The sequence below is a fragment of the Bacteroides sp. OF03-11BH genome, from assembly GCF_003604005.1.
Classification (GTDB): domain Bacteria; phylum Bacteroidota; class Bacteroidia; order Bacteroidales; family Bacteroidaceae; genus Bacteroides; species Bacteroides ovatus.
Map to the genome: position 1 here is coordinate 115,343 of NZ_QTMW01000011.1, position 57,671 is coordinate 173,013.

Here is a 57,671-nt window from a genome sequence, read left to right on the forward strand (position 1 = left end):
TTCTGACAATCATGAGTATTGCGTTTGGAATCGTCAGAATGTATCGGAATTTAGGGATTTGTGGTGGAGTAAGTCCGATTTCTCCAATCCCGTTAAAGTGACGAATGCGAATCCTCAACAAGCAGATTATAAATGGGGTACAGTTAAACTGATAAAGTGGACTAATTATGAGAATAAGGAAAATAAGGGGTTGCTTTATCTTCCGGAAGATTATGATCCTCAAAAAGAATATCCGGCGTTGGTGCAGTTTTATGAAACTCATTCCGGTGAGTTGAATATTTATCATGCACCTTTGTTGAGTAGTGCGTTAGGGGATCCTATGTATTTTGCCAGCAATGGTTATATTGTGTTTATGCCGGATGTGCATTTCACGGTTGGGACTCCCGGTCAGAGTTGTTATGATGCTGTTGTGAGTGGAACGAAGTATCTGATAGAGCAGGGGATAGCACATCCCGGGAAAATAGGCTTACAGGGACATAGCTGGTCTGGCTATCAAACATCATATTTGGTGACAAAGACAGATCTTTTCACTTGTGCCAATATAGCGGCTCCAATTACGGATATGGTGACCGGATATTTGGGAATTCGTAATGGAAGCGGTCTGCCACGATATTTTATGTACGAGGAAACACAAAGTCGTATGGGAAAGACTTTATGGGAGGCAAAAGATAAGTATCTGGCAAGTTCAGCAATTTTGGAGGCTGATAAGATACATACACCTTTGTTGATATTACATAATGATGAGGATGAGGCTGTTGCATATGAACAAGGACGTGCTCTTTATTTGGCTATGCGTCGCTTACAACGTCCTGCATGGTTGTTGAATTACAAAGGTGAAGGACATTTCGTACTGGGAAGAGGTGCACAGAAAGACTGGACAATCCGGATGATGCAGTTCTTTGACTATTACCTGAAAGGAACAAAAGAACCACGTTGGATGAAGGAAGGTATTCATCTGCGAGAGCGTGGAATTGATCAGAAATACGATTTACTAAAAAAATAAATATTGATTTAAGATGAAAAAATTATTGATTACGGCTATGGCTCTGTCTTGTTTCGCTTTAAGCTACGGACAGAAGAAAGTAGAAAAACAGATTATCGGAAAATGGTGCAATCCTTATACATACAAGTCTACGGGTGAGTTGAAAGGATTTGAGTTCAAGAAAGGTGGTAAGTGTTCTGCTATCAATATTCCGTCTTTAGATTTGAAAACGTGGAAAGTGGATAATGGTTATCTGATTGTGGAAGGATTCAGCAAGGAAGATGATGGAAAGGTTGAGGTGTACAAAACTCGTGAGCGTATCGGCTACCTGACATCGGATTCATTGCAGTTGATAGTGAACGAAGGAACTCCTCGTTTGGCTTTCCTGTACCTAAATACAAAATCAATTAAGGAACTGGTTACTCCTGAAGTGAAGTAACTCCAAACTATTAATAAATTGACTAAATCTCTCTCTTAATAATTTAGTGTTAATTAGCATAAGCTAATGGAGTGCCTCGGCGTAGTGATTACGCCGGGGTTTCTTTTTTATGAAAGGCGAATTGAAAAGCAGTGTACGAATTGAAAGCAATGAGCGCTTATCGCAACATCCCCAATGCCTTATTCTCAGCTGCTTCCATAACTTCCCGTTCTCCGGGACCTTTATCATTAATGCCGCACAAATGAAGAATTCCGTGGATAATCACACGATGTAGTTCGTCTTCGTATGAAGCACCAAACTGTTCCGCATTGGTGCGTATCGTATCCAGGCTGATGAATAAGTCACCTGATAGACGATCGCCTTCACAATAATCGAAAGTAATAATGTCCGTGTAGTAGTCATGTTGCAGATACTGACGGTTTACCTCCAGAATTTTTTCGTCCGAGCAGAAGATATAAGCGATTTCACCGAGTCTTTTTCCGTAAGAAGCAGCTACGGTCTTTATCCATTCCGTAGTCTCACGTTTCTTGATATCAGGCATTTTTACGCCTTCTGTTTGATAAGTTACAGCCATAGTTGAATGTTATGATTTAAAAGAAAAATAAATAACTGATTAAGATAGCGGCTATGATACCCGAAAAGTCAGCTATCAGACCGCAAGTCACTGCATTACGAGTTTTGGTAATTCCTACACTGCCGAAATAAACGGCCAGAATGTAGAATGTGGTATCTGAAGCTCCGCGTACTACGCAACTCATACGCCCTACAAACGAATCCGGTCCTAGTTCTTTCATCGTATCAATCATCAATCCGTTGGCACCGCTACCGCTAAGCGATTTCATCAATGCAGTAGGCAGTGCCCCTACAAAGCTTGTATCAACTCCGCATGAGCCTACTATGTAGCCAATGCCTCCCACTAGAAAATCCATAGCTCCCGAAGTGCGGAACACGGCGATTCCTACAAGGAAAGCAACCAGATAGGGTATGATACGTACAGCTGTCGTAAATCCTTCTTTAGCTCCCTCTACAAACGAATCGTATACATTGATTTTTTTCCTGACTCCCGTCAGAATAAACAGGATAATGACACTGAACAGCAGAATATTCGCTATCAATGTAGAATAAGTACCCATATCCTCTCGTGAAACGCTTAGAAACAGATAAATCAATCCCGAAAAGAAAAGACAGATAACACCCATTAAAATGAGAATAGGCTTATTGATTAAGTTTATCTTTTGAGCGATACTGACTGCTATGACTCCTACTAAAGTTGAAATGAAAGTACTTAGCAGGATAGGGATAAATACATCCGTAGGCTGTGCAGCCCCCATTTGTGCACGATACACCATGATACTGATTGGAATGATGATAAGGCCGGATGTATTAATCACCAAAAACATAATCATCGGATTGGAAGCCGTATCCTTATTCGGATTCAGTTCTTGCAGTTCTTTCATCGCTTTCAGTCCCAGCGGGGTGGCGGCATTGTCCAAACCGAGCATGTTGGCAGACATATTCATAAAGATGGAGCCTAACACCGGATGCCCTTTAGGAATGTCCGGAAACAGGCGGCAAAGCACCGGACTAAGAAAGTGGGCCAGCGCATTAATCAATCCGCTGTTCTCGCCGATTTTCATGATGCCCAACCAAAGGGCCAGTACACCCGTAAGTCCTAGCGATATCTCGAATGCCGTTTTGGAGGAGTCGAATGTAGAGTTCATGATAGCCGTAAATATCCCCGTATCTCCCAAAACAATCACTTTTATAAGAGCGATGATAAAGGCTATGACGAAAAATCCTATCCAAATGTAATTTAGAACCATAGTTGATAACGTGTATATAGATAGTGCAAAAGTAGTTATTACGTTTCAAATAAACTAAATCTTCGTCTTTCTTATACTGAAAATGAATGTAAATCTCTATCTTTGTCTCCTACTTTCAAGAAATAAATGGAACAGGAAGATTTTAACATACGCGAACATCAGCTTACTTCAAAAGAACGGGATTTCGAGAATGCACTCCGTCCGTTAAGCTTTGAAGACTTTAGCGGGCAGGACAAGGTGGTGGAAAACCTTCGCATTTTTGTGAAGGCGGCACGTCTGCGTGGCGAAGCACTCGACCATGTGCTGTTGCACGGCCCTCCCGGATTAGGAAAAACAACTCTTTCGAATATTATTGCTAACGAATTAGGAGTTGGCTTTAAAGTCACTTCCGGTCCGGTACTCGATAAACCGGGTGATCTGGCAGGAGTGTTAACCAGTCTCGAACCGAACGATGTACTTTTTATCGATGAAATTCATCGGTTGTCGCCTGTGGTGGAGGAATATCTTTATTCGGCCATGGAAGATTACCGCATCGATATTATGATCGATAAGGGACCTTCGGCACGCAGCATCCAGATAGATTTGAATCCTTTCACGCTGGTTGGTGCAACCACACGTAGCGGTCTGCTGACGGCTCCGCTTCGTGCACGTTTCGGTATTAATCTTCATTTGGAGTACTATGATGATGATATTTTGAGCAATATCATTCGTCGTTCTGCGTCCATACTGGATGTGCCTTGTTCGGTACGTGCAGCATCGGAGATCGCTTCCCGTAGTCGCGGAACGCCCCGTATTGCCAATGCCTTGCTCCGTCGGGTACGTGATTTTGCGCAGGTGAAAGGCTCCGGTTCTATCGATACGGAGATCGCCCAGTTTGCATTGGAAGCACTGAATATTGATAAGTACGGCCTGGATGAGATAGACAACAAGATACTTTGCACCATTATAGACAAATTTAAAGGTGGTCCGGTAGGTATCACTACCATTGCCACGGCTTTGGGAGAAGATGCGGGAACCATTGAGGAAGTTTACGAACCTTTCCTGATAAAAGAAGGATTTATGAAGCGTACTCCCCGTGGACGTGAGGTGACCGAACTTGCCTATAAACATTTGGGAAGAAGTCTTTATAACAGTCAAAAAACGCTGTTTAATGACTAACATAAAGCGTCATGTGACAAGTGGTATTAACGGTATAAAAGAACTTTATAAAGCATAGTTGGATGATGAAGCAATGGACTACTTTACTTGTTTTTCTCTTTTTGAGCTTGTCTTTATCGGCTCAACAGGAATATGGGAGGGATATTTTTGTCTCTTCTAAAGGAGACTCTTTACCTTATCGGATGATTCATCCCGAATCGGTGAAGCCAGGTGAAAAGTATCCGCTCGTACTGTTTCTGCATGGAGCCGGCGAACGGGGAAATGATAATGAGAAACAGTTGACTCATGGTGGACAGATGTTTCTTAATCCGGTCAATCAAGAGAAGTATCCCGCTTTCGTTCTAATTCCACAGTGTCCGACAGACGGTTACTGGGCTTATACAGGACGTCCGAAGTCGCTTATCCCTACAGAAATGCCAGTGGGACAAGAGATCAGTCCTATATTGCAAACGCTTAAACAGTTGCTCGACTCTTATCTGGTAATGCCCGAAGTGGACACACAACGGGTTTATATTATCGGTCTTTCAATGGGAGCGATGGGAACGTATGATTTAGTCGTGCGTTATCCGGAGATTTTTGCAGCTGCAGTTCCTATTTGCGGTACAGTCAATCCAAGTCGGCTATCGGTTGCCAAGGATGTGAAATTTCGTATCTTTCACGGAGATGCGGACGATGTAGTTCCGGTGAAAGGTTCTCGCGAAGCGTATAAAGCACTGAAAGCTGCCGGTGCAGATGTGGAATATATTGAATTCCCCGGTTGCAATCATGGGAGCTGGAATCCGGCTTTCAATTATCCCGGATTTATGGATTGGTTGTTCAAACAAAAGAAGAAACGTTGAACCAATCTAAATGATAATTACTAATAAAACATGGCTGGACTAAAATCATTAGCTAAAGATACGGCAATTTATGGGTTGAGTAGTATTGTCGGACGGTTTCTTAACTACATGCTGGTGCCTTTGTACACAGCGGTATTGCCAGCTTCCACCGGAGGTTATGGAGTTGTTTCAAACGTATATGCGTTTACAGCCCTGATGCTTGTACTGCTTACGTTCGGTATGGAAACGGGATTCTTCCGTTTTGCCAACAAATCGGGAGAAGACCCGATGAAAGTATATGCCAACTCCTTGTTATCGGTAGGAGGGGTATCTTTGATTTTTGTTTTCCTTTGCTTGTTATTCCTGCAACCTATTTCCAATTTACTGGATTATGGCGATTATCCGGAGTTTATAGCGATGATGGCTGTTGTGGTAGCTTTAGACTCTTTCCAATGCATTCCTTTTGCCTATTTACGGTATAAAAAGCGGCCTATTAAGTTTGCTGCTATTAAACTGCTCTCTATCGTTGGTGGCATCGGTTTGAATTTATTTTTCCTATTGGTGTGCCCGTGGCTGAATGTACATTGTCCGTCAACGATCTCCTGGTTTTATGATCCGGATTATTTAGTGGGATATATCTTTATTAGCAACCTGATTATTTCGGTTGTCCAGATGTTCTTCTTTATTCCGGAACTGACAGGTTTTGCTTATAAGTTGGACAAGGTATTGCTGAAACGAATGGTCGTATATTCTTTCCCGGTATTAATCTTAGGTTTGGTAGGTATTCTAAATCAGACTGTGGATAAGATGATCTATCCGTTTCTTTTTGAAGACCGGCAGGAAGGGTTGGTACAATTGGGTATCTATGCAGCAACCAGTAAGATTGCGATGGTGATGGCAATGTTTACGCAAGCTTTCCGTTATGCTTACGAACCGTTTGTCTTTGGCAAAGACCGAGAAGGAGACAACCGGAAGATGTATGCCGCTGCGATGAAGTATTTTCTTATATTTTCCTTGCTGGCTTTCCTTGCTGTCATGTTCTACCTCGACTTGCTGCGTTATCTGGTGGCAAGGGGTTACTGGGAAGGCCTGGGGGTAGTAGCTATTGTAATGCTTGCAGAGATCTGTAAAGGGATCTATTTCAACCTTTCCTTTTGGTATAAACTGACGGATAAGACCTATTGGGGAGCCTACTTCTCGGTGATTGGTTGTGTTATTATTGTCGTATTGAACATCCTGTTTGTGCCGGTTTACGGTTATCTTGCTTCGGCATGGGCTTCTGTTGCAGGCTATGCAGTCATCTTGCTGCTATCCTACTGGATAGGACAGAAAGAATACCCGATTCATTATGACTTGAAGAGCCTGGGACTTTATGTTCTGCTGGCAGCGGTACTTTACATTATTGGAGAGCAGGTTCCTATCCCTAATATAGTGCTCCGTCTCGCTTTCCGTACCGTACTCTTATTGCTATTTATAGCTTATATTATCAAGAAGGATTTACCATTGAGTCAGATTCCTGTTATTAATCGATTTATAAAGAAGAAATAACTATGAAGACAGATGAACGTAATAAGTTTGCTATCAAGTCCTTTCTGGGAGAATATCTGGACTTGAGGAAAGATAAGGATAACGAACTGGCCACAGTGGATTCTATCCGTAAGGGGGTAGAGTTCAAAGGTGCCAATTTATGGATTCTGATCTTTGCCATATTCATGGCATCACTCGGATTGAATGTGAACTCCACTGCCGTTATTATCGGTGCCATGTTGATTTCTCCATTGATGGGACCTATTATGGGAGTAGGACTGTCTGTCGGACTGAATGACTTTGAATTAATGAAACGCTCTTTGAAGAGCTTTCTCATAACGACTGCTTTCAGTGTGACTACGGCAACAATCTTTTTCCTTCTTGCCCCTATTGCCGGTTCACAGTCAGAGTTGCTGGCACGTACATCGCCCACTATTTATGATGTATTCATCGCGCTTTTTGGTGGTTTGGCAGGTGTCGTGGCTCTCTCTACCAAGGAAAAAGGAAATGTGATTCCGGGTGTTGCCATTGCTACTGCATTGATGCCGCCGCTTTGTACGGCAGGTTACGGACTGGCTTCCGGTAATCTCATTTATTTTCTGGGTGCTTTTTATCTTTACTTTATCAACTCTGTTTTTATCAGCCTGGCTACTTTCCTCGGTGTTCGTGTGATGCATTTCCAACGGAAAGAGTTTGTGGATAAAACCCGTGAGAAGACCGTACGTAAATACATCGTTCTGATTGTAGTGCTTACCATGTGCCCTGCAGTTTATCTGACATTTGGAATTATAAAGAGCACTTTCTATGAAGCAGCAGCCAATCGTTTTATAAACGATCAGTTGAGCTTTGAGAATACGCAGGTACTTGATAAGAAAATTAGCTATGACCACAAAGAAGTACGGGTTGTTTTGATTGGTCCTGAAGTGCCTGACGCTTCGATATCTATTGCTCGTAGCAAGTTGAAAGAGTATAAGCTGGAAGATACGAAACTGATTGTATTACAGGGGATGAACAATGAAGCGGTAGATGTATCTTCTATCCGTGCCATGGTCATGGAAGACTTCTATAAAAACAGTGAGCAACGGCTTCAACAACAGGCGGTGAAAATTTCCCAACTGGAGACAACACTGGAGCAATACAGAACGTACGATGCTATGAGTCGTACATTAGTACCCGAATTGAAGGTGCTTTATCCTTCCATCACAACTTTTTCCATCGCTCACTCGCTCGAAGTGCGGGTCGATTCGATGAAGACGGATACGGTGACATTGGCTGTCCTTAAATTCGCCAGACATCCGTCTGTTGCTGAAAAAGAGAAAATCAGCGAATGGCTGAAAGCCCGCGTAGGAACGAAGAAGTTGAGGCTGATTACAGAATAATGAATCTAAAAATAATAATATGAAGTTCAGACTAACCGTCTTGATAGTCTTTTCTCTCTGTCTGTCGAATGTATTTGCCGATGAGGGAATGTGGTTGTTGGGAAATCTCCGAAAGAATAAACAGACTGACCGGGTAATGAAAGAACTTGGTTTGCAGATGCCTGTGAATAAAATATATGATCCGAAGAAACCATGTCTGGCAGATGCTGTTGTCAGTTTTGGAGGCTTCTGTTCAGGAGTGGTGGTTTCTGAAGACGGTCTGGTGTTTACTAATCATCATTGTGGCTTTAGCAGTATTCAGCAACATTCTTCAGTGGAACATGATTATCTGAAAGATGGTTTCTTTGCACGTAGTCTTGAGGAAGAACTGCCGAATCCGGAATTGTATGTTCGTTTCCTGCTTCGTACGGAAGATGTTACTAAACGCGTATTGTCTGCCGCCCGGCATGCTAAAACGGAAACAGAACGCCGTGTGGCTGTTGATTCGATTATGAATGTAATCAGTATGGAAGTCTCCGAAAAGGATTCTACATTGACTGGTATTGTAGATGCTTATTATGCAGGGAATGAATTCTGGCTATCTGTTTATCGTGATTATAATGATGTCCGCCTGGTTTTTGCACCTCCTTCTTCTGTCGGGAAGTTCGGATGGGATACGGATAATTGGATGTGGCCGCGTCATACGGGCGATTTCAGCGTATTTCGTATCTATGCTAATGCCAAGAATGGTCCGGCGGATTATTCTCCTGAAAACGTCCCTTATCATCCCGAATATGTAGCACCCATTTCTTTGGATGGATACAAAGAAGGTTCTTTCTGCATGACGCTTGGCTATCCGGGCAGTACGGAACGTTACCTTTCCTCGTATGGTATCGAAGAGATGATGAATGGAATCAATCAGGCAATGATTGATGTACGGGGAGTGAAACAAACCATCTGGAAACGGGAGATGGACCGTCGTCCGGATATTCGCATTAAGTATGCTTCAAAATACGATGAAAGCTCCAATTATTGGAAGAATAGCATCGGAACGAATAAAGCCATCAAGCATTTGAAAGTGTTGGAAAAGAAGCGGGTGGCTGAAGCAGAGCTTCGTAACTGGATTCAGTCTCATCCGGAAGAGAGAGAGAAACTGATTCGTTTATTTTCTTCTTTAGAGTTGAGTTATAGTAATCGCCGTGAAACCAATCGTGCGTTGGCTTATTTCGGTGAATCGTTTATAAATGGTCCCGAGTTAGTGCAGCTCGCTCTTGAAATTCTCAATTTCGACTTTGAGGCGGAAGAGAAGTTGGTGATAACCCGCATGAAAAAGTTACTGGAGAAGTATGATAATCTCGATCTTTCCATTGATAAGGAGGTTTTTGCTGCCATGCTCAAAGAGTATCAGTCGAAAGTGGATAAAAAGTTTCTGCCTGCTATGTATGAGAAGATAGATACGCTCTACAACGGGAATATTCAGACCTATGTAGACTCTTTGTATGCAACTTCCAATATAACGTCTCCTAAAGGCTTAAAACGCTTTCTGGAGCGAGATACTACTTATAATCTCATAGAGGATCCGGCTGTTTCCTTAAGTCTGGATTTGATTGTGAAGTATTATGAGATGAATCAAAGCATTTCCGAGGCTTCCGAGCAGATAGAGGAGGGGGAGCGTTTGTTCAATGCAGCCATGCGCCGGATGTATGCTGATCGTAATTTTTATCCGGATGCCAACTCTACCATGCGGCTTAGTTTCGGAACGGTTGGAGGATATACTCCTTTTGATGGAGCCACTTATGATTACTACACAACCGTGAAAGGCATTTTTGAGAAAGTGAAGGAACATGCGGGTGATATTGACTTTGCCGTTCAGCCGGAGTTGTTGAGTTTGCTTTCTTCCGGTGATTTCGGAAGATATGCCAATGCGCAGGGAGATATGAATGTTTGTTTTATCTCCAACAATGACATTACAGGCGGTAATTCCGGCAGTGCCATGTTTAATGCCAAAGGAGAATTACTAGGCTTGGCTTTTGATGGCAACTGGGAAGCAATGAGCAGTGATATCGTATTCGAACCAGATTTGCAGCGTTGCATCGGGGTAGATGTGCGGTATATGCTCTTTATCATAGAGAAATACGGTAAGGCAGCCCATCTTATTCAGGAATTAAAAATGGGTCGATGAAGTAAATATTCCGATGAAACCGCATTTTTTATCGTTTTAATATAATAACGATTACGGCAGCGATAATCAGTGCAATACCTACACCAATGCTTGTGGTGAAGGCTTCCCCGAAAAGAAAGATACCTACACATACAGCAGTTACCGGCTCCATAGCTCCCAACACAGAGGTGAGTGTGGAGCCGATGCTTTTTACGGCTCTTACTAGAGCAAGATTAGAAACTACGGTAGGGATTAAAGCTAATAGAATCAAGTTGCCGGCAGTATGCCATTTGCTGATGGGTTGAAGCTGGCTGATGATTTCCGTTCCGATAAAAAGGAGAATACCTCCGAAAAGGAATACGTAGAAAGTAAGCAGTAGCCCCTTCATCTGTCCAATTTTTAGTTGGCTCATTGTGACGAGATAAAGCGCATATCCGAGTGCCGACAGAAGAACAATGAAAAGTCCCAGGAAAGAAAAGCTTCCCGTTTTTGTATCTCCGCCGGATAAGAAATAAACTCCTGCCACTGCGGATGCAATGGCAGCGATCCGCCAGCCGGACTTCTTTTCTTTAAAGAAGAGCATCATGATTAACGTGGTAAGCGCCGGATACATGAAATGAATAGTGGTGGCAACTCCGCTAGCCATAAACTTATATCCCCAGAACAGGAATACGGCAGACATTAAATAAAGAAGCGCAAGAAGAAACAGGGAAGGAATGTCCTGCCTCTTGATGCGAAATGATTGACCATTCACCAATAAGATTCCGCCTAACGCCAGACAGGCAAACAGGAAACGATAGAAAAGTATCGATTCAAATTGCATCCCTGCTTGCATGGCAGGAATGGTAAATAGAGGGATAAGTCCAAAAGAAGCCGATGAAAGCAGCCCATATAGTAAACCATTAACTTTATTCATAGTCAAGTATATATTCGGGCCGCAAAGATATAGCTTTTTTGAGGCAAGTAGATAAAGCGTCCATACAATATTTTTCGTAAATTAGCACGCGATGTAAATATGGCATCCGATTGAAAGAAAATACAAACTAATTTTTGGATAAAATGAAACGATTGACACTATTACCGGGATTACTATTTTTAATGCTGCAAGCAGCATTTTCACAAGAGTCAGGCAGCTGTAAACCAGTGAATCTGGTTTGTGATTATTTGGTGAATCCCTTGGGAATAGATAATCCTGCTCCCCGGTTATCATGGATGCTGAATGATGCTCGAAAAGGAGCACGGCAAACAGCCTGTCAAGTCATCGTAGACAAAGACTCTCTTGAATTGATTGCAGGGAAGGGAACTATCTGGGATTCGGGCAAAAAGGACTCCGAACAGATTCTGATTACCTATTCCGGACAGGAACTTCGTCCTTTTACCAAGTATTATTGGAGAGTGAATGTATGGGATAAGGATGGAGTGAAATCTTCTTCGGCTATTAATAGTTTCGAAACGGGCATGATGGGGATGGAATACTGGCAAGGGGCTTGGATTAGCGATAACAAAGATATTAATTACCGTCCTGCTCCCTATTTCCGGAAAGTGTTTGATGCACGAAAGAAGATATGGTCGGCAAGGGCATATATTGCCGTAGCAGGTTTGTATGAACTGTATATCAATGGTGAGAAGATTGGAAACCATCGGCTGGACCCGTTATATACCCGGTTTGACAGGCGTAATTTCTACGTTACTTATGATATTACTTCCCAAATACAGAAAGGGAAAAATGCGATTGGTGTGTTGCTGGGCAATGGATGGTATAATCATCAGTCAATGGCCGTGTGGGACTTTCATCGTGCACCATGGCGTAACCGTCCTGCTTTCTGTATGGATGTGCGGATTACTTATGAGGATGGTTCTGTTGAAGTCGTTTCTACGGAGCGGGACTGGAAAACTTCATCCGGCGCATTGATCTTTAATAGCATTTATACAGCCGAGCATTACGACGCCCGTTTGGAACAGAAAGGCTGGAATACCGTGAACTTTGACGATTCTAAATGGAATGGAGTAGGATATAGGGCTGTTCCTTCACAGAATGTGGTGTCACAACAAGTGCAGCCGATTCGTGCGGTAGAAACGATCCCCGTAAAAACCTGGAAGAAACTTAATGACACAACGTATGTATTCGATTTTGCCCGCAATATGGCAGGAGTCACCCGCATTAAAGTGTCCGGGGAAGAGGGAACTGTAGTGAGACTGAAACATGGTGAGCGGTTGTATGACAACGGACGAGTGAATACGTCAAATATTGATGTGTATCACCGCCCGGTAGACAACTCCGATCCTTTTCAAACGAACATCCTCGTTTTGAGTGGAAAGGGAGAGGATGAATTTATGGCACGATTCAATTATAAAGGTTTCAGATACGTGGAAGTAACAAGCACTAACCCCCTTGTATTGAATGAGAATAGTCTGACTGCCTACTTTGTGCATAGTGATGTTCCGCAGAAAGGGACGATTCATACTTCGAACGCACTTATCAACCGTCTTTGGTGGGCAACAAATAATGCCTATTTGTCCAACTTGATGGGGTATCCTACCGACTGCCCCCAGCGTGAAAAGAACGGATGGACAGGCGACGGTCATTTTGCTATTGAAACGGCATTATACAATTATGACGGTATCACTGTTTATGAGAAATGGCTTGCCGACCATAGAGACGAGCAACAGCCCAATGGTGTACTTCCCGATATAATTCCTACAGGAGGCTGGGGATATGGCACGGATAATGGACTGGATTGGACAAGCACTATCGCTATTATTCCATGGAACATTTATATGTTTTATGGCGATCATAAACTGTTGGCAGACTGTTATGAAAATATAAGGCGGTATGTAGACTATGTGGATCGCACCAGTCCGACCGGATTGACCTCATGGGGAAGAGGAGACTGGGTGCCTGTTAAATCACATTCTTCCAAGGAACTGACCTCTTCTGTCTATTTCTATGTGGACACCAAAATACTTGCCAATGCCGCAAAGATGTTTAATAAAACGGAAGACTATAAATATTATTCTGCTCTTGCCAATAAGATAAAGAACGCGATTAATGACAAGTTTCTGAATAGAGAAACGGGCATTTATGGTAGCGGCGTTCAGACGGAACAAAGCGTTCCTTTGCAATGGGGCATTGTTCCCGAAGAGTTGAAGAGAAAAGTAGCCCGGAATCTGGCAAAACAGGTGGAAGCAGCCGGCTTTCATTTGGATGTAGGTGTGTTGGGGGCAAAAGCTATATTGAATGCGTTAAGTGAGAACGGTGAAGCTGAAACGGCTTATAAATTAGCTGCACAAGACACTTATCCATCATGGGGCTGCTGGATTGCCAATGGTGCTACCACATTACTGGAGAACTGGGATTTGAATGCCACACGTGACATATCGGACAATCACATGATGTTCGGTGAAATTGGCGGATGGTTCTATAAAGGATTAGGTGGGATCTTCCCTGACCCCGAAAATCCCGGATTCAAACATATTCTTCTTCGGCCTAATTTCCCCAGTGGATTAAATGAGTTCGAAGCCAGATATCAATCACCTTATGGGGAAATCTGCTCTAAATGGGAACGTAAAAAGAACCGTATTGTCTATCATGTAACTGTTCCGGCAAATAGCACTGCTACCTTTTATGCACCCGACAATGTGAAAGGAGAGCGTGCAGTAAATTTGGAAGCAGGAAAACATATCTTGGAATTACCTATAAAGAGAGCTGTTTATTGAATGTCTTTCGATTGGTAATCCTGGTTGCTGTTTACCCAGATGTAAAAAACTGCTTCTACACCATTGAAACGGATGAATATATCTCTCCCCTTCCATGAATCGGGCAGAGTGAAATCCTTCCGATAGCTACCTATCGGATTGGGCATGGAAGCGAAAGTATAATCTGCCGGACGAGGCTGGATGACATTGGGCCACTGCACTCCTTTGCTATAATCGCAGAATGGATAGATCACGTTACAATAGAGAGGTTTGTCCCAATTTCGTGCTTTTGTATAGCTGCTTTATAACTAATAGATGGAGTGTTTTGAAATAAGAACTTGACAAACGACTTTTTATTTTGTATCTTTGTGATCAGAAAAGAAACTTATTGATTGGAAATTATGTGTATGAATAGTATAATATTAGAACAGAGTTGCCGACGATTTACCTCTCTTTAGAAGAAGAGGAAATTTATTATATACTAAAGGTTGCAGACTTTTGATGAGTTTGCAACCTTTTTTGTTGTATAAAATTGAATTGTTTGCAGTAGATATACTTCTTATCGTTTTTAATAAATAGGAATACCGTTTATTAAAAACGATAAGAAAGTTTATTAGAAACACAAAAGTAGATTCTGTATGAACAGTTGTCTTTTTTCAATAAGATAGAATAGGGATAATGTTGTTCCTTCTCATTAGAATGTCAAGATGGTAATTAGTTGTAACATAAAGACCTCTGACTAATAATGTACAAATCTACGGATTATGCTTGCTTCATATTTATTTCTTCTTAGGTTTTCTACGTGCCCATCCTTCTTCGCTGAAGTCAGGTTCTTTATCTTTAAAAAACTCTTGCCAGTCATCTTTCTTTTTCGGACCGCGAGCATCAGAGTATCCTCGCTCAGCACGACTAGGCTTATCTTTTTTTGTTGACTTTGAGTCTTTTGCAGAAGCATCTTTCGGTTTTCTATCCTTATTTTCATAGCGCGGTGCACGTTCGTCGCTTTTGCCGCCGAATCGTTTACCTCCCTTGCGCTCATTTGAACCGTTTTCACGTCCTTTTCCGTTTTCTTCACCGGCACCAGCAATCTCAACAACTACCTTGCGTCCGTTCCATTTAGCCCTATTCAGCGCCTTGATTACATTTGTCGCTTCCTTTTCCGGCACTTCAAAGAAAGAATAGTTCTGCATTAGGTCAATACGTCCCAACTCGATACGTCCTCTTGTGTTACTATTTAGTAGTCCGATAAGATCGCTAGGGAAGAAACTGTCTGTTTTACCCAAATTGATAAACAGGCGGTTAAAGCCCGGTGCAGCTTGGCGGCTTCTTTTTTCGAAACCACCTTCTTTGCGGTCACCCCGTCCGGTACGTTCTCCTCTGATGTCAGTCGGTACTTCTATTTCTGCACGGTTGCGATAATACTCGGCGAAACGGTTGAATTCGTGAGAAACCATTCGTTTAATCAGGTCCTCTTTGCTCAACCATTCCAGTTTACGATAGATTTCCGGCATAAAGTCAGCAATCTCTTCCTCGTTTACTTTTACTTTTTCGAGATCATCAATAACCTTAATCAGCTGCTTCTGACAGATTCCTGCTGCTGTTGGCATTTCTCCGACAATGAATTTTTTGCTGATAATCCGTTCAATTTCTCTCATCTTTCCTTTTTCACGGAGGTTGATGATGGCAATGGAAGTTCCTGTTTTTCCGGCACGTCCTGTACGTCCGCTGCGATGTGTATAACTCTCTGTATCGTCTGGTAATCCGTAATTGATAACATGCGTCAGATCGTCTACATCAAGTCCGCGGGCAGCCACGTCAGTTGCCACGAGCAGTTGCAAGTTGCGGATGCGGAATTTCTGCATAACAGCATCCCGTTGTGCTTGAGAAAGCTCACCATGCAAAGAATCGGCATTGTAGCCTTCTTGCATTAATTTGTCTGCAATTTCCTGAGTCTCTTTACGGGTACGGCAGAAAATGATACCGTATATTTGTGGGTAGTAATCGACGATACGCTTTAAAGCTTCGTATTTGTCTTTAGCCTGTACGGTATAAACAACGTGTTTAACGTTGTTGGTACTTTCATTCTTACGGCCAATAGTGATTTCTTTCGCATTGCGCAGGTAATTTTTGGAAATGCGTGCGATTTCCGGACTCATTGTTGCGGAAAACAATAGAGTGTTACGTTCCTGCGGTACATCAGCCAGAATGGCGTTGATGCTTTCTGTGAACCCCATATTAAGCATTTCGTCCGCTTCATCCATTACTACATTGTGGATGGTAGACAAGGAAACGGTTTTGCGTTCCATCAGGTCCAACAGGCGTCCGGGTGTAGCTACAATGATGTGTACTCCTCGTTTGAGGCTGCGTATCTGGCTGTCAATAGAAGAACCACCATATACAGGTAATACTTTTAGTCCATCAATGTATTTGGAATAGTCGTTCAAATCTCCTGCTATCTGGAGACAGAGCTCGCGGGTAGGGCAGAGGATAAGCGATTGTGGAATTCTGTTTTTTACGTCAACTTGTTGGAGCAAGGGCAAACCGAATGCGGCTGTTTTACCTGTTCCTGTCTGTGCAAGAGCTACTACATCATTATTTTCTCCTAAAAGGTACGGAATCACTTCTTCTTGTACCGGCATGGGATTCTCGTATCCCATTTCTTCAATTGCTCTACGTATCTCCGGAGAAACGCCAAGCTCTTCAAATGTCTTCATTAAATCTCTGTATATCTTTTATTTCGGCTGCAAAGATAGTTAATTTAGTTGATAATGAATGATTGATAGTAGATAATTATTATAGACGCCACCCTATTTTATCACTTATCAACTATTAATTATCAGTTAGTAAGATGCTGCGTAACTGTTCAATTTCTTCTGCAGAAAGTCCGATTCCCTTTTTCAGATAGGTCTGTACGCTCCCGTATTCAGCCTCAATCTGTTCTTTGGCAGCGTTCAGGAAATCTTCTTTTGCAGAGTAGATGGTTGTAATGGCTTCTTGCGAATTGACCGATAACTTATATGCATATTGAGAAGCTTTGGGAATATTAAAATAGTCATTACTCAAACGATAGTCTTCCATAATGACGTCTTCGTTGACTCCAAGAGCGGCAAGCAATAAGGCGGAAACGACCCCTGTACGCCCTTTCCCGGATGTACAATGAATCACAACCGGATAATGAGTACGGTCGAGAAGGACGGTGAACAGCTTTTTGAATTCCTTTTGGTAGTTTATAACTAATTCCCGATTCATTTGTTCTACCAAACGATAAATAGTGTCACTTTTTATCTTCTCTTCCTGAATTCCTTGCAGAATTTCTTCCATGTTCCCTGTGAGAATAGGGATATGTATGATATTAAATTCATCATCATGCAATTGCGGGTAGTTGTGGCGTTCATTTTCAGAACGTAAGTCTATGATTGTCCGTATCCCCATATTCTTAAGTTCCTGGCGTGAGCAGGGAGGAATGCTGTCTATTTGTGCGGAACGGTATATCATTCCCCAGCGAAGAGATTTGCCAGTACTGGCAGATTCATATCCTCCTAAATCACGGAAATTCTGTATGCCGGGGATGTTAATGTTGCGGGTGGCCACTTTAACCCGGTATTTGTTATTAAATACCATCAAGTAGTAATAACGTTGAGACGGATCGTTGGTTACGATTGTCATTTTACCACTGGAAATGTTTGCCATTGCAATGGGAGAATCTTCCGGAATAGCTTCAGGAGAAGTAGAGGTGTATACTTTTACCTGTCCTTTTAATACCGGTGCTGTTTCCCATTTGATAATACAGTTTCCTACGTTATTTTCTTCACATACCACAGATATAGCAGGTGATGTGCCAGAACATGATGGGAGCACTAATAAAACAGTAAGCCAGCTTAACAGGTTTCTATACATAGTTTCTTTGTCTTGAATCGTATACTGCAAAGATAAGAATTACCCGAAGATGTGGTAATTCCTTTGCTATAATTAGCCAAAGTTAATAGTAATTTACGTGTTAAAAAAGGGCGCTTCTTCGTTATAGAAGAGCGCCCTGAATGAGAAGTAATCTAAGTTTGCTTTATTGAATATTGTTCAATAGATCTATTTTTCCTTCGTTGACCAACTTTAAAATGAGCTCACCAAATAAGGTGTTTTGCCATGCAAACCAGGCGCGTGTGAAGTTTTTAGGGTCATCCTTATGGAAAGATTCGTGCATGAATCCTGTTCCTGCATCTGTATCCATCAGCATTTTTATGCAAGACTTAATTTCCTGGTCGTCCTGACTGGTGAATGCCTTCATCATGATACTCATAGGCCATATCATATCATAACCGATGTGAGGTCCTCCAATACCTTCTCCTGCCTTTCCTTTGAAGAAGTAGGGGTTGTCTTTGCTCCATACAAAACGACGTGTGTTTTGATAAATAGGATCGTTGATGTCTACATCTCCCAGATAAGGCATTGCCAGCAGGCTTGGTACGTTGGCGTCGTCCATTAAGAGATGATTTCCGAATCCGTCTACTTCAAAAGCATAGATTGTACCATATTTAGGATGATTGTAAGTTGCATATTCTTTTAATGCGGTTTCTACTTCTTGTGCCAAATCTGTGCACTGTTTCGCCAGACTGGTGTTTTTGTTTACAACATTCAGAATTTCCGCAGCTTTCTTTAGAGAAGAAACAGCGAAGAAATTAGACGGTACGAGGAACTGTAAAGTGGTTGCATCGTCAGACGGACGGAAAGCTGAAACAATGAGTCCGACAGGATTTACAGGAGCACCTAGACCGTTATTGTTTAATGTGTCGAGTGCGCGTTCTGTCTTACGCTGGAATTTATAGGGACCCACTCCCTCTTTGCGCTGTTGTTCCTTGAAAGTTGTCAGTATGTTGGCGATGGCCTGTATCCATTCATTATCAAAGATGCTTGCATCACCGGTTTCTTTCCAATATTGATAGGCCAGACGTAATGGATAACATAAAGAATCTATTTCCCATTTACGTTCGTGCAGTTCCGGTTTCATATCGGTCAGGTCGGACATCCAATCTCCTCCCACAGCCCCATCATTGAAAGCATTGGCGTATGGATCGATATTTATACATTTAAATTGTCTGCGTATCACTCCTTCGAGCATTTTCTTCAATTCCGGGTCTTTATTCGCTAATTGTATATAAGGCCAAACCTGTGCTCCTGAGTCACGTAACCACATGGCATGGATATCTCCTGTGTAGACGAAAGTATCAGGCTTACCGTCTGTTGTACGGTAATGAACTGTTGTCTCAAGGGTATTTGGAAAACAATTCTCGAACATCCATGCCAATTTTTGATTAGTAAGTAGCTTTTTCACCCTGATGATTTCTGCTTCCACGGCTTTTGATGTAAAAAGACGCTTGTTTACGGGTGGACGATTACTTTTATAAGCGGCAATTTCAGCTGCTTGATTGACCACATTGGTATGATCCTTAGCCAGGATAAGTTCTGTAGCTTTGGCAGGACCTCCCATTAATAGGGTGGTCGTGATGATACATATTCCGATATTTCTTTTCTTCATATCTCTATTGTTTTTAAGAGGGTTATTAAAAGTGATTATTGCAAATTGATTCCGCCTAGTCTTCCATACATTTCTATGAAAGCAGCTTGTGTCAAGAGCCATTTTTTCTCGTTTTTATCTGTGCCGCTCCAATCTGTCTGGAACAAGCCTCGTTCATCTCTGGCATGATGCCATGCGTAATCAAGACTTCTCTGGAAATCGGTTAGATAAGTCTTGTTATGGTCTATCTGATAAAGTTCAATAAAGCCTCTAAGCATAACGGCTGTGAACCAAATATTTCCTTTTTTCAGTAATTGGAATGTTTGTCCGTCTGGAGAGGTGAACTGAGTGAAGAAGTGCTTGTGACACGCTTCTGCTATATTTTGTGCATCTTCCAGATAACTTTTCTGTTTGGTAATTTGATAGAGTAGGGCAGCTGCCTGCATCATTTGTCCACTGTTATAGGCAAATTTGGCACGACCGATTTTCTTGTTGAGTGAGATGTTGTCAAAGTATAGATGATCTTTTGAGTCTTCCAGGTTCTTTTTAGTCCATTCGTATAACTCTTTTCCTTCTTTTAAATAGGCATCATCTTGAGTAGCTTGAAATAGTTTGAGAGCGAATACGGCTCCCGGTGCATTAGAACAAGTATTTTTAGATTCCTTCTTTTGTTCGCACCAGTAGACTCCTCCGCCGAGTACGTCATCTTTACCACTAAGGATAAACTTCCATATTAGTTTAGCTTTCTCCAGATAAGCTTGTTTTCCTGTCATTCGATAAGAATCGGTAAAATCGATACCTAACCAGACGTTATCATCATAAAAACGATCGGAGAGAGGTTGGCTGCTGATATAAGATGAGTAAGCGCATGGTTCCCTTCGTGTGTCGAAATACTCTTCTAATCCGGGTAGTACTTTGTTTTCCAAAAGTTTTTTATACTTCTTATTTTCAGTGCTCTCCAGTAGTGCATTTACCGCAGAGAACGTGCCCGAATACGGCCAAAGGTAGGAATATTCATTGCGTCTTTTTGCTTGTTCTTCTGATGCCAGATAAGTTGCCTTATTGTCTTGGTCAAAAGGATAATTCTCACGTAACAGACAAGTGTTGGGTGCTGCATAGTTTTGGTAAAGAGCATCCAAAGTTTGCTGTGCTTTTTCTATGTTAGGATTTGCGTTTGCAATGGTGAAAGCACAAATAACATTAAGTAATAGGCCGTTCATAATTTTTTATTTAAGTGGTGTTTATATAAATAGTAATTTGAATGAGTTCGCAGGTTTTATTGTGACTCTACAAAAATACCTTATTTCGGTTACTTTTTAAATGGGGAGTGAGCAGATTGTAAATGATTGTTTGGGGTATGTTGTTGATAATCAGAGAATTTTTGATCGGAGAGTCTCTGATAAATGTAAATGATGCTGTATGATTAATACACTGTTATTCCCGGATTTGTTGTCCGATTCGAGCTACTTTTTCTTCAAATTCATTCCGGTCTCCATTTGCTTTGATCCGCATTTTTGAGCGGTAATTATAGATGGTCGATAATGAGTACTGTAAGAAATGAGCTATTTTCACACTGTCTGTAATTCCCAGTCGGATAAGTGCGAAGATCCGTAATTCGGGTGTTAAGAGTTTGCCGGGTCCTGGAATAATTGCATTTTCCGGTAAAAGCAATGCGTTAAAATCTTCGACGAAATTTGGAAAGAGATTCAGGATTGCTTTGTCGAAGTTATTATAAAATTCAGCCAGATCTTCTTCAGTATTGAGAGAGGAGTGGAGGAAAGAGGTTACTTTCTTTATATCTTCACTTTTGGCTATTTTGAGTGCTCTTTTCTTAAAATTGGCAATTTTACTGATATAACTGGTATATTGTTCCATATACAGCCCTACATATTCTTCTTTGATTTTATTGTTATCTGCCAATATTGAGTTCATTTGTTGTATTTCGTAAAGATGATACGACAAATTCTCATTAGCTTGCTCCACTTTGCCTTTTTGTTTTTTCAGTTGTACGGACAGGATGAATAGCATTATGCATACAATGCATAATGCTATGAGCAATGCCGTTATGATGATAAATTTATGTTTCTCCTTTTCTTGAAATGCTTTATCTATGAAAAGATACATATCTGAAGCTTCGATGGTGTTAATTCTCGCATTGCATAGGATAGCGTCCTCCATTGCATTTTTCATATATTTAGATGCCCGGTCTATGTCCCCACTCTCAAAGATCAGCTTGGCTAATATCTTTAAAGAGAGGTTTTCTCTAGCTCCATTTAATACATCAGAAATGGCGGATATTGCGAAATATTTAATCGTATTCTCACGATCATTTTTACCTTGATAGGCAGATGCCAGAGAATATGCTATGATTCCGGCATTTCTTGAATAGGGTGTATAACTTTGATAAGTGCTGTCCAGTATATGAATAGCATCATCATACTTTTTATGGAAAAGAAGAGTTGGTGCGGTCATAAAAGCTCGTACATTCGTTGGGATTTCTTTGCATTGGAGCAGCGAATCGCGATAGATTTGTGCTATCAGATCATTTTCTTGTGAATCGTCCTCGTTGGAAGCAAAAGCTTTCTGGTGATTGTAGATCGTGACCTGTCCAAGAAAATATTCGGCTTTGAGTCTAGGAGATAGTTGCTCTTGTTGCATCGAATTGGTAATCGCCAGAGCTTCTTTGAAAAAGCCCATCGAAGATAATATTCTTGAATAATCCAGTTTAGCTTCAATTAAAAGTTCTTTGTCATTACTTTCTTGAGCGAACCTGTTCATGTGGATGGCATAGGCTAAAGCGGAATCTTTTTGGAAAGATGAATACTCAAAACAAAGAGACTGTGCTGTCCCAACTTTCTTTCGAATATCCCTGGATTGTCTTAATATTATTTTCAGGCTGTCTATCTGTCTTTGCTTTTGTTGGGTATAACGAGCTTTGTTTTGTAGAGATTTATCTAATACTTTTAACAATGTTTTTACTTCATCGTTTGCTTTTGCTGGTAAACTGATGAAGATAAAAATTATCAATAGAGGTAAAATAAATCTTTTCATATATTAAGTAAGATTGCTTATTGAATATGGTTGTTTGCAAAGATAAGGAAATCCATATTAAGTTAAGGTTGACAGATTAACTTAATATGGATTTTATGAAAATAGGGATTTCGCTGGATGAATTACTTATATCCAAATCCTTATTTGTAATATCACTTGTATTTTTGTGCAAACTCCACCGAAACCGAATTGCTGAAACTTCGGCAAACTTCAGCTGCGAAGTCTTTCCCGCATTGGATTATTTTATCCCAGATCTCTTCATTCAAGTTATTTAGATCGCGGTATCGGACATCGTATTTGAGTAATCCGTAGATCAGCCCTGCATTGAAGTTATCACCAGCTCCAATAGTACTGACTGCTTGTAATGGTTCTATCGGATAATCTTTATTGACCAGATTAGAGCGTAACGCTACCTTTTCCGCACCTGCAGTACAGATGAACCGGGGACAGTAGAATTTGATTTTATCCTTGTAAATTTTGTCTATATCCTGCATGCCATACATATATAGAAAATCCTCTAAAGAACCGCGTACAATATCCGCATACTCCAGATTCTCAATAATGGTCGGAGCCAGTTTCATGGCTTCATTCTTGTGTGAAGAACGAAAATTCGGGTCATAATAGATGATGGCTTTCTTTTCACGTGCCTGATCTAGTAATTCGAGAATCTTCTCCCTCAGAACCGGATTCAGTGCGTAATAAGAACCCACCATGACAATGTCGTCTTCCTCTAGTTTCGGAAACAGAACATCCAGACGTTGCTTCGGGTAGTCTTTGTAGAAGATATATTCGGCATCACTCTGCTCGTTCAGGAAGGCTAAAGATACGGGTGATTTTCCATCCGGGAATACATTTACATGATCGGTTGGGATATGATTCTCACGCATAAACTGCAGGATAATATTGCCTACACGGTCATTCCCGGTTTCACTGATGAAGCCGACGTTTATTCCCATTCGTCCCAATGAGACAATACCGTTGAATACAGAACCTCCCGGTACGGCTGCGGAAGGCTGGTCACCTCGAAAGATGATATCGAGGATGGTCTCTCCGATACCGATTACTTTTCGCATAGTGATCTTGATTTTTCTCCCAGATAACCACCATGATGGCGTTTTGAATATTCAGCGATAGTAAATCCTGTTTCCTTCATGGTTTGTACTACCAATATATCTCCGATCACTGTCATGGCAGTAGTGGATGTAGTAGGAGTCATCCCTAACACACAGACTTCTGCAGGCTTGCCGGTACTTAGACAGACATCCGATTCTTTTGCCAGCGGACTATCCGGATTTCCGGTAATAACGATAAACTTCAGATCCGGGTCCAGATTATGGGCCAGGCGGGTCAATTCCACAATCTCACGTGTCTTGCCAGAGTTAGAGATCAATAGGAGCAGATCGTTTTCTTGTAAGATACCCAAATCCCCGTGTTGCGCCTCGCTGGGATGCAGAAAGACGGATGGAATACCGGTGGAACAGAAAGTCGTAGCAATGTTCATAGCAATCTGCCCGGCTTTTCCCATACCGGAAGTTACCAGTTTTCCCTTTTTCTGATGTATTTGTTCTACAATCAGTTTCACCGCTTTTTCATAAGCGTCTGTTACGGGGATGTTGAGCACAGCTTGTGCTTCCTGTTGCAAAAGTTGTTTGATGGAGTCTATCATATAGGATCAGTTTATTTTTTCTTTTAATTCATTTAATGTGTTTGCTACTTCGTAATAGGTTGAGAAAGGCTGTCGTGCAAAACCTTTGTTCTCCAGGGTGTGGAGCGCTTTTAATAGCTCGTCGTAAAAACCATGTTCATTGTAGAAAATGACCTTCTTTTGGTGATATCCGATAGAGGCAGCGGCTATTACGTGGAAAATCTCATCAAGAGTACCGACGCCTCCGGGGAGTGCAACCAATACCTCCGACTTCTCCGTTATGATATCTTTGCGGTCACTCAAGTTACGGGTATGAATTTCTTCATCTAACAGACTGCTTACCTTGCCATTCTCTTCCAGTTTGGCAGGAACTACTCCAATGACCTTACCGCCATTTTCTTTCACGGCACGAGCTATGCATTCCATTAATCCGAGGCTGGCTCCTCCATATATCAAGGTTTTGCCTGTCTGCCCCATCCATTTGCCTATTTGGCTGGCGCTTTCGAAGTACATTTTGTCAATGTTATCGGAGGCGGAACAGAATATTCCTATCTTTTCCATATACGTTGTTGCTGTTATAGTCCACAAATATCTGCAATTTTCTATAAACAGCAATAAGTTTTATTGTATTTTTGTGGCATTAATTCAATAAGGAAGTATAAAACGATGCAAGGTAACGAATATACATTGCCAAATGGCCTGCGTATTATCCATGAACCAACCCTCTCAAAAGTAGCTTATTGTGGTTTTGCGATTGATGCCGGAACTCGTGATGAAGCGGAGAATGAGCAGGGAATGGCCCATTTTGTAGAACATCTGATTTTTAAGGGAACGGAGAAGCGGAAAGCCTGGCATATCCTCAACCGGATGGAGAATGTAGGTGGTGACCTGAATGCTTATACAAATAAGGAAGAAACTGTCGTCTATGCCGCTTTCCTGAAAGAACATCTGGAACGTGCGCTTGAATTGTTGGGGGATATTGTATTTCATTCAACCTTTCCGCAGCATGAGATAGAAAAAGAAACAGAGGTCATTATCGATGAAATCCAGTCGTATGAAGATACTCCGTCGGAACTGATATTTGACGATTTTGAAGACATGATCTTCCGCAATCATCCATTGGGAAGAAACATTCTTGGTAAGCCGGAACTTCTGCGAAGTTTTCGCACGGAAGATGTTCTATCGTTTACCCGCCGTTTTTACCAACCGGGAAATATGGTGTTTTTTGTTCAGGGGCAGTACGAGTTCAAGAGAATCATCCGCCTGGTAGAAAAATACCTGTTGGATATTCCTGATGTGAAGGTAGAGAATCGGCGTACACCTCCGCCTCTGTATGTGCCGGAACATTTGACGGTGGCTAGAGATACGCACCAGGCACATGTCATGATCGGTAGCCGTGGCTATAATGCGTATGATGACAAGCGTACTGCACTCTATCTGCTGAATAATGTCCTTGGAGGTCCCGGAATGAATAGTAAACTGAATGTGTCCCTTCGCGAACGCAGAGGACTGGTCTATAATGTCGAATCCAATCTGACTTCCTATACGGATACGGGAGCTTTCTGTATTTATTTCGGGACGGATGTGGATGACATGGATACTTGCCTGAAATTGACCTATAAGGAATTGAAGCGGATGCGCGATACAAAGATGACTTCTTCCCAGTTGGCGGCAGCGAAAAAGCAGTTGATCGGGCAAATCGGAGTAGCGTCCGATAACTTTGAGAATAATGCGTTAGGGATGGCGAAAACATTCCTTCATTATCATAAGTATGAATCATCCGAGCTTGTTTTTAAGCGTATAGAAGAGCTAACAGCAGAGATGTTGTTGGAAGTTGCCAATGAGATGTTTGCAGAGGAATACTTATCTACGTTGATTTACAAATAATTGATTGACAGATTTGCTTTCATTGCCAGAATTCGTATTTTTGTAGCAGATACGTATGTGATAACAATCTAATAGTAGAAATTGTATGTTGGTGACGGGCAGAAAACTCCCTATCGGGATTCAGACTTTCGAAGATATCCGCAATGACGGATACTTGTATGTGGATAAGACCGCATTGATGTGGACTATAGCAAACATCGGTAAACCTTTTTTTTTAAGCCGTCCGCGCCGATTCGGAAAGAGTTTGTTAATTTCTACGTTTGAAGCCTATTTCAAGGGACGGCGTGACCTTTTCACGGGACTTGCCGTGGAACAATTAGAAAAGAAGTGGGAAGAATATCCCGTACTGCATCTGGATTTGAATGCCGAGAAATATGATTCACCGGACAGATTGGATGCTATTTTAAGCAATCAGTTAACTCAATGGGAAGTTATATATGGTAAGGGAGAGGATGAAACCACTTTGTCTTCCCGTTTTCTGGGTGTTATTCGCCGTGCCTCCGAACAAGCAGGCAGGGGTGTTGTAGTCCTGGTGGATGAGTATGATAAACCATTGCTACAGGCTATTCAGAATGTACAGCTTCTCGATTCTTACCGTTCTACCTTGAAAGCTTTCTACGGTGTGTTGAAGAGTGCAGACCGCTATCTTCGTTTTGCTTTTCTGACAGGTGTCACCAAATTCTCGCAAGTAAGTGTGTTTAGTGGTCTGAATCAATTGAATGACATCAGTCTGAATTATGACTTCTCTACTCTTTGTGGAATCACCCGCGAAGAACTTCTTGCTAATTTTGAACCGGAGATTGCAGCTTTATCGCAAGCAAATGACATCAATACGAAAGAAGTTGTGGAAACAATGACCCGGCAGTATGACGGTTATCATTTTCATCCTAATGGAGAAGGAGTGTTCAATCCATTCAGTGTTCTGAATGCATTTTTCAGTAAAGAGTTCGGTAATTACTGGTTTCAGACCGGAACTCCTACTTTCCTTGTGGAGTTATTGAAAGAGAGCGATTATGATCTTCGCTTGCTGATGGATGGTGTAGAGACATCTGCTTCCGCTTTCACTGAATATCGTGCGGATAGGAAAAATCCTATTCCGTTGATTTATCAGAGTGGTTATTTAACCATTAAAGACTATGACAGGGAGTTTAGACTTTATCGTTTAGGCTTCCCTAACGACGAAGTACGTTATGGCTTTCTTAACTTTTTACTCCCCTTTTATACGGCAGTCACGGATGAAGAACGAAGCTTTTATATAGGTAAGTTTGTTCAAGAACTACGTACAGGCAATGTTGACGCTTTCATGCACCGCTTTGAAGCTTTCTTTGCAGATTTTCCTTACGAGTTGAATGACCAGACTGAACGTCATTATCAAGTCATCATATATTTAATATTCAAACTGATGGGACAATTCACGCAGACAGAAGTACATAGCTCACGGGGACGTGCAGATGCGGTTGTACGAACCCCGAAGTTCATCTATATTTTCGAATTCAAGCTGAATGGGACTGTTGAGCAGGCCATGGAGCAGATTGAAGAAAAAGGTTATGCTTTTCCTTATACGGCAGAGGATCAACAAGTGATAAAAGTTGGTGTAGAGTTTAGCGCAGAGAAACGAAATGTAGAGCGCTGGATGGTAGCGAAAGAATTTTAATATAAAATTGATTATGAAAAACTTAATACGAAATGTCTGGGTTTGCTTGGGGCTGATGGTGCTTCCCTTCACAGCCTCCGGACAACAAAAGGATAACATTACCTATGTACCGGCTCAAGAGCTTTTACTGGTAGGCAAAGCAACTACCGAAGGCGAATACTTCCATCGGGTAGATACAGCCAAGTATTGTACAATGCCTCCCACAGTGAAGAAACTATTCACAAACTCTGCCGGTCTGGCTATCTCTTTTACAACGAATAGCCCCGTCATAAAAGCCAAATGGATGGTTCCTGATAATTACCAGTTACCCAATCTGACGAGAGTTGCTCAGAAAGGTCTGGATTTGTATATCAAACGGGATGGAAAATGGCAATTTGCCGGAGTAGGGATACCAGGTGGTGTGACTACGGAAAAAGTGCTTGTTGATAATATGGGTACGGAAGAGAAAGAATGTTTGTTATATCTGCCTTTATATGATGAACTGAAAAGTCTGGAAATAGGTGTTTCTTCTGATGCACACATACGTAAAGGAGAAAATCCGTTCAAAGAAAAGATAGTGGTATACGGGTCCAGTATTTTGCAGGGAGCATCTGCCAGTCGTCCCGGGATGGCTTATCCGGCTCGTTTGTCCCGTAGCAGCGGATATAATTTTATCAATTTAGGATTGAGCGGAAACGGCAAGATGGAGAAAGAAGTTGCCGAGATGTTGGCGGATATTGATGCGGATGCTTTCATTCTCGATTGTATTCCTAATCCTTCTCCCAAAGAGATAACCGACCGGACTGTTGATTTTGTAATGACGTTGCGCCAGAAGCATCCGGATACGCCTATTATTGTGATACAGACATTGATACGTGAAACAGGTAATTTCAACCAGAAAGCTCGTGAGAATGTAAAACGGCAGAACGAGGCCATCGCTGAACAGGTAGAAGTATTGCGAAAGAAAAATGTCAAAAACCTGTATTTCATAAAAGAAGATCAATTCTTGGGAACAGACCATGAGGGGACTGTAGATGGGACCCATCCGAATGACTTGGGATTCGACCGAATGTTGAAGAAATATAAACCGGCTATCAGTAAGATTCTGAAGATCAAATTCAAGACTGAATAACAGGAATGAAAGATTATAACAGAGGCAGATAGAAAAAAATAAAGGTCAATTCATGGGGGTGAATTGGCCTTTTTCTTTTGCAAATGTGTTAAGTTGTTCCTGAAAATAGGATGTTTGTTACTTTCTTAATAAGATGTTTTTAATAACTTGTAAAGAGAGTTATTGCAGATTTCTCAATCCCTTTTCTTCCAGATAATGAATAAGTTCCTGTGGACGGTCTGTTTGTATCATTGTAGCTTTATGTTTTAACATCCAACCCCAATGTCTATCTTTACCTTCCAATAGTGCATTCTCATCATCATGTCCACCACATAGGCTATCCCATAAAGTATTCATCCATATCCGACTGCCTGATTTAATGATCTCATCTATTATTCTTAGGCTCGGGGTAGTATCATCTTTGAAGCATAGTTCGTAAGCGATTGGAGTGAAATCTTTGATAAAAGTTTGTATGGTAGCAACCGCTTCTTTATCCCATAAATTAACAATAGGCATATAAAGTATACTTTCATTGGAACCATATTCTTTTTTCACTTTCTCCACAGGATAGTATCCCTTGATAATGACTTGTTTTTCCATTCCACATTCCTTGATAATAGGCATAATTTCTTTAATGTAAGTCCCTCCTTTGTCTATATTGACAAGGATACGGTCTTTGCAGACATTTAATACCTCCTTTAGGGTGGGAATTGGTTGGCGGGTCTTGATTCCGTTGCCACTGCGTAGGACGAATTTTTTCAGTTCTTCAGTCGTATAATTTTTTATTGTTCCCTTTCCTGTAGAAGTACGGTCAAGAGTTTCATCGTGCATACAAATAAAGTTGCCGTCTTTAGTAGGCTGTATATCAAGTTCTACCATGTCGACTTTCATGGCAATTGCTTTTTCGATACTTTGCAGAGAGTTTTCTGGTGCATTACGCCAGTCTCCTCTATGAGCGATAACAAAGATATATTTCGATTTATTATCATGTAGATTCTTCAACAATTTATCGGTCCTTGTTTGTGCACTGATGGAGAATGCGGTTAATAGGATGAGTAATAAGGAAAAAAGTTTTTTAGTCATGACTTAGTAAGATTCATTAATGATGATGAAAGTAGCCCGGGGTAATGCCCCGGGCATTTATTTATTTGACGGTAATACGTCGGATCAGATAATTAACGGCGCCTGCTACATACATTGTTTTGCAGTCTTTTGTAATTATAATCTCATACGGTTGGTTGAAGGTAGCCTTTAGTCCTTTCCCGTCAGAAAAACCAGATTTTCCAGAACCTGCAATGGTTTCTAACGTACCTTTTGAGTAGTCGCCACTTGCATCAGGAGTCAGTTTGCGGATACAGTTGTATGTATTATCCGAGAGATACAGGCATCCGTCTGAACCGGCAGCCACTCCGAAAGTAGCCCCCACTTTTGCACTAAGCGGATTGCCGGGGTCTCCATCATAATACTCTTGTCCTTTTACCCCATCTCCTGCGATCGTCTTTTGTGTGCCATCCGGGCTGATTTGAATCAACACATATCCATTGGAGGTACCGACAATCATGTTCTTGTTTTTGTCGAATACAATGTAGTTGGGTGATACGTTAAGAGTGGCAAAAGTAGTTTTCGCACCTGAAGGTGTGAATTTATAAACCGCCTTATTATCACGTGCCGATACATATATGTTGTCTTCATCATCAAATGCTACATTCATCGGACTTTTCATACCGGATGCTATGGTTGAAACGGTCATACTGTTAGTTTCTATTTTCCGTAACATACCTTTTCCCTTGTCAATGAAATAATAGTTCCCTTTCGAATCAAATCCACCTTGCCAGATAGCGCTGCTGCCGTCTACTGCTACATCGAGGAGCGAAGTGACCAGGAAGTCCGGAGAGATACGTCGTATATAGTTGTATCCACGTTCTGTAAACCATAAACTGCCATCCGGGGCAAAAGTAATGCCTGTGGGGAGTTTGGTTGTAGCTTCAGTGCCTACTCCATCAGTCATTTCAAACACCCCCTTCTGACCGACAATTGTTTGAACGATATATTCCTGATCCGGTGTTTTCAGATAATTGAGTTCAAGACCTGTCAATTCACCAGAGGGAGATTTGACACGGATGGAATACTTTCCCGGAGCCATTTCAGGCAGTATTATTTTTAATTCGTCTTTGAAGGCTTCTATAACGGTTGCCTGTTGGTCATTGATGAAAACAGCATTTTCTTCCGGTACCGTACTGAAATTACGTCCCAATATTGTAGCTATTTCACCGGAATAAACATTGGTGGGTTTCACAAGTACCAGCCTAAGTTCTGTCACTGACGCTTTGTAATCATTATCATTGCAGGCTGCAAATAATGATAAGAGTGAATACGCGAGCAGTAGTATGTATATCTTTCTCATAGTTTTTTATTTATTTACAGTTATGGAACGAATCAAATGGTTTTGTTCATCAGCGATATATACTTTGTCCGAAACCAGCACGCTGGCAGGGCAATTGAAAGTAGCAGTCAGGGCGGAACCATCTATTTTGCCTTTTGTCCCCGGAATACCAGCTATTGTTTTCAATGTTCCTTTCGTATAGTCGCCTTCTGCATCCGGAGTTAGTGTACGTATGGTATGCATTGTATAATCGGTGATGTAAAGTATCTCATCCGGTCCAAATGCGATACCGAATGTTGCCCCCATGGTTGCCTTGGATAAATCATTCTGTTCACCGTCGGAATAAGTGGCGACAGTGGGTACTACCCCGGTTCCAAATATCGTTTTTAGTGTACCGTCCGTATCAAACATATGTAACTGATAAGTACCGCCGGTACCTACAAAAATTCTTCCCTTCTTATCTACTGCCATGCAATTAGGCCCGGCTTTGAGTGAAGACATATCGTAGTTGGTCACAGCTCCACCGGACGTTATCTTCTTCACGGCCTTGTTATCCCGGTCGGCTATATACATATTCCCGTTTGCGTCAAATGTGATGCTCATTGGACTTTTAAAGGTTGTTTCAGCAGAGAATACAGAACAAGTTCCGTCTTGCGTAACCTTAATGATGTTATTCAATGCTTTATTGGCTACATAATAGATGCCCGAGGGATCAAACTCACCTTGCCAGGGAGCATTAAATGTAACGGTACCGCTTTTGGCGACAGTTGACACATTATATTCCTGATCCATTTTTCTGATGGTGTTATTTCCTCTTTCTGCAATCCAAATATCACCATTGGGCGCAAGAGCCAGTCCTTGCGGGAATTTGAAAGAAGCAGCTGTTCCTTTACCGTCAGTGGAGGTAGTTGCCGAGTTGCCCGCTACGGTTTCAACAGTGTAAGACAAATCTTCGTAAGTGAAACTTAGATTCTCTACTGTTTTATCTGCTACGGTGACTTTGACGGGATACGTACCGGAAGGATTCTCCGGGATAATAATAGAAAGTGTTGTTGCAGTTACCGCTTTTACAGTTGCCGGCTTTCCATTTATAGATACGATATTCTCTTCGATTGTCATACCGAATCCCTCTCCTGAAATCACTATTTCCTCTCCGGCTTTTCCACGTGTAGGAGCTAAAGAAGAGGTTGTCAATGTTACTGTATGGAGATAAGTAAACAGGGGACTTTCGGCTTCTTTGGTACCTACTTTCACCCGGATAGGATAGCTGCCTTCCTCGGTGTCGGGAATAATAATTTTGAGTTGACTTGAAGTTGCTTCTTTAACTTCGGCAACTGCTCCATTGATTGTCACCTGGTTTTCTGATACAACTGTACTGAAACACTGGCCGATCAGTGTTACCAAATCTCCTGCATAGGCGGAAGAAGGCATCACCTGCAATACCGTCAGCTCTGGTGGGGCTTGAGGGGTTGCATAAGTAAATTTGAGTCCTTCTACAGTTTCCCCTTTTACACTTACTTTAATTGAGTAAGTACCTTCCGGATTATCGGGAAGCGCAATTACTAAACGATTTTGGGTTGCATCAGTAATCTCCGCCCTCACTCCGTTGATAAACACCTCGTTATCAGTGATTGTTTCAGAGAAATAAACTCCTGAAATAATAGCGGTACCTCCTGTTGATCCTGCTTTCGGAATAATGGAAATGAGCTTTGGAGGAAGCTGCCGGGAATCAGAAGAGTCCGATTCCGAGCATCCACAGAACAAGTTACAACAAAATAGGATTGATAAAATAAATATTGAGTTCTTCATACTTTCAGAGTTTTAAGGTTCATTGACTGTTACCATCCATGCATTCACAACAGGTCGCTCCTGTCCGTCAGAAGGCCGGTTCCGTATTTGGAATATGTCTGCTATCGGGTGTCGTATAAGCATTTGGGTAGAACCGCCACCATCCAGGTTCACAGCCCAGGAGCATCCCAATGCTTTCATTATCGAACCCATTTCCGGATAAGTAAGTCCGTAAGAGTAGAATTCCACACGTCCGTCAACCACCATGAAGTAGACATGACCGTCATCCGAATATCCAAGACAGGTACGCGGGTCGATACCCGGATAAGTTGCACCGGATATTTCCCCGTCGCGCAGCACGATAACTCCGCTTCCGGTCACTTCTTTGAGGTTGTATTGCATACCCCGATATTCCACAGAATCGGCAATAACCATCTTATTATCTTTTGTCAACGCGATAAAACTTAAAGCTTGTTGAGGAAGTGACTCCTTAAAAATGAATGAGTTTTTTAAGATCACTCCGTTACGGTGAATGGGGCCTCTGATATCCATTGTGCTGACATCCCAAAAATCAGCATTAATCATGGCGGCTACCCGGTGCCACGGACGGTCGGCATAATCTGCCATCTCCGTCAACGTCTGTCGCTGAAAGTTATTGCGTACATCGGCATCATACGGCATACCTACTTCTAATGAAACTCCCGGTTCATTCAAATCAATATCGATTATAAATATATGCGTGGAGCGACTGTCTGCTTTCTGGAAATGGACATCTGTTTCCGTAACTCCCAATGCGACAACAAAGCTGGTATCAGTATATATGCGTGCCACCGTTTCACTGCCTGCTAATAGTTTCTGACCGATTTTTGTCTGCGGGATAAAGTGTACGTCTTCAATTGTATCGTTCGAACAGCTTAAGAAAGCCAGTGGTAATACAAATGACAGAATCTGCATGTATTTTAATAAGTTCATCATTTTCATCGTTTTAGTTAGCCCAATATGAATTTTGATTTAAAAGTTTATTGAGAGACCTCTCTTTCGCAGGAATAGGTAATCTGTTGTACTTACGCTCAAAGCCGAGATCACTTTCCAACCGGTTGAGGCGGACAAGGTCGAACCAGCGGAACCCTTCTGCCAGTAATTCCGTATGTCTTTCATTTAGAATTGCATCTATGAAGTCTTCTTCCGTAGCGGGATGTACAGAAGGAAGGCCGCGGAAGTTCCGAAGTTCATTCAGACGGGACAGTCCCTTGGAAAGTCCTTGTGCTTCGGCACTAATTAGATACATTTCTCCAAGGCGGGTAATAATGATCGGATCAGTGGTAACCTCTCCGCCGGGATATTTATTTATGACTTCATTTGTTTCCTGCATATCGATGGATATGGCAGTACGTTTATCGTCCGGTTCAAACATATTCATCACTTTCGTAGTCGGTGCATACGTATAACTACCTCCATTGGCGGAAGCCCGTGAATAGAGGGAAGCACTTAAATTTACGCTCGATTCATTGAGCAGATTTACAAATGAGAATATCTCTTCGCGATTTGCTTTTCCACGGAAGATCTGGTCGAAGTCGGCAAGTGAAAAATTGGTATCACCTATCACTTCCTCGGCAAGTTTGGCAGCTTCAGTCAGTTTGCCTTGTGCAAGTTTGGTTCTTGCCATTAAAGCCTTTGCAGCCTGTTTGGAGACGTAATACTTGTCGGAGAAAGTTGGAGCGTAATCTATAGCCACCTGAAAATTCTTTTCTACAAAGCTCCATCCTTCTTCTTCTGTAGATGCTGCGATATCGCCCGAAAAAGGAGCTTCGAGAATGGGTACCTCTCCATAGCGGCTAACCAGGTGATAGTAAATCAGACCACGAAAGAAGCTGGCTACTCCCAATATCTCGTTTCGTGACTGGCTGGCTGCTAATTTGTCAAGTGCGACAATCAGTGAATTCACTTGGTAGAGAGCCGTATAAAATCCATCCCACGGTCCACTGACGAAGCCGCTTTCGGGGGTGACAAGGTCTTTCACTAGCAATACCGGGTCTTTCAATCCTGTGGCCCCGCCACGGACGAGATCTCCGCCGACAATGTCTTGTGTGAGATAGCCGTTGACTGTCGGCTTGTTCTGTATATAAAAGTAAAGCCCGGTAAGCAGTAATTGAGCATCCTCTTCTGTGAGGTTATCGCTGGATACTGCATTATGCGGATATTGGTCCATTTCGTTGCAACTAGTGGCAAATACCAATAATACTGTTAATAACGATATAATAAAATTCTTCATATCTGTTAGAATTTAAGATTGACACCTATTGTAAACGTACGTGGTTGGGACGGATAGAGATAATCATATCCCATGTTGGTTGCAGAGAGGCTTACATTTACTTCCGGGTCCAGATACGGCCACTTCGTCAGGACGAAGAGGTTGTCTGCCTGGAAATATATGCGGAGATTATCAATATGTAGCCGGTTAATCCAACTCTTTGGGAGAGTATATCCGATTGAAGCTGTACGGCAGCGGATATAAGATGCATCATGTAACATTCGGGTATTGACAAATTTGGTCGAGTTCCATGTATAACCGTAAATGGCGCGCGGATTCTTGTTTGTACTACCCGGTCCGGTCCAACGGGATTCTGCTGACGATTTCAGGATCGGCCATGTGCCGTTGCCCATTCGTAAACCTCCGGTCCACAGTTCATAAAGCTTGTTGTCAGATGAGAATGTAAAGAACATGCTCAAATCAAAACCTTTGTACTTGAATGTATTATTGAAACCACCGGTGAATTTCGGATTAGCGGAGCCGACAAACTGCTTGTCGTTTTCGTCTATGACATCATTACCATCTACATCTTCGTAAATACAGTCGCCCGCTCTTACTCCTTGGTCGTAAATCTTGGCGGGAATCTCATCATCCGATTGATAGATACCTTTCCATTTAATCATATAAAAAGAACCTATCGGTTCGCCGACTTTGAGGGCATGCATAGAACTAGTTGTCAATATCTCGTTATTATCGAGAAGAGCGGTCAGTTTGTTTCTGATAAAGGAGATGTTGAAATCCGAATGCCATGAGAACGAGCCTTTGCCAAGGTTGGCTCCCAGTGTAAATTCAAGTCCTTTATTACGCATTGATCCGATATTGCATACCTGACTAGTATAACCTGACGTAGCGGGAGTCGGTTTCTGGTAAAGTAAATCCTTGGTATCTTTGATGAATGCATCTGCTGTGAATGTGATTGCACCTCTGAAAAAAGAAAGATCCACTCCGATGTCACCTTGTTGGGCTTTTTCCCATTTAAGGTCGCGGTTACCTGCAGTAGTCAGTCCTAAGCCATTCTCACCATTATAGTTGTACCCTCCACCGGCTAATGCTTGATAGGCATAGGAACCGATTCCTCCCTGATTTCCGGTGCAACCCCAGCTTGCGCGGAGCTTTACATCGGTTTGTGGAAATTTCCACCAGGATTCTTCTCCGAGATTCCAACCCGCACTGACAGATGGAAAATATCCGTAGCGATTGTTGGATATAAATTTGGAAGAACCATCAGCGCGCATTGTTCCTGTTAGTAAATAGCGGTTCTTGTAGTTCAGACTTAAACGGCCGAAGAATGACTGTAACAAGAATGAAGAAAGTCCTGTACTTACATCTGAAAACTCGGCGGCAACAGAGTTGACATCAAAAGAAGGAGAGGGGAATCCAATACCCGTTTGGGCAGCCGAAGAAGTTACGTCCTTTTGTATGGAGTGTCCCAGCATCACGTCCAGAGAGAAATCTTCTGCAAAAGAGTGCTTATAAGTGAGGACATTTTCCCATAACGTACTCGCATAGGATTTCCGTCCGTCAATCAGTTTTCCCACTTTATTGCCATAAGGGTGGTCAGCACTGTAATAAATATGCTCTTCCGTATAATTGAAATCTTCTCCGAGTGTAGTTTTGAAGTTTAAGTCTTTCGTAATGTTGAACAGCATATAGAGTGACCCCAAGGCACGATAGTTGTCGATATATACATCTTCTTCGTTAAGTGCCTGTATCGGGTTATGGTTGGCCAGTTCCTGTCCTCCGACAGCATATTCCCCATCGGGACGATAAGGAGAATCCCAAGGGCGTTGTTCGATGGCACGGGTGATAACACTGGTTCCTATGTTATAACCGGTAGGGACACGGTTATTGCGCGAATAACTTAAATTCAGGGAAGTTCCTACTTTGAGCCACTTTTTGATTTCTGTGTCCAGATTAACCTTCAGATTGTAACGTTTAAGCAGATTATTGATAATCACACCTTCGTTGTGTTTGTAATTGGCGGACAGATAATAGTTCGTTTTGTCCGTTCCGCCTGACACAGACGCGGTAGTCGTGTAGGTAACAGCCGTACGGAGCACCAGATCAAGCCAGTTTGTCTGCGCCTTTCCCGGTGCGGGGTTATCGATACGTGCCTGGGTACTGTTGGTTTGCAGGTTATAGTTGTCGATAGCTTCATTCAGCACTTCCAGAAACAGATCAGTGTCGGCCATGTCCAGTTTGTCTGTTCTGGTCAAATTGGAGAAACTGACATTCGTGTCAATACTCACTTTCGCCTGTCCTTTGCTTCCTTTTTTGGTTGTTATCAAGATAACGCCATTCGTCGCACGCGAGCCGTAAATAGCAGCAGAAGCCGCATCTTTTAAAATCTGTATGGATTCCACATCGGAAGGATTGAAATCATTCAGACCATTCATCGATTGTGCACCCCAAGCACCGGTATCTCCTGACGTATTGTTGATTGGTACTCCGTCGATTACATACAACGGTTCGTTACCTGCGGTAATTGAACCGATTCCACGAATGCTCACCCGGTTTTTACTTCCCGGCACACCGGATGCTGACGTAATATTCACTCCGGATACGCGTCCCTGTAACAATTCGTCGACACCTAGCACTTGGCGGACATTGACTTCTCCCGGTTTGTAAGTTCCAATGGAAGACGTGACATCTCGTTTGGTTTTGGAACCATATCCGATGACGATTACTTCATCCATGACGTGTGCATCCTCTTCCAATGCTATCCTGACTGTTGGTGAGGCACCGATACGGACAGATTTCTTTTTGTATCCGATGTAGGATATATCCAGCGGTTTGGATGGGTCTGCCGTAACGGTGAAGTTTCCGTCAACATCTGTAATTGTTCCGATTCCACCTTCCTGTATGACATTGGCTCCGATAATCGGCTCACCTCTTCCGTCTGTTACGGTACCTTTGATCGTTTTCTTTTCGCTTTTTTTCTGTTGCTGTACTTCTTTTTTCACTAATACAATAGTGTTGTTATTAAGCGAATAAGAAACATTCAAAGGAGTGAACACTTGCGACAGGACCTGGTCGAGAGGCTTGTTTTTACAATTGACGGTCACTTTCGCCTGGTCGTTGAGGACATTGTTCCGATAAACGAATGTATACCGGGTTTGCTTCTCGATCTCCTTTATAAATGTTTTCACCGTACCATTATTGATGTTTACCGACACATTTCCTTTTTGTGCCGATACTCCTGCGGGTAATAAAACTAACGCAACAAGTAAAATGGTAAAGTTTCTAAAAATAAGGAGATTCTGCCTCCTCTTTCTAAAGGAAAAAATTAACTTTGTGTAATTCATAGTTGATACTATTTTTCATGTTTAATGGATTAATTTTATCGACTTACATACAACCAAAGGATTGGGCGATTCTTTGGTTGTTTCTTTATATAATTACTAACTGTTCTTCATAGGCTCCTTTCTTTCAGATGGTTAATAAATAGTGATTTTATCTTTATGTATCTCGTATTTGAACTTATATTGCAGGCTCAATGAATGAATCACATTCTGTATGTTTTCGTGGCGGAAAGAGCCGGATAATAAATCCTGTCCGATTTGGGGGCATCTTAGCTCGATCTCTACTCCATACCATCTCTCTATCTCCTCAATGACATCTATCAAAGGTTCGGAGTCGAATATCAAATAGTCGTCGCACCAGCCGGTTTCCACATGAACGTCAGCTTGGGTTATTTTGAGTGCATTGTTGATACTGGAGTAGGTCGCTTTCTCGCCGGGAGTAAGAATATACTCTTGTGGAAGGGAGCCGCCTGATATTTTAATCTGTCCGGTGAGCAGGGATGTTTCAACAACGCCTTTTTTATAAGTATTTACATTGAAACTAGTTCCTACTACCTCGATTTGCAGGCCGTTGGCTATCACTCTGAAAGGACAGTCGGGATTCTTTGCCACATCAAAAAAGGCTTCTCCCGACAGTTGTACCAATCGTTGTTTGGAGCTGTTTACATCGTACGTGATAGTGGTGGCACCATTCAGTTGCACTTTTGTTCCATCTGGTAATATGATTTCCGATTTACTGCCCGATTTTACATTGGCAGTTATCATTTGTTGTGTTTCCGGGGTATTCAATAAAGAATAAACGCTGAGAGAAGAAGTCACAAGCAGGGCGATTACAGCAGCATATTTGGTAATCTGTATCCAACGCCGTCTCCAGATAATCTGATGCATTTCTTTTCGTATCTGTTTTTTCATCATGGGAGGCATCCCGATTTCCGTCGTAGCATCCTTTTCCATATCTATCATGACATTCCAGAGTTCCTCATCCGGAATGTGATTGAGTTCTTCCTTGAACTGCCCGAAGTCTGTAGGAGAAACTCCTTTTTCAAGGTACTGACGGTATAAATCTTTAAATAGTGCTTTCATATTTATGGGTGTTTCTATTGGTTATACGTGAATGAAATAGGGGAGTACTATGATTTCTTTATGTTCTATAACATAAAATTAGGAAATGTGAAATAACCTGTTAGGTGGTATCTTGACTTGATGGGATAAAGAAACTACTTCTGACAGCCGTTATAAAGAATACTATTACAGGAAGAAAATAAAGAGAATATTATATTTCATCATTTCGCTGCGAAGAATCTTCAGGGCGGAAGTCAGATAGTTTTTCACCGTTTGTTCGGAGAGATCCAGTTGTTCGGCTATTTGCTTGATGGGGATATGTTTCTCCCTGCTTAATTCATAAATCTCGTGTTCCCGTTGTGACAGAACTTTCTTCGATTGTTGAAGTTGTTGCAGGAATTCGTCGTACAATAAGATGTCTTCCGGCGATACGTCAGTTGCCTGGTTCTCGCAGTACTCCATAAAATCCTCGAATTGCAGTTCGTTGACCTGTTTGCGGAAATAATCGATTACCTGATGTTTGGCGATGGTGAAGATGAAAGCCTGCAGATTGCCGAAGCTATTCAACTGGTTACGGTTATCCCACAGGCGTAAAAAGGTATCCTGAACAATATCCTGTGTCAGGGAACGATTTTTTAGTTGTTTAAGAACAAAGCTGTAAAGTCGGTCGGCATAGGCTTCATAAATCTGTGTAAAAGCCTGGTAGGAGCCGTTGCGTAGTTCTTTTATGCACTGTATTTCGTCTATTTTCATCCTTTTTGCAATAGAAGTAGGTCGGGCAAATGTACTGAAATAATTTAGAAATAGACAAATCTATGTGAATAAATAAAGAGAAACCGATGTCCGGTAGTTGGCAGATGAATTTTATTTTGCAATCATATTACAATCATATATTGAGCTTTATTGTACCGTCTCTTGCTTTCCGCTAATTAATTTTGTATCTTTACTGTTTTTTACCCTTGCAAAGATAGGTGGTCACCTTATGCAGTGATAAATATCACCTTATAAGGTGACATTAAGCTGTTTACAAAGTGACTATTGTCCCGTTACAACCGGACAACTACCCGAGTGCATAAACAATGATAAATCTCTGCACTGAAAAGTCTTAAATATAACAATAAGATTATGGCCTTTTACAATTTAAAGAAGAAACCTGCCTTGACTACTAAGGAAGGAGAAACGGAAACAATGTATGCCGACATTGTCTACAGTGGAACGATTCCGGCAGAACGATTGATCCGTGGTGTTGCTAAGAGAACCGGATTTAAAGAAGGAGTGATAGAAGGTATCCTGATGGAACTGAAAGACGATGTATTGCAATATCTGGGTGAAGGATACCGCGTCGAATTGGGAGAGTTCGGTTTCTTTTCAGCCAAAGTGAAAGCTTCCCGATTGGTAGCAAATAAGAATGATCTTCGTTCTGAATCCGTAGCTTTCAACGGGGTGAATTTCCGTGCTTCCAAGAGTATGCGTGTAGGTATTCGCGGAGATTTGGAGCGTAGAAAGTGTGTTGATTTCAACACTTCGCGTAAGTGGGACAGAGACAATCTGAAGAAACTTGTCCTGCAATATATCGGAGAGCATGGTTTCATCACAAGAACTACTTATACGCAACTTACCGGGCGTTTGAAGAATACTGCATTGGACGATCTTAAATCTTTTGCAGTCGAAGGCATTATCAAGCGGGAGGGACGGGGTAATCAGATGCATTTTATAGCACCGCCACGAAAGGAACCGGATGGCGAGTAGTGAACTCTGATTGGATATGTTTAACTTGCGTTCGTATGTTTAAAACATACTGTTATCGTCCATCATTAAATGATATTATGGCTAGAAATTTGTATCTTAGCGCCCATGTTGGGTTGCTAATCCGGTAACCGTGTATGTTTGTTTTTATAATACTTCTAAAATAAAAAAACGATGTTTCAGAAACTTGTAGCTATAGAGCCGGTCAGTCTGGTTCCGTCGGCCGAAAAAACGTTGTATTCATTTGCCGGTCAGGTGGTGATGTATCCTGATATACCTGCGAATGATGATGAAATCATTGCCCGTATCGGAGATGCTGATGCGGTGCTTTTGAGTTATACCTCCCGTATCAACCGGTATGTACTCGAGTGTTGTCCGAATGTGAAATACATTGGAATGTGTTGTTCACTCTATTCTCCCGAAAGTGCCAATGTCGATATTCGCTATGCTAATGAACGGGGTATCACGGTGACAGGTATTCGGGATTATGGTGACGAGGGAGTAGTGGAATATGTAGTCAGTGAGTTGGTGCGCTGTTTGCACGGCTTTGGGCAGGAATCGTGGGAGGAGTTGCCTCGTGAGATCACCGGATTGAAAGTCGGAATAGTCGGACTGGGTAAGTCGGGCGGCATGATAGCGGACGCTTTGAAGTTCTTTGGTGCTGATATTTCATATTATGCCCGCAGTGAGAAAGAAGCAGCTACTGCCAAAGGATATCGCTTTTTGTCATTGGGGAAACTCCTTGCAGAGAGTGAAGTCATTTGTTGTTGCCTTAATAAAAATACGATTCTGTTGCACGAAGAGGAATTTAAGCAGATGGGTAACCGGAAGATCTTATTCAATACCGGTTTGTCGCCGGCATGGGATGAGGCTGCTTTTACTGAATGGCTGGAAGGTGATAACCTTTGCTTTTGTGACACGATAGGTGCATTGGGGGGTGAGCAACTTCTCGATCATCCGCATGTACGTTGTATGCAGGTGTCTACTGGCCGCACGCGTCAGGCGTTTGACCGCCTGAGCACAAAAGTGTTGGCCAATCTGTCAGAATACAATGGGTGAAGCGATATTAATCAGGGTGCTCACTACTGACCACCCTGCAATATCCGATGTGGCACTATAAATGTCTACTACGGCATGCACCTGGTCGTTTTTGATTTCTACTCTTTGCGTATCTCCCACAAATCCGGGAGTAGACTGTATGGATACCTGCATGTTCTCCGGACCGACAGAAGCTCGTGAGGCGGCAACTGTAACATTCACTTTGGTTGGAAAGAGGCGAATAGCTTCCGCAGCACTACCGGAGAAAACAGTACGTTGCTCCGTTTGCAAGGAATCATCATAAACGGGAGTTCCTTTGAGTCCATTAGGACCTTTTTCATTGAAGAAGCGGGCCGTCGTATTTCCCATCAGAGAGGCAGTTCTTAAAACATCGAATCCACCGGTAGCTCCGGATGCAATATAGACCCGTGTACCATTTGCTCTGGCGGTTTCTGTCACTTCCTGATAGAATGTCTCGTCTGCCAAAGCACCGATAGACAAGGTAATGACAGAGGTTCCGTTTCTCAATGCCGGCAAAGCCAATTCCCGCATAGCGGCAGGAGAGGCCGATTCCACCAGATAATCTGGTTTTAATGCCAATAACTCTTCCAATGTGGCGCAAGCAATGCAAGGCTTGCCATGTTGCTGCATTTTATGAACGATGTGCGCTGCTTTTGAAGCTGTACGCGAATAGACACCTACCAAGTCATAATCTGGTAATAAGCCTTTGACAACTGCATCCGCAACGATTTCTGCAAGTCGTCCACATCCTACAATGACTAACTTTTTCATGCAACAAAGATAATACTTTTATTGGTAAGAGCTTCGGTTGGTAATATGGTATTTATTTTCATCAGGTATGTATCCGGGAATGGATTTGTCTGATAGAGTAAGACTCATTTTTATTAATGATAATGTAACACATACCCTGTCTGGCTCCTGTTTTTTCCTTATAATAGACTGTTTGTTCCTTTAATTTATGAACTATTTATAGTTAGGTTACAAAGATTTTCTATACATTTGTCCGGTTAATCTCTATCATCTCATACTCACTAAAGTCTATCCGCCTAATGAAAAAGAACTGTCTACTCTGCTTTTTGCTCTTCTTTTCCTGCCATTCAGCTTTTGCTGGTGAAAGCTTGGATTCATTGTTGAATGTGCTTGATAAAACGATTAAGGAAGCCGATACTTATGTGCAAATTAAAGAGAACAAACTCCATGAGCTGAAAAAAAAAGCACGAAAGACATCTCCCTTTTCTGTAGAACGCTATAATTTGAATAATGATATTTATCTTGAATATAAAGCATATAGTTCCGATTCCGCACTCCATTATCTGAATGAAAATATGCTGTTGGCCCGCCAATTGAATGACAAAGAGAGGGAACTTAAAATTCAATTGGAGCTATCCTATCTGTTATCCTCCATTGGAATGTATATGGAAGCAGCAGATATACTTAACTTGATTGATCGTCAGACACTGCCATCGTCTCTTTTGGGATATTACTATACTTGCTACGAGCATGTATATTTCGAAGCAGGAGCGGCACAACCCCGTTATAAGATGTTTGCTTCCCGTTATGCTAAATTGAGCCATGCATACCGTGATTCCATGCAGGTTACTTTAGATCCATCTTCGGCTACATATCTGTGGTTGCGTGAGACGCAACTAAGAGAAGCCGGAAAATATGATGAGGCTCTTGAGTTCAGTGACCGTCGGCTTGCGGAGGCTTCTTTTGGTACCCCTCAATATGCATTAGTGGCCTATCAGCGTTTCCGCCTTTTTGAGAGCATGGGCAAGAAAGACGAGCATTTGTATTATTTGGTACTTTCAGCTATATCAGATGTACGTTCCGCCATTAAGGAGCAATCTTCTTTAATGGTACTGGCACAGGAACTGAATAGCAAAGGAGATTTGAAACGTGCCTATGACTATATCAATTTCTCATGGGAAATATCACAATTCTATAAAACGCGGTTGCGGAGCTGGATGAATATCACTCCGCTTTCCATGATTAACGGGAATTATCAGGATATTATCAAGCAACAGAATCGGGAATTACTGATCTATATTACGTGCGTAGCCTTGTTGGCGTTGTTATTGGTGATTGCATTAATCTATATCTACCGACAGATGAAGGCCCTTTCCATCGCCAAAAAAGGACTGCAGGAAGTAAACGAACGGCTCTTCTCGTTAAATGAAGAACTCGAGGAAGTGAACTGTCATCTTCGTTCTACCAATCTGGAACTTTCCGAGTCCAATCTTATTAAAGAAGCCTATATTGCCCGTTTCTTCAAATTGTGCTCTGTATATGTAGACCGTTTGCAAGCGTACAGAAAGTTGGTAAATAAGAAACTGCAACGCGGACAAGTGGCAGAATTACTCAAAATGACACATCTTAGTAATGACATTGTAACCGTTGAAGTACAAGAATTATATGCGAACTTTGATTCCGCTTTCCTGCATCTCTTTCCTAATTTCGTGGAATCTCTTAATGCCTTATTATTACCGGAAGAACAAATCGTATTGAAACCGGATGAATTACTGAACACCGAACTGCGTATTTTTGCTTTGATACGTTTAGGAATAAAAGACAGTTCTCAGATTGCAGAACTTCTGCATTACTCGGTGAATACGATCTATAATTATCGTTCAAGAGTGAAGACCAAAGCACGTGTTTCACGAGATGATTTTGAAGATTTGGTGGCAAAAATCCGTTAATAAAATCTGTGCCGAATCTACCTTTTAATGTGAGCTTGTTAAGTCTTAATGTGTTTATTATCAGGTAGTTATTTCTTTGAGTGGATTGTATATTTCCACTTATATTCCCTTTGCTATTTTTTATCGGGGCATTTCCCTCTATTTTTGTCATAACCGAACGGAACGAACTGATTCCGTCTTCGGGAGTTCCTTTTTTTATTAACTAACCTTTATAGAAATACAAATGAAAAATGAATTATTGCATTTTTTTGTTCCGGAAAAAGGAAGAAGAACAAAACGCCAGCCTATAAGCTGGTTATGCTGTTGGGCTATTCTACTGGGAATGGTTTGCAACGCTTGCTCTGACGACGATCCTGTGAAAAAGAATCCTTACCTGCAAGTAAGTACTCGTGCCATGCTGAAAGAGGTGGTAGAGGTCAAATTCAACAACATTGATGGAAATACCGATATTACTGTCGATTTTGGTGACGGGACGGTCAAGGAGGGGAAAGCTGCCACCCCTATCACTTATGCCTATACCCAAAGTGGTGACTACACGTTACACGTTACGGCAGGTCAGTATGAGGTGCAGAAGAGAATCCGTATCTATAATCTGTTGTCGTTGACGGAGGCGATGAAGCAATTCAGAGAGCCGGACAATAAAAAAGTATGGGTTATGACACACCGGGCACATACGTCCGACAGGACTGTTCCCGAGAATTCTGTTTCTTCCGTAGAGGATGCCATTGATTCAGGAGCTGAAGTGATCGAGTGCGATACTCATGTGACAAGTGACGGAGTGGTAGTGGTTTGCCATGACCAGACGATCAATGCTACAACAAATGGTACGGGTGACATTACGAAAATGACCTATGCGGAAATACAGAAGTACAACCTGAAAGACCGGAATGGCCGGGTGACCGATGAAAAGATGCCTACTCTGGAAGAGTTTCTGAAAGCAGGACGCGGTAGAATCTATTACAATCTTGACTACTCTCCGCGTACAGCTACTTCGCAACAAGTGGTGGATATCGTGATGAAACTGGATATGATGGAATCTGTATTCTTCTACTGTAACAGTGCGCAGAAAGCGGAAGAAGTATTGGGTATTACTCCCAAGGCACATGTGTATACATGGACAGGAAGTCATAAACCGATGATAGGATTACCGGGTAACTACTTCGTGCAATACAGCTACCTGACGAATGGGAAAAGCACTCCTTTGGGAAGTTCAATCAATGATGGAATGCTTGCTACGGTGAATATGCTTCCTGCCAGTGGCAGTAGTGTGTCCGAATGGACGTTGAACGAGACTTATCTGGACGAACTCTTGCAAATCTATCCGATGGTATGTATGATACAAACGGATTTACCGGACTTGTTGATTCCGGCATTACAGGCAAGAGGGCTTCGTTAACTTTATCATCTAATATAAAAATCATCTATTTATGAGAAATATTTATTGTAGAACGTGTACCTGTCTGTTAGGTATATTGCTGATGCTGTTTTCCGGCATCCAGGCAAGAGGAGCTTCCTGGGAAGTGCAGCAGGAACGTAAAATATCCGGTACGGTGATCGATGAAAAGGGGGAACCTGTCATCGGAGCTTCGGTGGTAGTTATAGAGACAAAACAAGGCACCATTACCAATATCGACGGTAAATTCCAGGTGAATACCCCGCAGAACGGACATTTAAAAGTCTCTTATATCGGTTATGAAACACAAGAAGTGGCTGTCAAAGACCGGCAATTACTGAAAATCGTGTTGAAAGAAGAATCCACTGCTTTGAATGAAGTGGTAGTGGTGGGTTATGGTACGATGAAACGGAAAGAAATGACCTCGGCTATTTCGCATGTCGGTGCGAAAGACCTGAATCAAATCTCCAGTCTTGATGCTTCCATGCTGTTGCAGGGAAAAGTATCCAGTGTGTCTGTTTCCAATACGGCTTTGGCCGATCCGAACAGTACGGGAAGTATCCAGATTCGTGGTATATCTTCGCGTAATGCCGGGCTGGGTCCGTTGATTGTTGTAGACGGAGTGCCGGGAGGGGATATGACAAATATCAATCCTGCCGATATTGAATCGATCGATGTGTTGAAAGACGGTGCCGCTTCCGCTATTTATGGTACACGCGGTAGCAATGGTGTAATCCTTGTGAATCTGAAAAAAGGAACCCGTGACGGGGAAGTGCATACTACTTACAGTGCTGCTGTCACTTTCAATAAAGCAAAGAAAGAGCTGGACATCATGAATGCGGAGGAATATCGTGCTTATCGTACGGTGTCTAATCCACTTTCCGATATGGGAGCTAGTACAGACTGGTTTGATGCCGTTACCCGTTTGGGAGTGACACACATGCACACGTTAACCTTCTCCGGAGGTAATGCGAGGACCAATTATCGTGTGACAGCTGATTATCGTAAAGCGCAGGGAATCGACTTGCGTTCCGACCGTCGGGAATATGGTGCACGTGCCACTATCAGTCACACAACGAAAGATGGCCTGTTTACGTTTGCTGCCAACATGACTCCCCGTGTCATCGACCGGAACAAATCAGCCAGTGTGTATGGTAGCGTTATTAAGAATAATCCGACGATGCCGGTTTATGATCCCGAATCAGCTAATGGGTACTATCGTTTTCCGTCCGGAGGAGATAGCTCGAATATTGTTGAACAATTGAACGAGGAAGAAAATGGTACGGAGATTAAATTGCTGGAATGGAATGCTACTGCTGCCGTTAATTTGCTGCCGTTGTTTAATCCTACAAATCCGAACATGGTCTTGAAATCACAGGTTACCATTTCCCAGTATCAGGTGGATAAGTTCAACGGATGGTTCACACCATCTACTTACGGTCCTAATGTGAATTCGGGCGTTACAGGAAAAGCAAGCCGTGATTTTGATAAAAGTACTAATAACAATCTGGAATGGGTGACTAACTTCTCTACACGTATTAAGGATCACCAAATCCGTACAATGGTGGGTTATAGTTATAATTACGGTGTAAGTTCGGGAATGGGAGCCGAGAACTGGGATTTCTCTTCCGATGGATTGACGTATAATAATCTGGGCTCCGGTCTGGAAGCAGCCAAAGAAGGGAAAACCATGATGAGTTCTTATAAGAATGACCATAAACTAATCAGTTTCTTCGGACGTGTCAATTATGACTGGAAAGAGCGCTACCTGTTTACTTTCTCTTTACGTCACGAGGGCTCTTCCCGTTTCGGTGAGAATCATAAATGGGGTAATTTCCCGGCTGTGTCTGTCGGCTGGCGTATCTCGGATGAAAAATTTATGAAAGGACTTTCATGGATTGACGATTTGAAAGTGCGTTATGACTATGGTGTAACCGGTAATCAGGAAATAGGTAACTACCAGTCTTTGGCTACTTATAAGGCTTATGGCTGGTATCAGTATGGGGGTAACAACTTCCATGTTTGGGGACCGAGTAAGAATGTCAATTCGGAACTTCGTTGGGAGAAGGGACACAACCAGAACATCGGTTTGGACTTCTCGCTTTTCAAACACAAAGTGACCGGTTCATTTAACTATTTCCACCGTAAACAAAGCGATTTGCTCGGTAGCTATTCCGTATCGGTTCCGCCCAATTTGTTCTCTACCATCTATGCCAATGTAGGTACATTGCGCAATACCGGTTTCGAGCTTGATATAACTGTCAATGCTGTTCGGACAAAAGACTTTACTTATAGTTTCACATTAGTAGGTGCTACCAATAATAACAAGTTTGTCAGTTTCTCCAATGATGTGTACAAGGGACAGAAATATTACTCCACCTGTAACATGGCAAACCCCAATAATCCGGGATATTTGCAGCGGATTGAAGAGGGAGAGCGTATCGGTAACTACTTCACATACCGTTATGCGGGAGTGGATAAAAAGGGTGACTGGTTGATTTATGACAAGAAGGGAAATGTAATCCCTGTATCCCAGGGTACGGAAGAAGACAAAGCAGTGACCGGAAACGGTTTGCCGAAATTCACCGGTTCTATGACGCATAATTTCACTTATAAGAACTTCGATTTGACTGTTGCTCTTCGCGGTGCTGCCGGATTTGACATTTTTAACGTGCACGATTTCTATTTCGGATTACAGAGTATGAGTACCAATCAGTTGACCACCGCTTATTCGAAGAATGCACATATCACAACAGGTAAGAATGTGATTACCGACTATTTCATCGAGCCGGGTGATTACCTGAAGATAGACAACATTACTTTAGGATATACAATGAACCTGAATAAGAAGTACATCGAAAAGATACGCTTGTTCGGTACAGCTAACAATCTTTATACGTTTACGAAATTTACAGGTGTAGATCCTTCTACATACGAAGTGAATGGACTGACACCGGGTACTTTCGGAGGAGGATACAACTATTATCCATCTGCTTTCCAGTTTATTTTAGGTTTACAAGTAAGTTTTTAAAAGAAAAACAATTATGAGAATAACAAAATATATTATAGGATTGGGTATGATGGCAGGTACAGTGTTAGGCCTACCGTCTTGTACTGATCTGTCGGAAACGGTGTATGACCAGGTGATGTCCAAGAACTATTATAACACGAAACAGGATGTTATCAATGCTGTCTTCCGTCCTTTTGAACACATGTACTGCTGTATCTGGATACGTCATGAGAATGAAGAACTACCGGCGGACCAGCTGATTACTCCTACTCGTGGTACTTGGTGGTACGATGGAGGACTGTGGGAAATGTATCATCGTCATCAATATGACGATATTAATCAAGGGGACTGGTTGAGTGAATGGGACAACTTTTATGTAGGCATTGGTCAATGCAATATGGTATTGGATGACTTGGCACAGTTGAACCCGTCTAATTTTGGTTTAAGCGACAGTGAATTTGAAAGTTTTAAAGCGCAGCTACGTTGTATGCGTGCCTGGGGCTATCTTCGTCTGTTGAATACACATCGCAACTGCATTCTAACGACCACGTCGGATCAGGCAGTGAACGAACTGCCGGAAAACCGGAAACAAGTTTCTCCGCAGGTGATGTTCGATTTCATCGAGAGTGAATTGAAAGACTACTGTCTGACAGCTTTACCTTCCAAGAGTGGACAATCTGGAAATGGTAGCCAGCAGGGACAGTTCACGAAAGCTGCTGCGGCATCCTTATTGGTGCGTCTCTATCTGAATGCAGAGGTATGGATCGGCCAGGCTAAATGGCAGGAGTGCATTGATATGTGTAAACGTATCATAGGAGGAGAGTTCGGATATTATGCGATTGCGGATAACTGGTATGAACCTTTCGACTGGAACAATGAAATGTGTAATGAGGTGATCTTCGGTTTTCCTGGTTCTTATGGGCTGACCAGCTGGCATCTGCAAAATGACAGAAGGACAGTTTACGGACGTGGTTTACCTTATGGTAGTGCGTATTACCTGAAAATAGAAGGAAACGGTGAACGGAATCCGAAATACGCGCTTTCACCGAGCTATGACAATCAACAGCCACGAGAACTGTTCGACTATGGATTAGGAATGGTTACCCAAAAGTTTGCTAAATATCAGGGGGACATACGTTATAAGCAATATGTGAACACTGGTAACAATACTCGCGAAGGTATGTTCTTCCTCGAAGGTAAGATTGCCAACTCCGCTGTCAGCGGAGGATATGCCAAGAATCCGGATAATCAATATGTGATTTATTTACGTGATCAGGTCGGACGATTCGAAGGGAATGCAGAGTCTGGTTATATCTCCAATCCGGCTTATAAGGAATCTAAATTGGGTAATGGGGACTTCAACTCTGGACTTTACTGCGTGAAATATCCTTTCTATCCGTTTACCGGAGGTTATTATATTGAGTCTGACTATACAGAGATTCGTTTGGCAGAGATTATTTATTCTCAAGCTGAAGCTCTTCTTCGCCTCGGACAGGCGGGTGAGGCTGGTAAATTGCTGAACAGCGTGCGTAAGCGCAACTATGAAAACTTTACAGCGAATATCGCTTACCAGCCGGAAGGGAACGTGGTGCTCGATCTGAAAGAAATGCTAGATGAGTGGGGACGGGAGTTTCTGGCGGAAAGCCGTCGTCGTACAGATTTGATTCGTTTCGGCAGGTATCAGGAGGCATGGTGGGACAAACCAAGGGATGCAGACAATCATTATGAGCTGTTCCCCTTGTCGCAGACACAGCTGGAACAGAATGAATATCTGAAACAGAATCCCGGTTATCCGGATATTTCCCGGTGAAATCGGTGAATTTGCGATTATTCTTATCTAATGTACAAGTTAAAAAAGAAAGAAAATGAAAAATAGATTATTCATAATATCGAAGATATGTATGCTGGCTTTCATGATTCTGTTGGCACAGGGATGCCAGGAAGATTATGAGATGATAGACCCACCTATGATGACGGATTACGATGACGATCTGGACGAAGAAGTGATTATGCAGAAAGGATTGGAGAGTTACTTTGTGACTCAATTCGGTGAAGGTGAGATGGATGGCAGTTCTTGGGAACAGGCACTGGATGCGGCTGGCTTCCGTAAGTTGTTGAGCGGTTCAATCGATCTCTCCAAGAGTACGATTTATATGAGTCAGGGGAAATATATAATGTCCGAAGAGAGTGGGCTTGGTGTAATCGTTCGCAAGGATGTCAAAGCGATTAAGGGCGGATATAGTCAGTTTAGTGAAGGGACGGATGTTTCGGCACGTGATATAGATGCGTATGTGACAGTCATCAGTGGTGATGTGAACGGAAATAAGCAGGCGGATGCCGGTGATTGTGGTTTGTTGCTTGTCAAGAAAGGGTATATAGCTATTGAAGGGGTTACTTTTCAGTATGGATATGTATCTGAAGCAGATGCCAGTGCTACCGAATGTGGTAGTGGAATTTATGTGAGTGGCAGTGCCAGTGATACTTCTATTGAGTTGACCGATTGCGTGATTAGAGATTGTAAGTCGGGAGTAACGACTTCTGCCAAGCAGGGTGGTCCGGCTGTTTTTGTCTTGTCGGGACAGGTACGTTTGAATAAGGTAAGCTTGTTGGACAATACGGCTGCAGGTCGTGGAGGAGCTGTTCGTTGTAGTAGCAAGACGGCGGTGGTATTTATGAATGGCTGTCTGCTGAAAGGTAATTCTCATAACGGTTCGTGGGGAAATGGTATTCAGATGTCGGAAGGACATATTTGTATAAACAATACCACGCTGATAGAGAATATGGGGACAGGTGCCGCTTTGAATGGAGGAGGTAGTATACTGCTGACTAATAATACAATCATTGGAAATGCGAATGATAGTCATGGGGCTGTGCGCTGTGAGACGGGAGTTGGCGGTGATACGAAGTTTATTAATAATTTGTTGATTTCAGAAAATCCTTCGGCTCCGAGTTTTAATCTGAATGGTAGTAACTTTGAAGCTTTCTCGAAAGGATATAATGTGTATCAGCGTGTGACGGGGATAACGATGAGTGCATCCGATACGGCTTATCCTAATCAGGTGAACGGTGCGCTGAATGAGGAGGGAGTGTATGTGTGGGATCTCAATCAGATTGGTTCGGTAAAAGGATATGCTACCAGGCAGGCAGTAATAGAAGTTGCGAAAAGCTTTAACCCGGTGGCTTCGCCTATTACTAATTTGGGAGAAGTGTTTGTGGAATGGATCGGTGAAGATGCTTTCGGAATAGACCAGCGGGGAGTGACTCGTAATGCCAATAAGATGCAGGCCGGTGCTTATGATGCTGTTCTGGCCAATTAAACCCTAAAACGACTGTAACATGAAGAAAATATTTTATATAATAGCCTTGGGTGTCGGACTAGCCGGATGCTCAAATAATGAGGATGAATTACTGTCAACGGGTAGTTTTCCCGAAGACCATGTAATCCGTATCATTACAGAAGTAAATGAACCTTTGTCGCGTGCAGGGTATGACGTAACGAATCTGGAACGTTTCGGATTGATGATCCGGAATAGCGAGAATGCTGCTTATAACTATCATAAGCAAATGGTTAGTTCCGGAAATGCCTGGAGTACGTCCGACGGTCAGCAGATGCTTTGGGATGCGGAAAGAACGCCGGTGACGATGATAGCGTATGCGCCTTATATGAGTGAAGCTGCTCCGGATGCCTCTTTGGCAGTCAATGCTCTTACCAATCAGACTACTGAAGAGAATGTGAAGTCCTCCGATTTTTTGTTGATGAAAGCAACAGTCGACCCGGAGCAGGATTTAACTGCGGATGGAAAGCTGAAAATCTCTTTGAGTCATGCCATGAGCAAGCTGCTTATAAAAATCACAGTCAATGGAACGACAGATGCTGCGATGAATAAGTTAGGGGATATGTCTATCAATGGGGCTGTTGTTAATGGCATTTGTGATTTGTCGGCAACGGTTCCGATAGTTGTTCCTGCGCCAGATGCGGTAGTGGCTACTGTGGCTCCCTATAAAGGGACGGAATCTTGCGAATGTATTCTGCCTCCGCAAAAAATAGCAGAGGGCTTCTCTGTGAACTTCAGCTATGATGGAAAGCTGTATATCTGGACTGCAAAGGAAGCCATTGAATTGGAAAAAGGAGTGGAACATACCTTGACGCTCAATGTAAACACAACTGTCCGATTGGCTGCTAAGATGGCAAGAAATTGGGCAACCGGACAACTTATCGACCGGAATTAAAGAAGGAGGAGATAAACAATGAAGATTACAAAACTGATATTGGCTGCGTATTTACTGACGAGTATGGCGGCCTGTGATACGGATAAGAATATAGCTATGTACGGCGAAGATTCCGGTGCTATTCAGATTGAAGCTGCTATTAATACTGCCTTTACCCGCAGTAATCCCAGTGCGGCAGGAGATCAGCAGAAACAATTTAATGAGGGTGATGAGATTCAATTAAGTTGTGAGGATGGGTATTTGAATTATGTACTTTCGGAAGGAAAATGGGTGCCGACCGATAATTATTATTTAAGATGGGGTGCGGAACCGGTAACTTATTCGGCTTTTTATCCGGTAGTGAACGGAGCCAGTACGGCTAATTTTACACTTCCCACAAACCAGCAACGTTTGGAAAACCTGGCTAAGGCCGATTATATGACGTGTACCGTAGAGAATGCAACAGACGACGGATCCCGTATTCTTCGTCTGGGTATGAACCGGAAAATGGCAAAAGTGATTATGACGCTTGCAGATGTAGGCGGACAAGCTAAGGTTCAGGGAGTAAAGATTGGTTCCTATCAGGGATATACAAACGGGGAAGTGGTATCGGGTACTTCTTTAATATCCCCTTTCATTACAGTTCCCGAAGGTGGTAAGGCAGGACAGGATGGTTGTACGTACACTGCCATTGTGGCTCCCGGAAAAGCCGGGACAACTGCTACCTTTGTTTCTTTGAACTATTTGGGCGAAGATCTGGTGCTGCCCGGTATACCGGAACTGAAATCTGGAAAGTGTTATGAATTCACATTAAAAGTGGAAGGTTCGATCATAACTATCAGTGAACCGATTGTTTCTCCGTGGGATAGCGGTACTTTGCCGGGCGGAGATGCGGAAGAACTTCAACTGGCCGCTTACTATGTGAAAGAGCAACCTGCTGGAAATGCGACCGGTATGGATTGGGATAATGCAATGGGAGTAGATGCGTTACGCAACTTATTGCAAACGAATAGCAATAGTGAAATTTCCAATGCTAATGCAGCCAAACTGGATGGTAAGAAGATTTATGTAGCTGCAGGCTCTTATGAGATTGTGAAAGAAAACTCTGGAGTGAAGATAGAATATAGCGGTTATAGTAAGCAAGTGGAAATAACGATTGAAGGCGGATATGATCCTTCAAGCACGGGAACAGATTTAACGAAACGTGACGTTGCTAAATATACGACTGCTTTTGTCAGAAATACCAGTAGTGGAGCATCTGCGACGTCTAACTCTTTATTAGTATTGGGTAATCAGATAAATATTATTTTCGATGGCTGTACTTTCAATGGACAATATGAATTGAGCGATGCAGGAAGTGTTCGTGCCGTATTTGTTGCGGCAGGTGGAGGTGACGCAACCCTGCAATTGAATAATTGTGTCATAAAGAATTTTAATCGCGGAAGCGATGGTGGAACAGATGGCGGAGCAGCTGTTAAAGTATCAAAGGGAAGAGTCTTGTTAAATCAGGTGGAAGTGGTGAGCAATAAAGCGACAGGGCGGGGAGGAGCCATCACTACTACCGCAGCAAATAGCTTCCTGTTTATGAATAATTGTTTGTTGCATGAGAATTATGCACCAACCGCTTGGGGAACTAGTATTCATGCCGGAAATGGATATGTCTGCATGAATAATGTAACCGTACTTGGCACGGCAGCTACAGGAGGAAATAGCATCACTGTCAACGGAGATGCCTACTTTATGCTTGCCAATACTACGATTGTTGGAAATTCGGGCAATCCGAATGGTGTCTTCCGTGCAGGGAAAAATGCTTCTCTTGTGGTCAACTCTTTATTTGCCAAAGGAGCTGGAAACAGAACTATTTATGCAGGTAATATCACTTCCGGTGGATACAATGTATATCAGGCGGCAGATGCCGGTTGGGGAGCAGTTGCTACGGATACGGATTATTCATCTCAAACTCTTCCAGCTGCTACTTTAACGGATGGCGTTTATCAATGGACTGTGACCGGGGTTATTGACGAATTTGCAACCAGACAGGCTGTGATAAATGCAGTGAAATCCTTTGATGCGACTGTGGGACAGCAATTTGTGGACTGGGTTGGTGAAGCCGGCTTTGGAGTAGACCAGCGTGGAGCAACCCGTAATGTCAACAAGATGCAGGCTGGTGCTTATGATGCAGGACTGTAACTGTGACCAAGATATAATAGGTTTTGAATTAAGTAAGAAGATTAAATAACAAATGAAAGATATGAAGAAAAGCAAGTTTATAGTGCTTTTGTTACTGTTCTGTCTGCAGCCAGGTTTCCTGGCTGCACAACGGGCGGAGCTCATTCGCAAGGATGTGTTAAATCCGCACTTAGATAAGGTTTTAGTGGTGGCGCATCGCGGAAATTGGAGTATTGCCCCCGAAAACTCTTTGGCGGCTATCGATAGTGCTATTCAGATGAAAGTGGATATTGTAGAGATAGATATCCGTAAGACGAAAGACGGTGAGTTGGTTCTCATGCATGACGATACGGTAGATCGCACTACTAATGGTACAGGAAAAGTAAAAGATAAAACGTTGGCTGAAATAAAGCAACTCCGGTTGAAAGATAAGGATGGTCAGTTAACGGAACATACTGTTCCTACTTTGGAAGAAGCATTGTTGGCAGCCAAAGATCAGATTATGGTTAATCTGGATAAGGCCTACCCTATTTTTGATGATGTATATATTATATTGAGGAAAACCGATACTGCTGATTTGGTTATAATGAAAGGTGCTCAACCGGTGGAGACGGTGAAGCGGGAGTTCGGCTCTTATCTGGATAAGGTGATTTATATGCCTGTCGTAACGATTGATGAGGAAAAATCGATGAAGGTTGTCGAGGATTATATGGAACAGTTGCATCCGGTTGCTTTTGAGCTTTGTTACAGAAATGCTTCTAGCCCGGTACCTGCCGAAATGGAACGCAGGCTGGCAGGAAAAAGTCTGATCTGGTATAATACTTTGTGGGCTTCTCTGGCAGGCGGGCATGATGATAAGGCTGCAAAGAAAGATCCGGATGCTAGTTATGGGTATCTGATAAACAAGTTGGGAGCACGAATTCTTCAAACAGACAGTCCGGCTTTTATGCTCAATTATTTGAGAAGTAAAGGATGGCATGACTAATCACTAAGGCTAAATTTATGAATGATATAAAATTTTCTTTATGGACAGTAGGGTGGCTGTGCATCCTATTCTTTGCAGGCGGTTGTAAATCGACGAATGATTCGGGAGCTCCGATTTCTTTAACTTGGGAGATGGGAAACTACGATGAGAATGGTAAATATTATGAAAATTCATTTGTACTGAAGAATATATCAGATACTCCTGTTGGAAAAGAATGGGAGATTTATTATTCGCAGTTTCCCCGTACTATCCGGCAGGATGCTTCGTCACCGGTTAGAGTGGAGCAAGTGAATGCAACTCTTTTTAAAATGTATCCGGGAGAGGGATTTATCTCATTAGCTCCGGGAGATTCATTGAAAGTGATTTTCCAGTGTGATGGGGAAGTGCCAAAGAATTCGCATGCGCCCGAAGGAAGCTACTGGGTGAGCCAGTCGGGAGCATCGAAAGGTAAGCCACTTCCTGTAACATTGAATAACATACCATTACCTATGACGGAATGGCAAAGAACGATTGCTCGGAAAACGTACGAAACAAACCTTCGTTTAAACAATGCGAATACTCCGGAGTTTCGTTCGACGGATATAATACCTTCCATAAAAAAGGTGATTACTACCGGAGGTAATATCTTGTTAGAAAAACAACTAGCTTTGACTTTTCATGAGGATTTTGCCAATGAGGGAAAACTGCTAAAAGAAAAACTTTCCGGATGGTATGGCTTGGAAGTAGTGCCGGAAGCTTCGGTAACCATTACTCTGGA

General features: G+C 42.3%; 43 protein-coding genes (2 of these 43 running past the window's edge). 22 read left to right on the forward strand and 21 right to left on the reverse strand.

Going from position 1 to position 57,671, the window contains the following annotated elements; genetic code table 11:
- Positions 1 to 1,003, forward strand: the 3' portion of a protein-coding gene (locus DXA54_RS10885) for a prolyl oligopeptidase family serine peptidase (protein WP_004298032.1). 1,715 nt of this gene lie to the left of the window's left edge; only the last 1,003 of its 2,718 coding nucleotides appear in the window; its start codon lies beyond the left edge, outside the window; its stop codon occupies positions 1,001 to 1,003.
- A gap of 13 nt (positions 1,004 to 1,016) precedes the next feature.
- Positions 1,017 to 1,421: a lipocalin family protein gene (locus DXA54_RS10890; protein ID WP_004298034.1), complete on the forward strand. Its 405-nt coding sequence runs from the start codon at positions 1,017 to 1,019 to the stop codon at positions 1,419 to 1,421.
- 157 nt (positions 1,422 to 1,578) lie between these two features.
- Here DXA54_RS10890 and ybeY read toward each other — a convergent pair whose 3' ends face one another.
- Complete coding sequence (ybeY, locus tag DXA54_RS10895; protein ID WP_004298035.1) at positions 1,579 to 1,995, reverse strand: rRNA maturation RNase YbeY; 417 nt, start codon at positions 1,993 to 1,995, stop codon at positions 1,579 to 1,581.
- Positions 1,996 to 2,011: 16 nt separating this feature from the next.
- Complete coding sequence (locus DXA54_RS10900; RefSeq protein ID WP_004298038.1) at positions 2,012 to 3,244, reverse strand: nucleoside recognition domain-containing protein; 1,233 nt, start codon at positions 3,242 to 3,244, stop codon at positions 2,012 to 2,014.
- 126 nt (positions 3,245 to 3,370) lie between these two features.
- Between DXA54_RS10900 and ruvB the strand changes: the two genes are divergently transcribed.
- The 5 genes from ruvB to DXA54_RS10925 all read left to right on the forward strand — a co-directional run bounded on the left by ruvB (position 3,371) and on the right by DXA54_RS10925 (position 10,287).
- The gene (ruvB, locus tag DXA54_RS10905) at positions 3,371 to 4,402 is read left to right on the forward strand and encodes a Holliday junction branch migration DNA helicase RuvB (RefSeq protein WP_004298040.1); all 1,032 of its coding nucleotides are present in this window, start codon (positions 3,371 to 3,373) and stop codon (positions 4,400 to 4,402) included.
- A 62-nt stretch (positions 4,403 to 4,464) separates the two neighbouring features.
- Positions 4,465 to 5,241 (forward strand): dienelactone hydrolase family protein, encoded by a 777-nt coding sequence (locus DXA54_RS10910; protein WP_004298042.1) that lies wholly within the window; start codon positions 4,465 to 4,467, stop codon positions 5,239 to 5,241.
- A 30-nt stretch (positions 5,242 to 5,271) separates the two neighbouring features.
- The gene (locus DXA54_RS10915) at positions 5,272 to 6,768 is read left to right on the forward strand and encodes a polysaccharide biosynthesis C-terminal domain-containing protein (protein WP_004324223.1); all 1,497 of its coding nucleotides are present in this window, start codon (positions 5,272 to 5,274) and stop codon (positions 6,766 to 6,768) included.
- 2 nt (positions 6,769 to 6,770) lie between these two features.
- A complete protein-coding gene (locus tag DXA54_RS10920; RefSeq protein WP_004324224.1) occupies positions 6,771 to 8,126 on the forward strand; it encodes a TIGR00341 family protein in 1,356 nt (451 codons plus the stop codon).
- A gap of 19 nt (positions 8,127 to 8,145) precedes the next feature.
- A complete protein-coding gene (locus DXA54_RS10925) occupies positions 8,146 to 10,287 on the forward strand; it encodes a S46 family peptidase (protein ID WP_004311915.1) in 2,142 nt (713 codons plus the stop codon).
- Between the two features lie 28 nt (positions 10,288 to 10,315).
- Here DXA54_RS10925 and DXA54_RS10930 read toward each other — a convergent pair whose 3' ends face one another.
- Complete coding sequence (locus DXA54_RS10930) at positions 10,316 to 11,182, reverse strand: DMT family transporter (RefSeq protein ID WP_120079462.1); 867 nt, start codon at positions 11,180 to 11,182, stop codon at positions 10,316 to 10,318.
- 143 nt (positions 11,183 to 11,325) lie between these two features.
- Here DXA54_RS10930 and DXA54_RS10935 point away from each other — a divergent pair, with 143 nt between their 5' ends.
- Positions 11,326 to 13,983 carry a glycoside hydrolase family 78 protein gene (locus DXA54_RS10935; protein WP_120079464.1) on the forward strand — a complete coding sequence of 886 codons (2,658 nt, stop codon included), beginning with the start codon at positions 11,326 to 11,328 and terminating at the stop codon, positions 13,981 to 13,983.
- On the opposite strand, the gene DXA54_RS10940 is transcribed toward DXA54_RS10935, so the two are convergent.
- From DXA54_RS10940 to DXA54_RS10980, 9 genes are all read right to left on the reverse strand, one after another.
- Positions 13,977 to 14,216, reverse strand: a complete 240-nt coding sequence (locus DXA54_RS10940) for a sugar-binding domain-containing protein (RefSeq protein ID WP_243647650.1) — start codon at positions 14,214 to 14,216, stop codon at positions 13,977 to 13,979. The genes DXA54_RS10935 and DXA54_RS10940 overlap by 7 nt on opposite strands.
- 525 nt (positions 14,217 to 14,741) lie before the next feature.
- Complete coding sequence (locus tag DXA54_RS10945; protein ID WP_008648935.1) at positions 14,742 to 16,676, reverse strand: DEAD/DEAH box helicase; 1,935 nt, start codon at positions 16,674 to 16,676, stop codon at positions 14,742 to 14,744.
- 115 nt (positions 16,677 to 16,791) lie between these two features.
- Positions 16,792 to 17,859, reverse strand: coding sequence for a tyrosine-protein phosphatase (locus DXA54_RS10950; RefSeq protein WP_117512417.1), 1,068 nt, complete (start codon positions 17,857 to 17,859; stop codon positions 16,792 to 16,794).
- 163 nt (positions 17,860 to 18,022) lie between these two features.
- Positions 18,023 to 19,492 carry a glycoside hydrolase family 125 protein gene (locus DXA54_RS10955; RefSeq protein WP_074638950.1) on the reverse strand — a complete coding sequence of 490 codons (1,470 nt, stop codon included), beginning with the start codon at positions 19,490 to 19,492 and terminating at the stop codon, positions 18,023 to 18,025.
- A gap of 35 nt (positions 19,493 to 19,527) precedes the next feature.
- Positions 19,528 to 20,691, reverse strand: a complete 1,164-nt coding sequence (locus DXA54_RS10960) for a glycoside hydrolase family 76 protein (protein ID WP_004302988.1) — start codon at positions 20,689 to 20,691, stop codon at positions 19,528 to 19,530.
- A 214-nt stretch (positions 20,692 to 20,905) separates the two neighbouring features.
- Positions 20,906 to 22,522 (reverse strand): DUF6377 domain-containing protein, encoded by a 1,617-nt coding sequence (locus DXA54_RS10965; protein ID WP_117610936.1) that lies wholly within the window; start codon positions 22,520 to 22,522, stop codon positions 20,906 to 20,908.
- A gap of 152 nt (positions 22,523 to 22,674) precedes the next feature.
- The gene (locus DXA54_RS10970) at positions 22,675 to 23,595 is read right to left on the reverse strand and encodes a carbohydrate kinase family protein (protein WP_074558860.1); all 921 of its coding nucleotides are present in this window, start codon (positions 23,593 to 23,595) and stop codon (positions 22,675 to 22,677) included.
- Positions 23,583 to 24,188 (reverse strand): SIS domain-containing protein, encoded by a 606-nt coding sequence (locus DXA54_RS10975; RefSeq protein ID WP_117610937.1) that lies wholly within the window; start codon positions 24,186 to 24,188, stop codon positions 23,583 to 23,585. Before DXA54_RS10975 ends, DXA54_RS10970 begins: the two co-directional genes overlap by 13 nt.
- 6 nt (positions 24,189 to 24,194) lie before the next feature.
- On the reverse strand, positions 24,195 to 24,728 hold the full coding sequence (locus DXA54_RS10980; protein WP_117610938.1) for a TIGR00730 family Rossman fold protein: 534 nt from the start codon (positions 24,726 to 24,728) through the stop codon (positions 24,195 to 24,197).
- A 105-nt stretch (positions 24,729 to 24,833) separates the two neighbouring features.
- Here DXA54_RS10980 and DXA54_RS10985 point away from each other — a divergent pair, with 105 nt between their 5' ends.
- The 3 genes from DXA54_RS10985 (at position 24,834) to DXA54_RS10995 (ending at position 28,819) form a co-directional block, all read left to right on the forward strand.
- Positions 24,834 to 26,054, forward strand: a complete 1,221-nt coding sequence (locus DXA54_RS10985) for a M16 family metallopeptidase (RefSeq protein ID WP_004298062.1) — start codon at positions 24,834 to 24,836, stop codon at positions 26,052 to 26,054.
- An 85-nt stretch (positions 26,055 to 26,139) separates the two neighbouring features.
- Positions 26,140 to 27,708 (forward strand): ATP-binding protein, encoded by a 1,569-nt coding sequence (locus tag DXA54_RS10990; protein WP_120079466.1) that lies wholly within the window; start codon positions 26,140 to 26,142, stop codon positions 27,706 to 27,708.
- A gap of 13 nt (positions 27,709 to 27,721) precedes the next feature.
- Complete coding sequence (locus DXA54_RS10995) at positions 27,722 to 28,819, forward strand: SGNH/GDSL hydrolase family protein (protein WP_120079468.1); 1,098 nt, start codon at positions 27,722 to 27,724, stop codon at positions 28,817 to 28,819.
- 159 nt (positions 28,820 to 28,978) lie between these two features.
- Here the strand turns inward: DXA54_RS10995 and DXA54_RS11000 are convergent, their stop codons facing one another.
- From DXA54_RS11000 to DXA54_RS11035, 8 genes are all read right to left on the reverse strand, one after another.
- On the reverse strand, positions 28,979 to 29,881 hold the full coding sequence (locus DXA54_RS11000; protein WP_008998250.1) for a glycerophosphodiester phosphodiesterase family protein: 903 nt from the start codon (positions 29,879 to 29,881) through the stop codon (positions 28,979 to 28,981).
- A 61-nt stretch (positions 29,882 to 29,942) separates the two neighbouring features.
- On the reverse strand, positions 29,943 to 31,202 hold the full coding sequence (locus tag DXA54_RS11005; RefSeq protein ID WP_008998249.1) for an IPT/TIG domain-containing protein: 1,260 nt from the start codon (positions 31,200 to 31,202) through the stop codon (positions 29,943 to 29,945).
- Between the two features lie 6 nt (positions 31,203 to 31,208).
- Positions 31,209 to 32,990, reverse strand: coding sequence for an IPT/TIG domain-containing protein (locus DXA54_RS11010; protein WP_074638697.1), 1,782 nt, complete (start codon positions 32,988 to 32,990; stop codon positions 31,209 to 31,211).
- A 12-nt stretch (positions 32,991 to 33,002) separates the two neighbouring features.
- Positions 33,003 to 33,944: a phosphodiester glycosidase family protein gene (locus DXA54_RS11015; RefSeq protein ID WP_229119762.1), complete on the reverse strand. Its 942-nt coding sequence runs from the start codon at positions 33,942 to 33,944 to the stop codon at positions 33,003 to 33,005.
- 10 nt (positions 33,945 to 33,954) lie between these two features.
- Positions 33,955 to 35,241, reverse strand: coding sequence for a RagB/SusD family nutrient uptake outer membrane protein (locus tag DXA54_RS11020; protein WP_120079470.1), 1,287 nt, complete (start codon positions 35,239 to 35,241; stop codon positions 33,955 to 33,957).
- A gap of 5 nt (positions 35,242 to 35,246) precedes the next feature.
- Positions 35,247 to 38,585 carry a TonB-dependent receptor gene (locus DXA54_RS11025; RefSeq protein ID WP_120079472.1) on the reverse strand — a complete coding sequence of 1,113 codons (3,339 nt, stop codon included), beginning with the start codon at positions 38,583 to 38,585 and terminating at the stop codon, positions 35,247 to 35,249.
- Positions 38,586 to 38,717: 132 nt separating this feature from the next.
- On the reverse strand, positions 38,718 to 39,665 hold the full coding sequence (locus DXA54_RS11030) for a FecR family protein (protein ID WP_120079474.1): 948 nt from the start codon (positions 39,663 to 39,665) through the stop codon (positions 38,718 to 38,720).
- Between the two features lie 165 nt (positions 39,666 to 39,830).
- Positions 39,831 to 40,397: an RNA polymerase sigma factor gene (locus DXA54_RS11035; RefSeq protein WP_004298079.1), complete on the reverse strand. Its 567-nt coding sequence runs from the start codon at positions 40,395 to 40,397 to the stop codon at positions 39,831 to 39,833.
- A gap of 372 nt (positions 40,398 to 40,769) precedes the next feature.
- On the opposite strand from DXA54_RS11035, the gene DXA54_RS11040 reads away from it, so the two are divergent.
- Both DXA54_RS11040 and DXA54_RS11045 read left to right on the forward strand, forming a co-directional pair.
- Positions 40,770 to 41,393 (forward strand): HU family DNA-binding protein, encoded by a 624-nt coding sequence (locus DXA54_RS11040; RefSeq protein ID WP_120079476.1) that lies wholly within the window; start codon positions 40,770 to 40,772, stop codon positions 41,391 to 41,393.
- 171 nt (positions 41,394 to 41,564) lie between these two features.
- On the forward strand, positions 41,565 to 42,449 hold the full coding sequence (locus DXA54_RS11045; protein WP_120079478.1) for an NAD(P)-dependent oxidoreductase: 885 nt from the start codon (positions 41,565 to 41,567) through the stop codon (positions 42,447 to 42,449).
- On the opposite strand, the gene DXA54_RS11050 is transcribed toward DXA54_RS11045, so the two are convergent.
- Positions 42,432 to 43,220, reverse strand: a complete 789-nt coding sequence (locus DXA54_RS11050; RefSeq protein ID WP_008648960.1) for an aspartate dehydrogenase domain-containing protein — start codon at positions 43,218 to 43,220, stop codon at positions 42,432 to 42,434. The genes DXA54_RS11045 and DXA54_RS11050 overlap by 18 nt on opposite strands.
- Before the next feature lie 278 nt (positions 43,221 to 43,498).
- On the opposite strand from DXA54_RS11050, the gene DXA54_RS11055 reads away from it, so the two are divergent.
- The 9 genes from DXA54_RS11055 to DXA54_RS11095 all read left to right on the forward strand — a co-directional run.
- Positions 43,499 to 45,148, forward strand: a complete 1,650-nt coding sequence (locus tag DXA54_RS11055; protein WP_032852677.1) for a DUF6377 domain-containing protein — start codon at positions 43,499 to 43,501, stop codon at positions 45,146 to 45,148.
- A gap of 223 nt (positions 45,149 to 45,371) precedes the next feature.
- Complete coding sequence (locus DXA54_RS11060) at positions 45,372 to 46,544, forward strand: glycerophosphodiester phosphodiesterase family protein (RefSeq protein WP_032852678.1); 1,173 nt, start codon at positions 45,372 to 45,374, stop codon at positions 46,542 to 46,544.
- A gap of 31 nt (positions 46,545 to 46,575) precedes the next feature.
- Positions 46,576 to 49,572, forward strand: coding sequence for a SusC/RagA family TonB-linked outer membrane protein (locus tag DXA54_RS11065; protein WP_032852679.1), 2,997 nt, complete (start codon positions 46,576 to 46,578; stop codon positions 49,570 to 49,572).
- Positions 49,573 to 49,585: 13 nt separating this feature from the next.
- Positions 49,586 to 51,361 (forward strand): RagB/SusD family nutrient uptake outer membrane protein, encoded by a 1,776-nt coding sequence (locus tag DXA54_RS11070; RefSeq protein WP_008648963.1) that lies wholly within the window; start codon positions 49,586 to 49,588, stop codon positions 51,359 to 51,361.
- A 55-nt stretch (positions 51,362 to 51,416) separates the two neighbouring features.
- Positions 51,417 to 52,868 (forward strand): right-handed parallel beta-helix repeat-containing protein, encoded by a 1,452-nt coding sequence (locus DXA54_RS11075; RefSeq protein ID WP_032852680.1) that lies wholly within the window; start codon positions 51,417 to 51,419, stop codon positions 52,866 to 52,868.
- Positions 52,869 to 52,887: 19 nt separating this feature from the next.
- Positions 52,888 to 53,781: a fimbrillin family protein gene (locus DXA54_RS11080; protein WP_008648967.1), complete on the forward strand. Its 894-nt coding sequence runs from the start codon at positions 52,888 to 52,890 to the stop codon at positions 53,779 to 53,781.
- Positions 53,782 to 53,799: 18 nt separating this feature from the next.
- Entirely contained in the window at positions 53,800 to 55,950 is a 2,151-nt protein-coding gene (locus DXA54_RS11085) for a fimbrillin family protein (RefSeq protein WP_008648970.1), read from the forward strand.
- A 61-nt stretch (positions 55,951 to 56,011) separates the two neighbouring features.
- Entirely contained in the window at positions 56,012 to 56,914 is a 903-nt protein-coding gene (locus DXA54_RS11090; RefSeq protein ID WP_032852706.1) for a glycerophosphodiester phosphodiesterase family protein, read from the forward strand.
- Positions 56,915 to 56,931: 17 nt separating this feature from the next.
- Positions 56,932 to 57,671 carry the start of a family 20 glycosylhydrolase gene (locus tag DXA54_RS11095; protein WP_120079480.1) on the forward strand. It continues 1,768 nt past the right edge of the window, so 740 of the gene's 2,508 nt are visible here — the first part of the coding sequence; the start codon lies at positions 56,932 to 56,934; its stop codon lies beyond the right edge, outside the window.

Excerpts from the sequence above, each read along its gene's own strand:
- DXA54_RS10975 (WP_117610937.1), bottom strand. The coding sequence starts at position 24,188 with ATGATAGACTCCATCAAACAACTTTTGCAACAGGAAGCACAAGCTGTG.
- DXA54_RS11020 (WP_120079470.1), bottom strand. The coding sequence starts at position 35,241 with ATGAAGAATTTTATTATATCGTTATTAACAGTATTATTGGTATTTGCC.
- DXA54_RS11075 (WP_032852680.1), top strand. The coding sequence starts at position 51,417 with ATGAAAAATAGATTATTCATAATATCGAAGATATGTATGCTGGCTTTC.
- DXA54_RS11025 (WP_120079472.1), bottom strand. The coding sequence starts at position 38,585 with ATGAATTACACAAAGTTAATTTTTTCCTTTAGAAAGAGGAGGCAGAAT.
- DXA54_RS10995 (WP_120079468.1), top strand. The coding sequence starts at position 27,722 with ATGAAAAACTTAATACGAAATGTCTGGGTTTGCTTGGGGCTGATGGTG.
- DXA54_RS11015 (WP_229119762.1), bottom strand. The coding sequence starts at position 33,944 with ATGATGAACTTATTAAAATACATGCAGATTCTGTCATTTGTATTACCA.
- DXA54_RS11065 (WP_032852679.1), top strand. The coding sequence starts at position 46,576 with ATGAGAAATATTTATTGTAGAACGTGTACCTGTCTGTTAGGTATATTG.
- DXA54_RS10890 (WP_004298034.1), top strand. The coding sequence starts at position 1,017 with ATGAAAAAATTATTGATTACGGCTATGGCTCTGTCTTGTTTCGCTTTA.
- DXA54_RS10920 (WP_004324224.1), top strand. The coding sequence starts at position 6,771 with ATGAAGACAGATGAACGTAATAAGTTTGCTATCAAGTCCTTTCTGGGA.
- DXA54_RS10925 (WP_004311915.1), top strand. The coding sequence starts at position 8,146 with ATGAAGTTCAGACTAACCGTCTTGATAGTCTTTTCTCTCTGTCTGTCG.
- DXA54_RS11080 (WP_008648967.1), top strand. The coding sequence starts at position 52,888 with ATGAAGAAAATATTTTATATAATAGCCTTGGGTGTCGGACTAGCCGGA.
- DXA54_RS10965 (WP_117610936.1), bottom strand. The coding sequence starts at position 22,522 with ATGAAAAGATTTATTTTACCTCTATTGATAATTTTTATCTTCATCAGT.
- DXA54_RS11040 (WP_120079476.1), top strand. The coding sequence starts at position 40,770 with ATGGCCTTTTACAATTTAAAGAAGAAACCTGCCTTGACTACTAAGGAA.
- DXA54_RS10960 (WP_004302988.1), bottom strand. The coding sequence starts at position 20,691 with ATGAACGGCCTATTACTTAATGTTATTTGTGCTTTCACCATTGCAAAC.
- DXA54_RS10950 (WP_117512417.1), bottom strand. The coding sequence starts at position 17,859 with ATGTATAGAAACCTGTTAAGCTGGCTTACTGTTTTATTAGTGCTCCCA.
- DXA54_RS10915 (WP_004324223.1), top strand. The coding sequence starts at position 5,272 with ATGGCTGGACTAAAATCATTAGCTAAAGATACGGCAATTTATGGGTTG.
- DXA54_RS11030 (WP_120079474.1), bottom strand. The coding sequence starts at position 39,665 with ATGAAAGCACTATTTAAAGATTTATACCGTCAGTACCTTGAAAAAGGA.
- DXA54_RS11060 (WP_032852678.1), top strand. The coding sequence starts at position 45,372 with ATGAAAAATGAATTATTGCATTTTTTTGTTCCGGAAAAAGGAAGAAGA.
- DXA54_RS10900 (WP_004298038.1), bottom strand. The coding sequence starts at position 3,244 with ATGGTTCTAAATTACATTTGGATAGGATTTTTCGTCATAGCCTTTATC.
- DXA54_RS10935 (WP_120079464.1), top strand. The coding sequence starts at position 11,326 with ATGAAACGATTGACACTATTACCGGGATTACTATTTTTAATGCTGCAA.
- DXA54_RS11055 (WP_032852677.1), top strand. The coding sequence starts at position 43,499 with ATGAAAAAGAACTGTCTACTCTGCTTTTTGCTCTTCTTTTCCTGCCAT.
- DXA54_RS10930 (WP_120079462.1), bottom strand. The coding sequence starts at position 11,182 with ATGAATAAAGTTAATGGTTTACTATATGGGCTGCTTTCATCGGCTTCT.
- DXA54_RS11035 (WP_004298079.1), bottom strand. The coding sequence starts at position 40,397 with ATGAAAATAGACGAAATACAGTGCATAAAAGAACTACGCAACGGCTCC.
- DXA54_RS10985 (WP_004298062.1), top strand. The coding sequence starts at position 24,834 with ATGCAAGGTAACGAATATACATTGCCAAATGGCCTGCGTATTATCCAT.
- DXA54_RS10980 (WP_117610938.1), bottom strand. The coding sequence starts at position 24,728 with ATGGAAAAGATAGGAATATTCTGTTCCGCCTCCGATAACATTGACAAA.
- DXA54_RS11070 (WP_008648963.1), top strand. The coding sequence starts at position 49,586 with ATGAGAATAACAAAATATATTATAGGATTGGGTATGATGGCAGGTACA.
- DXA54_RS11090 (WP_032852706.1), top strand. The coding sequence starts at position 56,012 with ATGAAGAAAAGCAAGTTTATAGTGCTTTTGTTACTGTTCTGTCTGCAG.
- DXA54_RS11010 (WP_074638697.1), bottom strand. The coding sequence starts at position 32,990 with ATGAAGAACTCAATATTTATTTTATCAATCCTATTTTGTTGTAACTTG.
- DXA54_RS11000 (WP_008998250.1), bottom strand. The coding sequence starts at position 29,881 with ATGACTAAAAAACTTTTTTCCTTATTACTCATCCTATTAACCGCATTC.
- DXA54_RS10970 (WP_074558860.1), bottom strand. The coding sequence starts at position 23,595 with ATGCGAAAAGTAATCGGTATCGGAGAGACCATCCTCGATATCATCTTT.
- DXA54_RS10945 (WP_008648935.1), bottom strand. The coding sequence starts at position 16,676 with ATGAAGACATTTGAAGAGCTTGGCGTTTCTCCGGAGATACGTAGAGCA.
- ybeY (WP_004298035.1), bottom strand. The coding sequence starts at position 1,995 with ATGGCTGTAACTTATCAAACAGAAGGCGTAAAAATGCCTGATATCAAG.
- DXA54_RS11050 (WP_008648960.1), bottom strand. The coding sequence starts at position 43,220 with ATGAAAAAGTTAGTCATTGTAGGATGTGGACGACTTGCAGAAATCGTT.
- DXA54_RS10955 (WP_074638950.1), bottom strand. The coding sequence starts at position 19,492 with ATGAAGAAAAGAAATATCGGAATATGTATCATCACGACCACCCTATTA.
- DXA54_RS10910 (WP_004298042.1), top strand. The coding sequence starts at position 4,465 with ATGATGAAGCAATGGACTACTTTACTTGTTTTTCTCTTTTTGAGCTTG.
- DXA54_RS11045 (WP_120079478.1), top strand. The coding sequence starts at position 41,565 with ATGTTTCAGAAACTTGTAGCTATAGAGCCGGTCAGTCTGGTTCCGTCG.
- DXA54_RS10990 (WP_120079466.1), top strand. The coding sequence starts at position 26,140 with ATGTTGGTGACGGGCAGAAAACTCCCTATCGGGATTCAGACTTTCGAA.
- ruvB (WP_004298040.1), top strand. The coding sequence starts at position 3,371 with ATGGAACAGGAAGATTTTAACATACGCGAACATCAGCTTACTTCAAAA.
- DXA54_RS11005 (WP_008998249.1), bottom strand. The coding sequence starts at position 31,202 with ATGAGAAAGATATACATACTACTGCTCGCGTATTCACTCTTATCATTA.
- DXA54_RS11085 (WP_008648970.1), top strand. The coding sequence starts at position 53,800 with ATGAAGATTACAAAACTGATATTGGCTGCGTATTTACTGACGAGTATG.